Raw genomic sequence first — 57107 nt, 5'->3', positions numbered from 1 at the left:
AACGGAGCGGTGCTCGGACGGCTGTTCACCGAAGAAACGGCGGGCACGAACTCGATTTCGACAGTCCGCGAACTACGAGAGCCCCTCGCAGTGAAGGGAAATCAACACTTCTTCGAGGCCATGAAGATGTTCAGCTGTTACGGGTTTCCCATCCTGCATCCGGTCACCGGTCGAATCGAGGGCGTCATCACCCTCACCTTCTATACCGAGAGCGACACCCCAGTACTGCATGGCCTGGTGATGCAGGCTGCCCAGGAAATCTCCACGCGGCTCGCCCAGGATCCGGTCCGCAGCGACCACCAGCTGCTCGACGCTTTCCACCTCGCCGCCGGGCCTCGAACAGCAATTCCCATCGTCGCTATGGCACCCGGCATCGTCATCGCCAACACCGCTGCCGCGTCACTCCTGAACGCCACCGACTACATCTCGCTCGCCGCTCGTGACCCGCAGGTGACCGAACGTGACATGCATCTGTTCGGTACGGGTGAACAGGTCGACGTCTCTGTGCACGCTCTCGCGACGGACCCGCAGTCCATGATCGTCGAGTTCGCCTCCGCCGGTTCCGAATCGAGCAGCGACGGACATGCGCTGACGCGCACTCGGTCTCGAATCGAGCGCATCAGCGAGCAGCTCGCTGAGTCTCGGCAGGCGAAAACCTCGTTCGCCGTCGCAGGCGAGACCGGCACCGGGCGCACCACGCTGTTGACCGATCTGATGGACGGACATGACCCTGTCGGCTTCGACGCACTCGACACGGTCTTGCACTCAGCCCAGCACTGGTTACACACCGTAACCGAAGCATTGGAACACGAACATCGGCCGGTGGCGGTGGAGAACGTGCATCTACTGTCCCCGCCGATCGCGCACGCCCTGTATACCGCCACGACTCGCTCGAAAGTCTGGTTCGCGGTATCCAGCGCACCGTTGATCACGTTGTCGCCCGAAGTGTTTCGGATCGTAGACGCCTGTCGAACCCGGGTCGAGCTACTGCCACTGAGGCTGCGTAAACACGAGATTCCCGCACTGGCCGAACAGTATCTGGCAGAGGCACACGCGTCGATCCGGTTCACGCCAGCGGCCATGCACGCATTGCTCACCTATGACTGGCCGGGCAACCTGACCGAACTGCGAACCGAAGTACACGCCGCGATGAGGCTGCGTACGGCCGGCGATGTCACCCCTCGCGACCTCGGCCGACTACAGGAACGCTTGGCATCTCGACCGCTGGGCGCGATCGACGGTGCTGTGCGCACTGTCATCGAAACCGAACTACGGCGACATCGAGGCAACAAGGTTGCCGTCGCGAAAGCGCTGAGCCTCAGTCGAACGACGTTGTACAAACGCATGAAAGCGTTCGGTATCGACGGGTGAGATCGCCGACCGACGGTGGCAGGGGACACAGGGACTGTCCAGAGCGTGAACAGATCGAGCTCGGCCGGGACAGCACAGTTGTGGCATGAACCAATTGACAGGAACACCGACCATCATCCCCGGTCTCCACGGCCCCATCCACCCGGACTTCGACTACATCATCGTCGGAGCAGGAACATCAGGAAGCGTTCTTGCCGCACGACTGAGCGAAGATCCGCACGCGCAGGTTCTGCTCGTCGAGGCAGGATCGTCAGAGAGTCTGCCGGAGATGGCCATACCGTTTCGGTGGCCGGAGCTGCTCGCCACATCTGCAAACTGGGGCGAAAACACCGTCGTGCAACAGTTCTCGCACACTTCCGTCCCGGTACCCCGCGGACGCGCACTCGGCGGCTCATCGAGTATCAACGGACTCAACTTCGTCCGTGGCCACCGCGCAAGCTACGACGCCTGGGTCGACCAGGGTGCCAAGGGATGGGGATTCGACGACCTACTGCCGTATTTCAAGCGGACCGAAACAACGGTAGGACGCGATGCGGAACTGCGCGGGACCGAGGGGCCACTCACCGTCGGGCCGATGTCCGATCCGAGCCCCATCGCCACTGCCGCGCTGCGTGCTGCCGCCGAAATCGGTTACGGCAGTGCACGAGACATCAGCAGTGGAGCCGATACCGGCTTCGGCCTCTCCGACGGCAACATCGTCGACGGCCACCGTCAGAGCGCATCCGACGCCTACCTCGGTCAGGACGTTCTCGATCGACCGAACCTCCACGTGGTCACCGACGCGCTCGTGTCACGCGTCATGATCGTCGACGGTGTCGCGACCGGAATAGAATACACTCGCGGAATCTACACGGTACGTGCCAGAGCAATTCGGGAAGTAATACTGACCGCCGGCGCTATCGGCACCCCACATCTGCTGCTCGCATCCGGGATCGGCCCGGCCGAACATCTTCACGAGATGGGCGTCGACGTAGTGCTCGACCTCCCCGGTGTAGGCGAGAACCTGCACGACCATCCCATGTCGACCGTGCTCTACGAAGCATCGTCTCCGTTGCCGCACAACGAACACAACCTGATGGGACAGGCCCTCGGTCTGATCGAAACCGCAGGCGCGGTATCGGGGCCCGACCTCCAGATTCTGGTAGTCACCGCCCCACTGAGGGCCCAGACGTTGACAGGCCCGGACAACGGCTACGCGCTGGCATTCTCGGCGATGACGCCGTTCAGTCGCGGACGGGTTCGTCTGGCGGACAAAGCGATCACTGTCGGCCCACTCATCGATCCCAATTATCTCGGCGACGAACGAGATGTCGCGGTGATGGAAGCAGGGCTCGAGATCGCTCGCTCAATTGGCAACGCGCCGGGTCTGGCAGGGTGGCGAGGCGAGGAGATGCAGCCCGGCATGTCCGTCGGCGACAGCGCGTCGGTGCGCGACTACCTGGCGCGTAGCCTCGTCGTCTATTTCCACTACGCCGGCACATGCCGCATGGGCACCGACGAGATGGCTGTGGTCGACCTCGACCTGCGTGTGCGCGGTATCGAGGGACTGCGCGTTGCGGACGCCTCGATCATGCCGTCACCGGTCTCGGCGAACACCAATGCCACGGTCTACGCCATCGCCGAGAAAGCCGCCGATCTCATCCGCAATTAGGACTTCGGGTCCGCGCGCATGCCCTCGATGATCACTGCGCAGCTGCGGTGAGCTTGATCGGGTGCGGCGTAAACGCCGAGACACTGACCGGCACCGACCGACGCGCGGCTCAGAATCACAACGTCACGCCATGTGACTTCCTCTCGGAGACAACCGGTTTCATGCGCACGTTTCACGATCCGCTTCAACTTGGAAAGCAGACGCCCGTTGTACTCGGACTGTTCGGACGAGGGGATCGCGGCCGCTGTGGCCAAGTACTCCGCGATCCCCTGGTTGACGTCCTGCGTGTGGCTGAAGAAGGTGAAGAACGTGCAAAATCCGCGCCAGGGGTCGGTGTCGGCGAGGGCCTCGTCGGCGACCGCCTCGACCTCGCTGATGCCGTCGATGAGGATGTCTCTGATCAACGCATCCTTCGAGCCGAAACGCCGATACAGTGTCGCAACACCGACCTCGGCTCGCGCGGCGATCTCCGCCGCCGAGACTTCGATCCCTTTCTCGGCGACGAGAATTCGAGCAGCGTCTACCAGGCGAACGCGATTGCGCCGTGAGTCCGATCGCTGATCCGGCGGATGTGTTGCTGCGTTTTCCTCGATCATGAGCAAATCCTACCAATAACTGGACGAACCCATTCCGGTTGTGTACCTTTCACTCAAGCGGACGACATGATTCCGCTTTGGCAGTATCACTTCGATCCGTTCCACAGAAGGAATCCCGACATGCCTCACTACGTGCAAACCGTTCACAGCCGTTCCCTCCCTGGCCTCCATGCCGAGTACAGCGAGTGGTACCGCACCACGCACATCCCGGAGGTGCTCGCGCTCGATGGATATTCCTCGGCCGAGTTCCTGCGCAGCACAACCAGTGTCGACGACGGCGCGGCCGTGGAATTCATCTGCATCTACCAGCTCGAGACGCACGACCTTCCGGCACTGCAGGTGGCGATGGTTGCGGCGGGGTCCAGCATGACGCCGGTTGTGGCTATGGACCTGCCTGCAACTCGGATCGAGTTCTTCGAGAAAGTGCCCACATGAGCATGCCGATCAAGGTCGGCATCGTCGGGGTCAATGCCGAACGAGGCTGGGCGGCAACGGCCCACATTCCAGCTCTCCGGGCGCTTCCGGCCTACGAGATCGCGGCGCTGAGTACGACTCGACAGGCGTCCGCGGATGCCGCCGGACGGGCGTTCGGGGTCGGGCTGACTTTCGAGGGACACCAGGACCTCGTGCGAAGTCCCGAGGTCGACCTCGTGGTCGTCACGGTGAAGGTTCCTCATCATCGCGAGATCGTCACTGCCGCCGTCGACGCAGGTAAGGCGGTCTACTGCGAATGGCCACTGGGCCGGGATCTGAGCGAAGCCCGCGCGATGGCCGAACACGCCAGCGAGCAGGGTATCAGCACGCTCATCGGGTTGCAGTCGCGCCGAGCCCCGGCAATTCTGTACGTGCGCAACCTGATTGCCCACGGCTACCTCGGAACCGTACTCTCGACCACGATGGTCGGTTCTTCGGCCTTGGGCGGCGTGGTCGATCGTGGCAACGCCTACACCCTCGACAAGGACAATGCTGCGAACATGCTGACGATCGCTGCGGCTCACAGTATGGATGTGATGGGCGTCGTCCTGGGTGAGTTCGACGAACTGTCGGCTGCCGTCGACACCCGACGCCCCGACATCACGGTTCTCGAGACCGGTGAACACCGCCGAAAGACTTCTCCGGATCAGCTCGGTGTGATCGGCCGGCTGAAATCCGGTGCCACTGCCAGCATCCACTTTCGCGAGGGGCACCACGGTGGAACCGGATTCCTGTGGGAGATCAACGGCAGCGAGGGGACAGTGCAACTACGTGCGAACGGAGGGCACCCCGGCATGTTCGCGCTGACGGTCAGCGGGTCACGCGGCCGGGAGCCACTCACCGACATGCCCGTGCCGCCGGCATACTCGCATCACACGCCAGGCATCGAGCACCTCGATGCCATGGCTGCCGGTATCGCGCGCGTGTACGACTCGTACGAGCGCGATCTCCGTAGCGGATCAGCGAACTCACCGAATTTCACTAGAGCACTGTCGACACACCATTTGATCGAGACGATCGAACAGGCAGCCTCGAGCGGTCATAGAACGTCACTGGTGGAACCGCCTGGGTAGCGTACGAGCAGTGGCTGCTCACTCGAGATGCGCCGACGCGGCCGACACGATAGCTGCAGACACTTCGTCGAGCGCGGCGGTCCGCAGACTCCACTGCTGCCAGTACAGCGTGACCGAAACTCCTGTGCCTGGTGCGAGATCGACGAGTTCGCCTGTCGTCTCCAGCGATTCGATCTGTTGCTGGGGAAGCACGGCCCAGCCGATGCCGAGCCGGACCGCCGCCAAGAAGTCGGCGGACGACGGAACATAGTTCCGTCGTGCACCTCGAGACGATCCTCCCCACAGGTCCATGTAGCGATCCTGGAGATCGTCCGTTCGGTCGAACACGATCATCGGAGCTCGCGACAGCGCTTGCGGGGAAGGCCCGTCAGCAAACCACGTTTCGCGAAAGGCGGGAGTGCACATCGGGCGATATCTCGTGACGCCGAGCCGGGTGACCGAGCATCCCTGCACCGGTTCTGCGGCTGCGGTCACCGCTGCCATGACAATGCCTTGCCGCAGCAATTCGGCAGATTCGTCTTGGTCTTCGCGTCGGATGTCGAAATCGATTCGGTCCGACACGCCGGCCAGTGCGGGCAACACCCACGTGTTCAACGAGTCCGCATTGACCGCCAGCGCAATGGTGACGGAATCGGAGTCGCTGGACTCGACCGTCGCTACGGCGACAAGCGAACGAATCTGCAGAGCGAGGCGCAGAAACGGAATTCCCGCCTCGGTGACGCACACCGGCTTCGAGCGCTGAAGCAGAACAGCTCCGGCCGCGATCTCGAACGCTTTGATGCGCTGACTGATCGCCGATGGTGTGACATAAAGCCGTCGGGCCGCAGCATCGAACGAACCTTCTTCGATCACGGTGGCCAAGGCCTCCAACTGAGGGAGATCCACATTCAACATCAATCATTCTAACGCGGCATGCAAAACAATCGCTGTACCGAATCGGTTCTGCACCATAGTTTTCTACCTGTACAACCTGCTGTCGACCTGACACCTCCTGCCTTGCAAAGAAAGAAACCACCATGAAGCTCACCAAGTTTTCTTCCGCCATCGCCGTTGGCTCGGCCCTCACTGTTGCTGCCCTCACCGGCTGCACCTCATCCGATGCCGCAGCACAGGCACCGGCCGTCGACAATTCCGCCGCACCGACCATCGTCATGGTGCACGGTGCCTGGAGTGATGCCAGTCCGTTCGACGAAGTCGGCACACAGCTCCGCGAAAAAGGCTACGAAGTAATCAATTTCGCCAACCCACTTCGCGCCCTCGGCACCGACACCGCCTACCTCAACTCCTTCCTCGACACCCGCACCGAGGGACCCGTCGTCCTCGTCGGACACTCCTACGGGGGTGCCGTCATCGGCGGGGCCGCGGCGGTCGATCCCGATGTCACAGCACTGGTTTACTTGAACGCGTTTGTCCCCGAGGCGGGCGAATCCATTCTCGAACTCGCTGCCCACGGTGGACCGGTGGACTCCGACGCACTGTTCGACAAGGCCGCCTTCGGCGGTGACCAGAACGTCGACCTCTACCTCAAGCCCGGGCCCTTCGCCGGAGGTTTCGCCAACGGTCTGTCCGAGGAGCAGCAAGCTGGGTACTTCGCGACGCAGCGTCCGATCACGTATGCGGCACTGGGTGAGCCCGCCGGAGAGCAGGCGTGGACGAGCCTTCCGTCCTGGTACATCGCCGGCACCGAGGATCACAGCGTCGACATCGAGACCCAGCGATGGATGGCCGACCGCGCAGGCTCCACTCTCACAGAGGTCGAGGCCAGCCACCTGACCATGGTCGCCGAGCCCGCCGTTGTCACCAGCGTCATCGAAACCGCAGCTGCGACCGCAGCCGAATAAGCCCGTAACCGTCATCCGTCCTTCCCGATCGATCAGAGAGAAGCCCATCATGACTACACCCACCATCGTTATCGTCCACGGAGCGTGGAGCGATGCGAGTCCGTTCGACGCGGTCGACGCCGTTTTGAGCAACGACGGTTACACCGTCACCCACTTCGCCAACCCGCTGCGCGCACTCGGAGCCGACACCGACTACCTCGCCTCTTTCCTGAAGACCCGCACGTCCGGTCCCGTCGTCCTCGTCGGACACTCCTACGGCGGAGCCGTCATCAGCGGTATCGATGATCCGAACGTCAAGGCTCTTGTGTACCTGAACGCGTTTGTCCCCGAGACCGGTGAGACCATTCTCGATCTTGCCGGGCATGCCGGCCCGGTCGACGCCGCAGCACTTTTCGACAAAGCCGGGTTCCCCGGCGAGCACAATGTCGACCTCTACCTCAAGCCCGATGCATTCGCCGGTGGCTTCGTCAACGGGCTCCCCGAGGAGCTCGCATCGACCTTGTTCGCCAAGCAGCGGCCTATCACCTACGCCGCGTTGAGCGAACCTTCTCGTGCAGTCCAAGCGTGGAAGACGTTGCCCTCCTGGTACATCGCCGGCAAGCAGGACCACAGCATTGCCTACCAGACCCAGCTCTGGATGGCCGAACGCGCAGGATCGACCCTCACCACTGTCGACTGTGGACACCTGTCGATGGCAGCCGAGCCGAAGACGGTCGCACGCATCATCGCCGAAGCAAGCTCGTCATGACTGAGCTGGAAACCTTCCGTGACACGCGCGATATCGCTGACGATCCGACGTCGACGATCAAAGGATTCACCGATCGGTACGCGCAGGTCAACGGTATTCGGCTGCACTACGTCACAGGCGGGCAGGGGGACCCGCTGGTGCTACTGCCGGGATGGCCCCGAACCTGGTGGCAGTTTCACAAAATCATGCCTGCGCTGGCTGAGAAGTACACAGTGATTGCGGTCGACCTTCGCGGGATGGGGGGATCGGACAAGCCGGACGGCGGGTACGACAAGAAGACCATGGCCCGAGACGTATACGAGCTGATCAAATCGATCGGCCACGACGAGGCCTTCATCGCCGGCGAGGACATCGGTTCGATGGTGGCGTACAGCTTTGCCGCCAATTACCCCGCCGCGACACGAAAGCTGGCTCTGTGGGAGGTGGGCCACCCTGGCGAGGCGTTCAACTCGATGCCCCTTCTTCCGCAGCCGGGCCAAGCAAGTCCCTGGTGGTTCGCATTCAACCAGGTCCAAGGGTTGCCGGAAACCCTTCTTGAGGGTCGGTTCCGGGTTCTGGTGGACTGGCTGATCGAACACCAGGCGAGCGATCCTGGAGCCATCGACGAAGCCAGCCGGCAAATTTACGCCGCCGCGTACGAGCAGTCTGGTGCTGCAAGAGCCGGCAACGATTGGTATCGGGCCTTCGCCCAAGACATCGCCGACGCTGCCGATTATCAGGAGTTGACCATGCCAGTCCTGGGCATGGGCGGCCTCTACTTTCCTTTCGTCCCTACCTTGCTGGAGGGCAAAGCAAAGGATGCGCGTTTCGTTGAGTTCAGCGGTGCCGGGCACTATCTCGCCGAGGAGCGTCCCGCAGATCTAATTCGCGAACTGACGACCTTTTTCGGCTGAACGTCGATCCGAGGTCGAAGAGGCTGCGACCGCAGCCGAATAAGCCCGTAACCGTCATCCACTCATCCCGATCGATCAGAGAGAAGCCCATCATGACTACACCCACCATCGTTATCGTCCACGGAGCGTGGAGCGATGCGAGTCCGTTCGACGCGGTCGAGGCCGTTTTGAGCAACGACGGTTACACCGTCACCCACTTCGCCAACCCGCTGCGCGCACTCGGAGCCGACACCGACTACCTCGCCTCTTTCCTGAAGACCCGCACGTCCGGTCCCGTCGTCCTCGTCGGACACTCCTACGGCGGAGCCGTCATCAGCGGTATCGATGATCCGAACGTCAAGGCTCTTGTGTACCTGAACGCGTTTGTCCCCGAGACCGGTGAGACCATTCTCGATCTTGCCGGGCATGCCGGCCCGGTCGACGCCGCAGCACTTTTCGACAAAGCCGGGTTCCCCGGCGAGCACAATGTCGACCTCTACCTCAAGCCCGATGCATTCGCCGGTGGCTTCGTCAACGGGCTCCCCGAGGAGCTCGCATCGACCTTGTTCGCCAAGCAGCGGCCTATCACCTACGCCGCGTTGAGCGAACCTTCTCGTGCAGTCCAAGCGTGGAAGACGTTGCCCTCCTGGTACATCGCCGGCAAGCAGGACCACAGCATTGCCTACCAGACCCAGCTCTGGATGGCCGAACGCGCAGGATCGACCCTCACCACTGTCGACTGTGGACACCTGTCGATGGCAGCCGAGCCGAAGACGGTCGCACGCGTCATCTCCGAAGCAAGCTCGTCATGACGGAACTGAAGATTTTCTACGACACCCTGACAACTGCTGCCCAGCAACAGGATCTGAAGACGGTGAGCACTCTCATCGATCCACAATTCGTGATCCACTACGACAGCAGCCTTCCATTCGGAGGGACGTACCACGGGTTGACAGGGTTCCTCGACGTCGTCGCACAGTTGTCCTCAACACTTCTCGATCTGTCGACCAGGCAGTTGAACTACATGGAAGACCCCAACGGCGAGCAGTACACACTGATCATTGCTCTGACAGCGAAGGTCGGTGGACGTCGGGTGACGACTCATGTCAGTGAGCTGTGGACCGTACGCGCAGGCAAAGCTGTCGAAGCCCGTATTTGGTATTGGGGCGCGGCAGGGATGTTCGATCAGCAGGCCGACCATCCAGTCAGCCCGATCGGTCCAGGTCGCGCGCTGGACCGTGACGCATAGAACCTGTCAATACCGCAAAAAGATAGCGTCACCTCGAGGCGGCCGGTGGTGTCAATGGTGCCGCCGAACGAAATCCAGGCTCCGTGATGTGCGCGGTTTTCGAGAAGACCGCCGGTGGTCCTGAACAGTTTGGTACTCAGCGTTCTCATCGACCAATCGAAAGGTGTTGTGATGCAAGAAAGACTCGAAGACCTCGACGCCTTGTTGAAGACGTTGTCGCCGAAAGTACGGGCCGGCAAGTACGTTTTCGCGTGCGTCGACGAATACACCGCCGCCCGACTCCGACCCATTGTCACCGTCCGTGAAGACGAAGGCACCACGGTCGTGGTCGAGCTCGGTGAGGCTATCGAACTGCGCTTGGCCTACGATTTCATATCGGCATGGATCACCCTCGACGTGCACTCGTCCTTGGATGCGGTGGGACTGACCGCCACGGTCAGCCGCGTATTGACAGACGAAGGGATCAGCGCGAACGTCGTAGCAGGTTTTCACCACGACCACATCTTCGTTCCGCACGATCGCGCGGAGGACGCTGTCGAATGCCTCCGCAGATTGACCCACAGCGGCTGAAGTGCGCGTCACCCACCGGGCCTGGCCTACACCTTAGGAGATCAATCTCGAGCCGGCACGACGTTCCCGCTACGAGAATGGCGCAGAGCGAGGTTACGAATCCGCCTCGAGCTAGCCCTGCCCACTGCACACCAGGACGGTCCGATCCTGCCCCACGGGGAAGTCTCGGTGTCACGAGAGTGTCACAAGTCGGTACGTTCGGACATGGACTGGACCGGACGTCGATGTACGAAAAGTGCTGCGAATGAACGAATATGGAGTCCAGCATAGTTCAGGTGAATCCATTTCTAGGGACTTAAAATCCGCACAGTGTCGGTTCGAGTCCGACTGGGGGCACTGGAGTCCAACGGATTCGCGTTTCTGGACCAGGACAGTGCTTTTCGGGTGGTGGCGTGGACGTTGGTGGCCTACCACGGATTTGAGTGGACAACCGAGACAGCGGATTTCAGATCCGCGTTTCTTGACACTTCCATCGTCAAAAGTTCGTATTCGTGCATTTCAGGCCTAGTTTACTGGCGGACCGTTTTCTTCGCGGGTGGCTCGGTGTCACGAGGCTGTCACAACTGGACCTGGCTGACCTGTTCAACCTGCTCGACTCCCGCGGCCTCTCATCTTCACCATCGAAGAATTTGTGACTGTTCCCGCCACGGTAAGCACGAACACAGCGAAGATGATCGATGATGCACAGCCGAGGCGCGCGGCGTTCCATGCCGGTGCGCTGCACGCCGATGCGATTGCGGCAGTTCGTGATCGAGCGCCGGGACGGCTGAGCCATCGAGCGGATCGGGGCCCGCTCGATGGCTCAGCAGGGTCAGATGGTGCAGCGTGCACCTTCATCCGGTAGTTCGAGGTTTATCAGGTAGTCGGCGATCGCTCCATCGACACAGGCGTTGGCGGAGATGATCGTTCCGTGCTGGTTGGCCTCGACCGTGAGCAACCGCGCCCCGAGTGTGTCGGCCAGGCTGATGCCTCCTTCGTGAGGCGTCACGGGGTCTCCGGTGGCCGAGACCACGAGCACCCCGGGAAGCCCGTCGATGTCGGTGGCGTAGGGGTATCCGAGTGTGGGCTCGGCCGGCCAGAACTCGCACCCGTCCTGCGCAGGGGGAGCGGATCCGGGTTCGAGGAACGGCACTGCCTCGTTGAGATCGTGGCCGAGCTGGGTCCTCTCCTCTTCGGTGAACCGTTCTTCGTCGAGGCAGTTAATGGCAAAGAGCGCTTCGAACGAATTGGTGTACTCCCCACTGTCGGACCGGCCGTAGTACCCGTCGCGGATCGCGAGGAGGGCGTCGGGTCGTCCGGCTTCGAGCTCCGTCAGCCCGGCGATGATGGCGGGCCAGCTGGCTTCGGAATAGAGGCCGGAGACAATTCCTTCGCTGGCGGCGAGGAAGCCGACCTCCCGTCCGTCGGCGGCCACCAGCGGTTTTTTGTCGAGAGGCTGGAGGAGCTCCTGGGCTGCAGCGGTCGCCTGCGCCGGGTCGGTGCCGAGCGGGCACGCGGCCCGAGTCACGCAGAAGTCGGCGAAACGCTGGAACGAAGCCTGCAGTCCTTCGCTGAGCTGGATCCTGCGATCCGCGGTGTCCATGAGCGGATCCACCGCGCCGTCGAGAACGAGAGCACGGACATTCTCGGGGAACATCTCGGCGTACACCGAGCCGAGTCGAGTGCCATAGCTGACTCCCGCATAAGTCAGTTTGTCGTCGCCGAGCGCGGAGCGGAGCACATCCATGTCGCGAGCGACATCCCGTGTCCCGAGATGGGCGAGTACCGCTGTGCTTCCGGAGCCGTCGGCGCATTTGTCGACGATGGCGTGCGCGGATTCTTCGGTCCACTCGCCGAGAGCCGACAGGGGTGCGTCGGCGTCGCGCTCCTCATCGGAGTAGCAGTCGATTGCCGGCTGAGACCGACACCGCGCGGATCGAAGCCGACGATGTCGAAGCGTTCGGGGAGGGGACCTCCCGTCCACAGGGCATCGACGAGTGGGGCGAGCGTAGTCCCCGCCGCGCCGGGACCGCCCGGGTTCAGCAGGACGGAGCCGATCGGGTTGTCGCCGGTGGCGGAAATGCGCGAGACGGCGATCTCGATGGTCGTGCCGTCGAGGTTCTCGTAATCCATCGGCACGGTGAGCATCGCGCATTCCGCCTTCTTTGCCGCCTCGACCACTTCGGGAACGGGCGGCTGGGAGTCCACGATGCTGGCGTCGCACGCCCCGAACTCGAGTTTTTGTCCCATGAATTGTTCGAGGCCCACCTCGTTCGTGCTGTCGTCATTGTTGGGTGCCGCACCGGTGCATCCGGTGAGCAGGAGCACTGAGGCAGCGGCGGCCGCCATCACCGGCTTCGGCCATCGCCGTCGTTCGTCGTCCTTCGGTCGTAAATCTGTGGGAGTCGTGTGGGCCACGGTGGTGTTCCTTCGGTGGGGTTCAGCTGGCGAGTTCGTCGATCCAGCTCGATCGCATCCGTAGAGCTCGTTCAGTACTGCCGATGACAGCGGCGAATCCGATGAGCAGGTTGAGGTGGAGCGGCAGTTGGATGGGTGAGGTGAATGTTCCGATCGAGTCGGCGATGGGGGGAATGAGAGAAAGGGATGCGATGATCTGCGGCACCTCCACGCAGAGGCCGCCGATGACGAGCAGGATCGAGATGAGACCGATGACGCGACTCGGACCGGGGTGCCGATGGTGCAGCCGAGCGCGGCGTCCCTCTGCGGATGCGGGATCGGGAGACAGCTGCTGTTCGGTGCCGTCCTCACGCACGTAATGACAGCGCTTCAGCCCGAATCCGGTAGCCGCGACCTCGATGTGCCCACCGGGAACGGGGAAGCGGGTCGGCATCTTGGCGTACGACTCCAGTGCGCCGTCGACGTACAGGCGAGCGCGCACCTCACCGTCCTTCGCGTCGCCCATGTGCCGAACATCGATTGCGTAGACCGACGTTGTGCCGTCGGGTGCGGACAGCGTGATCGACCGAAGCGATCTGCCGAACAGCTGCCACCAGCGGTACCGGCGGAGTGGCTCACCCGATCCGGCGCGAATGCGGCGGTAGCGCCACTGTTTGATTCCCATTTGATCGACCCTCGATTTAACTAGTACAGCGTGATATTCGCTGATGACGCTAGCACGCTGTGATGGACAGTTGTCACGCAATATTTGTGGGTGCTCAGCGTCGTGCCGGTCGTGGCTCTACAGAGCGCAACGCAAGTCGCCGTCGGGAGTGGCGAGATCGACGAGATAACGTTCGACGATCGCGTTGACGCAGGGGTTCGCGGCGGTGGTGGCGCCGTGCTGTTCGCCGTCGACGGTGAGGAGCCGTCCGTCGAGGTTGTCTGCCAGTGCCACACCGCCTTCGTGTGGTGTCAGTCCGTCCCCGGTGACCGATGCCACGAGTGTCTGCGGGAGGCCAGTTATGTTCTCCCCGTAGGGATAGTCGAGTACGTGTTCGTCGGGCCAGCCCTCGCATCCGTAATGTGTGTCCACGTCGAAACCTGGGTCCATGTACGGTGCCGCGGAATTGATCTCGGCGACGGTGGATGTCGTGTGCTCCGGCGTCGGCCGTATTTCGTCGAGGCAGTTGATGGCGAGAGTAGCTTCGGAAGAGTTGGTGTACGTTCCGTCGGGTCCGCGCTGCGCCGAGAGGTCTCGCAGCGCGAGCAGTACCTCACCGCGTCCGGCCCGTAGCTCGGCCAAACCGCCGATGACGCTGTCCCAGGCCTGGTTCGAGTAGAGACCGAGGGTGATGGCTTCGATCGCCGAGTAGTAGGTCAGCCGACGACCGTCAGCAGTTCGGACCGGATTGTCGACAAGTGGTCGAAGCAAATTCTGGGCCGCATCGGTCGCTCGGGCCGGTTCGCTTCCCAGGGGGCAGTTTCCTCGTTCGATGCAGTAGCGGGCGAGCTCGTCGAAGGAGCGCTGCACGCCGGAAAACGTCTGGATCTGGCGTTCGAGAACATTCTTGCGCGGGTCGACTGCGCCGTCGAGAACCATCGCGCGGACCCGGTGCGGAAACTGTTGCGCATAGATCGTGCCCAAACGTGTTCCGTAGCTGGCACCGAGGAACGTCAGCTGCTCGTCGCCGAGCGCCGCGCGCAGGACATCGAGATCTCGGGCGACGTTCTGGGTACCCATCTGTCCCAGGACATTCATACCGCCGCTGCGTCGAGCGCACTGATCGAGAACCGAGCGGGTCGATTCCGCGCTCCAGGCCAACGCACCGGCGGGAACTCCGGACACGATGGCGTCATCGTCTCGTTCCTGGTCGGTGTAGCAGTCGATGGCCGGTTGCGAGCTCCCGACTCCACGTGGATCCATCGATACGATGTCGAAGTGTTCGCGTGCGGGACCGTTCCCCCAAGAGTCTGCGACCGCGGTCACGAATCCGAGACTCGGGGCTCCCGGGCCGCCGGGGTTGACTACCACCGATCCGACGCGATCGTTCCCGGTGGCTCGAATGCGGGAAATCCCGAGCTCGATGGTGGGCCCGTCGACAGCCGCGTAATCGAGCGGTACTTCGAGCGTTGTGCATTCGACCCTCTCGTCGGCAATGCCTGTGGCAGCAGGGTCGCACTCAGAGAAGTCGAGCGTTTGTTGTTCGTAACGTGTCGGTGCAGGTGAAGGCTGCTGCTCGACCGAGGACGGTGCGCTGCACGAGGTGAGAGCCCACAATCCGGCCATCGTCACTGCGGCGGTGTCGAGCACTGCCGTCCGGCGGCCCCGATTCTTCTGGCTCCGGTGAGATCGACTGTGAAGCATCGTAATTCCTCTCTCAGAGGCTTGGCGGCGTAGGTGCGAGCGCTGTGTGGTTCTCGTCCAACGGCGCGACTAGTACGGCGTGATAGTGGGCTCAAGGTAGCACGCTGTATTAGGGTTGGGAAGGTGTCGGACAAAGTGGAGACTCGAAAAAGCGAACCCAGCACCAAGGACCGGATTCTGATCGCAGCCGCGATGATGGTGTCCGAGGATCCGGGTACCCGGATCAGCGTCCGAGCGGTCGCCGCGCGAGCAGGGGTCAGTACCGGATCACTGCGTCATTTCTTTCCCACGCAGCGAGCATTGATGGACGAAGTCGCCGCGGGAATCACCGGACTGGTGACGAGCAAAAATGTCATCGAAGACGCCACTGTGCCTGCCGAGGAGCGACTGTTGGCGTGTATGCAGCAGGTGTTGTCGGCCACCGGGACCGGTGAGCAAGCCCGAGATACGTGGCGACGGACATTCGACACCTACCTCAGCGCGGAGCTCAACGCCGATGCCATCGACACGTATCTCGCTTTCAGCGCGGCCGGACTCCGGCACATAGAACACTGGCTGGACGTCCTCCACAAAGAAGGTGCCCTGCCGCCGGGCGATAACGCCCAGCGCGCCGCCTACCTCAACGTGGTACTGGACGGGCTCTCCGTAGCACGAGCCCTCCCGACCGACGCTGCTCGACTTCGCTCGGAAACAGACGTTCTACAGCACGCCATTTCGATGCTTTTTCACACCGCCGCACCCATGCCGAAGGGCGACTCGGACTGACTTCGACGACGAGCTCGAGTTCGATGCCCGGTGGCACATCTTGTCGAATCGCATCGACATCCACTGTGCTTTCGATCATTGCAGACTACGGCCGCCGAGGTGTTGGGCGAGAAATTTCTCCACCTCGAGGTAGTAGCGAATACTGTTCTCCGGGTTGACGAATCCGTGGCCTTCGTCGTCGAACACGAGGTAGTCGACGTCGACGCCACGTGAACGCAGACGCTCGACGACGTTGTCCGATTCTGCCTTGACGACCCGAGGATCGTTGGCACCCTGCGCAATCAGGAGCGGCGCGCGTATTGCGTCGAGCCTGGAGATGGGTGATCGTGCGAGCATGTCGGCCAGTTGATCGGGATCAGTGGGGTCGCCGACGAATCGGTGCCAGCTGTTGACGATTCCGGGACCGATGAAGGCCGGTTGGGTGCGCATGAAGTTCGACAGGTCCGAGATGCCGACGCAGTCGATCGCGGCGGCAAACGTGTCGGGGGTGAACGATGCGCCCACCAGCGCCGCATAGCCGCCGTAGGAACCACCCATGATGGCCACCCGCTCGCGATCGGCGTATCCCGCATCGACAGCCCAGTTCACGGCGTCGATGAGATCGTCGTGCATCGCGCCCGCGAATTCACCGACCCCGGCGTTCATATGTGCTGTGCCGTATCCGACCGACCCGCGAAAGTTGACCTGCAACACTGCATATCCGCGGTTCGCGAGCATCTGCGCGATGGGATCGAAGTTCCACGAGTCCCGATACCAGGGGCCGCCGTGCACCAACAGAACCATCGGCAGATTCTCGGGTTCCACGCCGACCGGAAGCGTCAGATACGACGGCAGAGTCAGACCGTCACGTGACTGGATGTTCACCGGCACCATCGGGGCCATGTCTCCGGGATTCAGGTGTGGGTAGGGGCGGAAGAGTCGGCGACTCGATCCGGTGGCGTGATCGTAGTAGTAAGTGACGGACGGATCGCGGTCGTGGACGAAGCTGACGATCCATTTCTGTCCGGTCTCGTCGGAGGACAGCGCTCCGATGTCACCGTCGAACAGTTGCTCGAGATTTTTCAGGATTTCTGCGAAACCCGGTTCCAGCGCATGGATTACCTGGCGTTCTCCCAGATACCGAACACCGATGAGCTCTCCGGTTGCAGTGTCGCAGATCAGCGGTGGCGAGGTCTGCTCGACGGCTCGTCGCGCACCGTCGAGTTCGAGTGTCGGGTGACTGTCGACGACGGTCTCCTCGCCGGTCTCCAGGTCGAGTCGAATCAGATGGGCCAAGTCGCGCCCTCGGTTGGAACCCAGCCACATGCCGGTACCGTCCGCAGTGATCTGCATCGGGCTGATGCCCATCGGGTAGTCGGTGCCGTCGAACGACGCCACCGTGGTTTCTGCGCCTGACTCGTCCAACCGCGTGATGTCGATGGTGCCGTCGGCGGTCATCGCGAAGACGAACACCTTGCCGTCGGCACCGAGCATCGGATACCGGCCGACGCCCGGGCTTTGCCGGATCATCGTCAATTCACCTGTGGTGATCTCGATTTCGTAGAGGTCGAACTCGGCGATGTTTCTCGCGTTGATCAGGACGGTGTACACACCTTCCCGCCCTCGCACGGGTTCGAGGGCCACCGCGCGGGAACCGGGGAACGGCGTCAGATCGACTGCTGCGGCATCGGGATCATCCAGGTCGACGCGGAATACGTGGTTGTTCTCGTCACCGCCGGTGTCCTGCAGATACAGCAGCCAGCGGGGATCGTCCGTCCACTGGAAATCGTGCACACTGCGCGTCTCGTCGGCTGTGACGCAGCGTGGTTCGCTGCCAGGGGAGAGGTTCTCGAGCCACACGTTCAGACGGTTCTTCCACGGCGCGAGGAACGCCATCGTGTTGCCGTCCGGTGACATCGTGGCACCGGAGCGAACGGGTGGGCCGAAGAAGTCCTCGACCGAGATCAGTGGGGGTGCAGTCATGATTCGTCCTTTCGTTCGGCTTTTACAGGGCGCAGCGGGCGTCGGCCGGTGGGGATTGGAGATCGACGAGGTAGTTCGCGACGATGTCGTTGACGCAGGGGCTCGTTGCGCCGAACGCCACGGTGTGTTGTTCGCCGTCGACGGGGAGTAGCGAGCCGCCCAAGGTGTTCGCCAAGTTGACGCCGCCCTCGTACGGTGTGGACGGGTCGCCGGTGATCGAGATGGTCAGAGTGTCGGGTAGTCCGTCGATGTCGGTGGCGTAGGGGATGTCGAGAGTCGGTTCCGCAGGCCAGAATTGGCAGGGGTCTCGTGCGCCGTCCGGTCCGAGGCCCGCGTCGGTGAACGGTGCGATCTCCTGAATTTGCCGCTTGAGATCGACTTCTTGTTCCGGGGTGTTGCGCTGTTCGTCCATGCAGTTGATTGCGTAGAGCGCCTCGGAAAAGTTCGGGACGGTGCCGTCGGCGTCACGTCCGCCGAAGATGTCGTTGATCTTCAGAAGGGTATCGGCCTGTCCTGCTTGGAGTTCGGCTATTCCCTTGGTGATGACAGGCCATGCCGAGGAGTCGTAGAGCCCAGCAATGACGGCCCCGTATGCGGCGTCGAAGTCCATGACTCGCCCATCGTCGGTGACGATCGGGTTGTCGATCAAGGGTCTGACGATCTGTTGGAAGTTGTCTACAGCCTTGCTCGGCTCGGTGCCCAACGGGCAGTCAGGTGCGCTCGTGCATGCCGCCGCCATGTCATCGAAAGCCTTCTGGAAGTTGGTGTACTGGTAGATCCTGCGCTCAGCGGTGCCCTGCCCCGGATCGATTCCGCCGTCGAGGACCATTGCGCGCACGTTCTCCGGGAACATCTCGGCGTAGACCGCCCCGAGTCGGGTTCCGTAGCTCTGACCGAAGTAGCTCAGGGTGTCGTCGCCGAGCACGGCCCGGAGAATGTCCATGTCGCGGGCAGCATCTCGGGTGCCAATGTGTTCGAGGACGTCGGTGCCGCCGGATCGTTCGGAGCATTGGCTCACCAGCTGGCGTGCACCGTCCTCGGTGAGGGTTCTCGAGCCGGTGAGGACCGTGGTGTAGGCCTGTCCTGCCTCGTGTTCTTCATCGGTGAAGCAGTCGATGGCCGGTGTGGACGCGCCGACACCGCGGGGATCGAATCCAATGAGGTCGAATCGTTCGGTGAGAGGGTTCTGCGCCCTGGTGGACGTCGCACCTGATGCCGCCATGCTCATTCCCGGCCCACCTGGTCCACCGGAGTTGAGCAGGAGCGAGCCCACTTTCTCACCTCGGGCGGGTGCTTTCAGCAGCGCGATCTGCGCCGTGCGCCCGTCCGGATCGTCGTAGTCGAGTGGCACGTCCACGCGGGCGCACTCGAATCCGGGGTCACTAGAAAACAGTTGCTTGTCGGTCGTGGTGGTGCCGTAGCCTTCGCACGGCTCGAATGTCACGCTCTGGTCGTAGAACTGCTGCAGATCGGCTGACAGTTCGGAGTCGGCGTCCGGTTCCGACGGCGACTGGCTGCAGGCACCGAGCAGCAGCATCGACGCTGACGCGACAGCGAAGAGTTTCGCTCTCCTGTTGTCGATTAGGGTCATGATTGGTCGACTCCTGTCGAATTGCAGTGTGCTGATGGCCTATTCGGAATCGGTGGCGTTGAGTGCCGCAACCTGTCGCAGTACGTCGCGTTGGGCGGGGTTGTACAGGTCTTCCACGGCGACTGCGAGTGCGCGAGTCACCCGTCGTCTGTCGCCGTCGGTTTCTGTGTCGTCGAACAGGGCCGGGAAACGAGCCGCCAGCCGACGAACATGCGGAGCCATTCGTTCCGCCAGATCCCTGGTGGTGGCGCTGTCGGCGTCGGCCGGGAGGTCGTCGAACTCTGGATCTGTGGGCAGCGGCGGAGTGGACCGCAGTAGGTCGCAGTAGGCGTCGAGGGCCGTCGGATTCAGTACAGTGCTGGCGAAGGTGATGAACTGCCGGTCTGCTGTCGTCAGATGTGCTGCAGCAGATCCGAGTTCGGGTGGCAGATCGGTCGGAAGGGAGTCGTGGAGAAGCATCGCGATCTCCAACCGTGCTCGCTGCAGGCGCTCGATCGTTGCGCCGAGTTCTGCATCCAGGGTGCGCAGTGCTTGTTCGGGATGGTCGCGCCCATCACCCTGAGCGGCGATGTCGGCCAGCGAGAATCCCAGTTCGGTGAGGCGTTTGATCTGCATCAGCCGTACGAGATGCGTGACGCTGTACTGCTTGTAGCCGTTCGAGGCACGCTCGGGCTCATCGAGTAGTCCGACATCGTGGTAGTGCCGCACCGACTTCAGGGTGGTGCCGGCGAGATCGGCGATCTGTCGAGTGCTCCAGCCCATGTCGCTCTCCTCCGGTTCGATCAGGTCGGAATCAGTGTCGACTGTGACCCAACGGCATAGTCAAGTGTCAACTGCGCACAGGAGGTCCTACACAGGGTTCGAGTGAACCAACTGCGCAGTGGAGCGGCGGAAGGCCCAGACGGTGACGAGCACTGCCAGTGCGAGCAACGGGGTGCCCATCGCGATTCGGGCGAACGCGAGCCACCCGGTGGCATCGGTGTCGTACAACCAGTCTTGAACGACGTAGCGGGCACCGAACAACACGGCGAATGTAGACGTCGCGATGTAGTGGGCGCGGATGACCGAGCGATTGGATCGCCAGTCGTACTCGTTGCCGTGCAGCGCATTCCATAGCAGTCCGGTCAACGGTCGTTGGGCGAGTATCGAGGCCAGCATCAGCGCAGCTCCGGCCAGGCTCAGCCAGATGCCGATGAGGAAGTAGCCGCCTGCCGACCCCGTCCAGGCGGCTATACCGCCTGCGACGACGACACCCAGTAGTCCGCCACTGGCTTGCGCGATCGGCTCGCCTCGCTTGACGCGAAGAACAGTGATCACCAGAGCGATGGCGATCGCGACGCCGACGGCGACCGGAAGGGCCACCAGAGCGTTGGCTGTCACGAATGCGACGACTGGAATGGCTGTGTAGATCATTCCGCTGGTTCCGCCGAGGCTGTCGAGCAGAAGCTCTGTGGCATTGACCTTTACAGTGGTCTTGCGACCGGGAACTGTCTGCGTCTCGTTGTTGTCGTCCGATGTCGATTCCGGCCTGTTCATGGTGCCCTCCTCGTCGATGCTTCGGTTCGCTCTGTACATCCCCTACTGTCGTCTCGGCGACCGGGGCACAACAGTGCACACAAACATCGGATCTGGTGACAGCATCATCGGCGGGACATGACAGATGTCATGTCTTGGCAGTGCGACCTTTAGGTCGGTGGCCGAGAACAGCGTCGACTGCGGTACAGAGCGTGGTGGTTTCTTGCCGAACCGCCGGCGCGCTCCAGGCGACCGCTGCTCTGACGGCTCCGCAACTCCAAGCAGATCAAGCAGGCGGCCGGGTAGCGAAACCCGGCCGTACAAGGGCAGTGACGAAACCTGCCCGTTCGACGCTGAAGTGCGCTGATGCAAAGTCGTCGCTGTGGAGCCCGCAGTCGCACGGTCCTACTGACTCGAGGGCGATATGGATTCGGGACGAATGAGTCTCGTTGTCACGACTCCGCACAGAGCGTCGATCGCCAGGGCGTTCTGTGTCCACCCGATACCGTGGCAATCCGACACCGATCAGGACCGTCCGATGTCGGAGGATCGGCGGCAGTTCGGTGTCACGAGAGTGTCACAAGTCGGTACGTTCGGACCTGGACTGGGCTGGACGGTCATGCACGAAAAGCGTTGTGAATAAACAATATCGGAGGCAGCGGCTTCAAATCCGACTCCGGGCTAACTTGGCCGTGCCGGTGGTTATATTTCTGCAAGTCAGGGTGTTGCGAATCTTGGCTGAAATTCTCGGTGTCACAAGTCTGTCGGAACTCGGTACGAACTGCGCCTTGGCTTACAGGGAATGCAACGAATGTAGTTGCTAGACTGAGTAATTTGAGATTTGTTAGCCGCATTGCAATATGTCAAATGCTCCGAGCGCGCCACGCTTGGCCGCCTGGTCCGATCGGCGTTGTAATTGCTCTGATTGCGTTCCTCGAGCACGAACAGATCGATAGCTGGCCACACATCGTCGCGGCCGGCTCCGAGCTCGATCGCGAGCTGGCGAGAGCAGGCGGTCCGCGCGGTCTGAGCGTCAGTGTCGTCGGCTCCGACTGGGATTTGGTGCGCGATCACACATGCTTCGTGCCCATCGGCGAGGAAGTCGAGCATGTCGCGGGTCTGGTCGATTCCAGATGAGGTTTGCAGCGCTTTCGTGGTGTGCCAGTACGTTCCGTCGGCGATGCCCCCGATGCCCACCCCTAGCTCATCCATCGCGTCGAGTTCGACGATGACGGCGGTGAACACATAGAAGGTGTCCCGGTGTGCAGCAACACCGTCTGGGGCCTGATACGACTCATCCAGGAAGGCCACCGGGCCAGGGGTGCGTTGGTAGGCGTCGAACACGATCTGTGCAGCGGGATCGGGGCGGCGCGAAGGCATCACGACATCCTAGGGGCGGGCTCAGACACGCCAGTTGTTGTCCACGGCTAGACGCATAGCCTGTTCATAGATCCGTCCGGTCGGTGTGCCAGAGGCGCACCGACGGGACACTCAGGTCGGAGGTGCGATGCGTGCAAGCGCGAAGGCGTCTGTCGCAACAGCGGTGGCAGCAGTATTACTAGTCGTGGGCCTGGCAGGCGCATGGACAATGACTCGCGATTCGAGTACGCCAGTCTCAAGAACTGAACAGGAGACCAGCACCGTGAGCGATCCAAGTAGTCGACCAGACGGCCAGCCCATCGACGACCAAACGGACGACGACTACGACCCCGCCTTGGAAGAACCGACCATCGACGGTGACGAATCACGGGCCGCACGTGACCTCATCGAGGACTCGCGACCCGATTCCAACACTGTCGACGACGGATTCCTCGCGACCGACCCCGAAGAGGAATCAGGTCCGGGCGAAGGGTGGACCTCGTACAACCCTGGCCCATAGGCATTCCAGCTACAGTGGTGTCCGTCGGAGCTCGCTCCAACCAACTGTCCTACGGCGGCGAACGCCGGCAGGCAGTCCGGGCGCTTCAGCCTGTTCGTCGAACCAGCTCCATTGGAATCGCCGACTGGTTTCGGTGTCAGCGCGTTAGCGAAACATGTTGCCGCACAGCATATTCAGACGTTTACTGGCAACCCTGCATATCGAAAGTGTTCGTATTGCTCCCAATGCCGACACAAGGAGAGCCGACGTAAGGCCCTCGACGACGGTATTGCAGGTACCAATGGAACAGGAACTCGCCCTATTGTTCGGCTGGTCACTCTACCGCTGGCAGTCCCAGCTCGGGTTCGAGAAATCTGTCGCTGACGAGATTTCGTAGCCAGCGATGGCCTCGGTCATTGTCGTAGCGGTGAGACCAGTACATGCACACCGAAAAACGGGGAACCTGTACCGGGCACGGGGCGAAGACAAGCCGTGAGTCACGTGCCAGGAGTGTCGCGATGTGTGCGGGCATGGTCGCGACCAGATCCGTCGATGACAATAGGTCGGGGATGCCGAGCACCCCAGGCATGTCGACAACCACACGGCGGGACCACGATTGAGCCGCCAGGCTGCTGTCGAGCAGGTGCGACCACCCGCTCTGCCGGACGTTGACGTGCCCAAAGGTTCTGTAGTGCGCAATATCGAAGCCGCCCGAGGCTGCCAGGTGGTCCTTACGCATCAGGCACAACCAGCCTTGTTCCGACAGCACCTGCGAGCGAAATTCTCTCTGGAGTGCACGCGAGGAGACCGCGACAGTGATGTCGGTTGCGTTCTCGCGCAGGTCTTCTTCGGGGCTTTCGCTCAACATCGAGACGGTCAGGTGTACCGAGGGAGCCTCGCGCATGATGCGATCGCACAAACTTGGGAGAAGACTCAAGTGCGTCCCGTCCGGGCAGTGCATCCGGAAGGTGCGCTGACTCGAACCTGCGTCGAATTCGCGTGCATTTCGGCTGAGAGTGCGCATGGCCTCGATTGCCTCGCGCGCAGTCGGTGCGACATCCTCGGCGCGAGACGTGGGATGCATGGCACCACCGCGCCGGACGAACAGCTCGTCGTTGAAGTGACGGCGCAGTTGCTTGAGCCAGGTGCTGGCTGTCGGCTGGCTGATGCCCAGGGTCTCAGCGGCTCGGCTCACGTTGCGCGTTCGGTAGAGGGCGTCGAACAACTGCAGCAGGTGTATTCCGGGGTAGCTGTCACCACTGACGGGGGATAGGGGAGTCGACATGGTGGTATGTCTTTCGCGAATAGTTCTATCGGGTTCTTTGTCTTGTGGGTAATAGTAAGCGCGATTAGCGTGACTCGGGACACAACGACGGCGCTCGCACCGCGGAGATCACCCCATGGATCACGGCGGCTGGCACAGCGTTGCGGACTACTTTCAATCCACTGCGACCGAGAAACGGTGTACCCACATGCGCAATATTGCCGAGACGGCACCCGGTGAGCCCCCGCGGGCGACATCCCGGTTCCGTGAATCCAAGGCGAAGATGGCCTCTGCTGCCAGCCTCGTCGGTAGCTCGCTCGAGTACTACGATTACATGCTCTACGCCACTGCCGCGGCGTTGATCTTCCCGCGGGTGTTCTTCCCCGAATCGGACACCTCGACCGCCCTCATGCTGTCCTTCGCCACCTACGGGGTTTCCTACCTGGCGCGGCCGGTCGGTGCGTTCGTTCTCGGATCGGTCGGTGATCGAATCGGACGAAAGGTATTGCTGCAGTTCACCATCCTGCTGATGGGTGCGGCCACGCTCGGGATCGGTCTTCTGCCCGGGTACGACACGATCGGGGTCGCTGCCCCGATTCTGCTGGTGTTCTTCCGTATCCTGCAGGGATTTTCCACTGCCGCCGAGGCGTCGGCAGGATCGGCCCTGAGTCTCGAACACGCCCCTGACAACCGGCGAGCGTTCATGTCGAGTTGGACCATGTCGGGAGTGCAGGGTGGTCAGGCACTCGCCAGTCTCGCCTTCATCCCTGTTGCGATGCTGCCCGACGAAGCCCTGTACACCTGGGGATGGCGCATACCGTTCCTGCTGAGCGTAGTAATCCTCGTCGTTGCGGTGTTCGTGCGTCGAATGGTTCCCGAGACACCGGAATTCGAGCAGGCCCGAGCGCAGGGAACCATCGACAGAACTCCTATCCGCTACATGCTCAAGCATCACTGGCGCGACACCGGACGGGTACTGCTGTGCTCCTTCTACGCCGTTCCGTCCTCTTTGGCCACGGTCTTCGGACTGTCCTACGCCACAAGCGATTCTGTCGGTGTCAGCCGAGACGTCATGTTGACATCCGTACTGGCTGCAAATGTGATCGCCATCGGCTCTCAGCCACTGTGGGGCATCGTCGCAGACAAATTCGGCCGCAAGCCGGTCTTCATCACCGGTCTTGTTGGTTCATTCATCGGACTGTGGGCGTTCTTCAAGGCCATCGAGACTGCGAACACAGCCGCAATCGCCGTCACAACAGTAGTCTTCCTCGGCTTCCTGTACACCGCATCCAACGGCATCATTCCGGCATTCTTCACGGAAATGTTCCCCACCCGCGTTCGGACGCTCGGCATGGCCTGCGGTATGCAGATCGGCCTGCTGCTGTTCGGATTTGCACCCTCGATCGTGCAGTGGCTCAGAGGAGATGAGACTTCACCGATGACGAGTGTGCTGCTGGTCGCGGGAGTCGCGATCGCTCTGGCCGGCGTCGGTGCGTTGACGGCACGCGAGACCCACCGCACTCCTACCGCCGAACTCGGTGCATCCACATCCAAGGCGAACAGGTGAATGCGCGATGACTCTTCAAGACCTGCGCCGTCCCGATACAATGGACGCCTCGGTTCGATTCAAGATCGTGGTCGAGGATGCCTTTTTCGTTATGTCCGACGGGACCTCGCTGCACGCCACTGTGACACGTCCCGACACCCACCTGCGGGTTCCTGTCATCGTGATTCGTACCCCGTACCTGCCGTTCACCGCAGTTCAACTCGATACGATCGCCATTGCTCGACGTGGGGCGGCGGTCGTCGTCCAGAGCACACGCGGTACCGGACAGTCGGAGGGCGAGTTCGAACCGTTCGTCCACGAGGTTCAGGATGGGGTCGATACCGCCGCGTGGTGTCGTACGCAACCGTGGTCGAACGGGCGGTTGGGGAGCCTCGGTCGCTCGTACCTTGCTCTGACCCAGCTCTACACAGTCGCAGGTGAGCCCCATGGCGTCGAAGCGATGGGGTTGGAAGTGTGCTCGGGAGACCCGTACGACTTCGTCTACCGTGGCGGGGCTCTTTTCCACGGCATGCTGGTCTACTGGGCGATGCGCCACGCCAACGCGTCGATAGAACGCCGCGCATCACAGGGGCAGGACATGACCGACGACCGCCTCGAATGGGACGCGGCCATGGACGATTTCGGGGCTACGGTCGCCACGACCCCGCTGACAGACGTGCCAACTCTCGCGAAACACTTCCCGACGTGGCAGAAGTGGCTCGAACACCCCGAACGTGACCAGTGGTGGGCGCGGGCTTCCAGGCCCGAGCCGCGTGAGACCGGAGTACCTGCCCTGTACGTGGGCGGGTGGCATGACATCTTTCTTGCAGAGACAGTGCGTGAGTTCCGTGCAAATCGCCACCCGGACTCGCGATTGATCATCGGCCCGTGGGCACACACTGCCAATGGATCGGTACTGGGCCAGGCCAATTACGGATACCGGGCGTCTGCCGATGCCGCTGAAATCATCCGCGAGCAGGTCGACTTCGTGCTGTCACGTATCACCGACACTGTTCAGGACACTGCGCCGCACAGCAAAGTGCGTGTCTTCGTCATGGGCGGGGCCAACAGCTGGTCCGACGAGACGGTGTGGCCACCGCGTCGAGCGCGCGACACGGAATTCTACCTGCACCCCGACGGGGTGCTGGTTACCGATCCAGGGGTCGCTATCGAGGGCGTCGACAGCTTCGTCCACGATCCGCACGATCCGGTTCCTACCGTGGGCGGGGCGAACTTCTTCCTCGGCTCCGACAGCGGGTACTGCACCGGGCAACAAGACCAGGGTGTACTCGACGCTCGAACCGACATCCTGCGGTACACGAGCAGTCCGTTCGAGCACAACACCGACATTCTCGGTGCGGTGCACGCGACACTGTTCGTCACCTCTACTGCGCCATCTTCGGACTGGGCCGTCAAACTGATCGACATCGATCGAAACGGCCGCGCCCTCGACATCGTCGACGGCATCGTGCGGACGCCGCTGCCTCTCGGCACAACCGACGCGTCGTCCGGCATGACCCGAGTGTCGGTGGACGTGGGCGACACTGCCTACCGCGTGCTAGCTGGGCACCGCATACGCGTCGACATATCCGGATCGAATTTTCCCCGCTTCGACCGCAACCCCGGCACCGATGGACTACCGGGAATGATTCCCGCCGATGAGTTTCGTACCGCCGAGCAATCCGTTTCGGTGGCAGCAGGCGCAGCATCGTTCGTCACCGTTCCGCTCTCCCGCGCGACGGAGAGGGCCTCGTGAGCACCACGCGAGAGACGATCGCTGGAACCGACATGTATGCAAGGGATCCGATGGACTCGTTGGTGTGCGGCCTCATCGGCAGCGGGATCTCGGCGTCGATGACCCCGGCCATGCACGAGCGAGAGGGTCGACGTCAGGGGCTGACGTATGCCTATCGCATCATCGATACCGACGTCACCGGAGCAGATGCCGAGGATTTCCCGCGATTGGTCTCCGCCGCAGCTGAACTGGGATTTCGCGGACTCAACATCACCCATCCGTACAAGCAGTCCGTGGTGCCACTGCTCGATTCGCTCTCGCCCGATGCCGCGCGCCTCGGCGCGGTCAATACCGTTCTCTTTCGGGACGGCCAATCGATCGGATACAACACCGACAGTTCAGGATTCGGAGCGAGCCTCGAGCGGGGACTGCCCGACGCCGATCTGACATCCGTCGTGCAGATCGGTGCCGGCGGTGCAGGTATCGCCGTCGCGTATGCACTCATGGCGGCGGAGGTCGGCACGCTCACCATCATCGACACCGACCCGCGCCGTGCATCGCAGACAGTCGATCTTCTGAACGAGGCGTTTCCAGGACGCACCGTCACCACATCGACAGTTCTTCACGGGCCTGCTGCCATCTCGTCAGCCACAGGATTGGTCAACGCGACACCGATGGGCATGACCGCCCACCCCGGTACACCGGTGTCCGTGGACTGTCTTCGATCCGACCTGTGGGTCGCGGACATCGTATACAGACCCGCAGAAACCGAACTGATTGCCGCCGCCCGCAGTATCGGGGCTCGAGTACTCTCGGGAACCGGAATGGCCGTGCATCAAGCAGTCGACGCGTTCGAAATCTTCACCGGGCTGCCGGCAAATGCCGAAGCAATGGCCGCGCACATGCGCGCCATGCTGAGGACCGAACGAGCAGGGAAACTTAAGGCAGTTGACCGTTAGGCTCAGGCTACTTCCGCTGAGCGGGTACTGCGCCCATCGTTGTGCGGCCAGTTCCGCGTGGCAGTGGGTGACGAAGTAGCTTCGTCTTCGATCGTTGCCTGCCGCCACAGCTGGTCGCCGACCAAGTCGGACGCATCACGTTCAGGCTGGATAGCATCGCCGAAACCTGTTGCTGTGCAGCACATGCAGTAGGCTGAGCGACATTATCTGTCTTATCGGAGATCTACCTCTAGTCGGTGGAGCATTACTCGCCTCCATGGATTGATGACGGTGCGGAAACTGCTGTTTCCGCGCGATGTCGTCGGCGGCATCGTGTCTGTTGTTGGCAACTCGGCAATTGTTCGCTTCCGTCAGCATCATCGCCGGATGGCTAACGCTTCGCCTGGAGCCTCATTTGTCCAACAAGCCGTTAGACCAATGCGGTGGGGTTCGCCGTTGCGCTTTTCGACTGACTAGGGGGCGATACGGGTTCGCGACGAATGAGTCTCGTTGTCCCTAGTCCGCACAGAGCGTCGATCGCAAGGACGCTCTTCGTCCATCCGATACCGTGGCTGTCCGACACCGATCAGGACTGTCCGGTGTCGGAGGATCGGCGGCAGTTCGGTGTCACGAGAGTGTCACAAGTCGGTACGTTCGGACCTGGACTGGGCTGGACGGTTATGAACGAAAAGTGTTGTGAAGTAAACAAATATCGAGTCCACTGACGTCTGGGTGGATCCACTTCCAGGGACCTTGAAATCCGTCAAGTGTCGGTTCGAGTCCGACTGGGGGCACTGGAGTCCATATAAATCCGAACTTTTCGGATATGCAACGAGATTCGGCGGGTGTCGTGGACTCTGCGTATTTGGATGTACGTGAATGGACAAGTGGCGCAGCGGATCTGAATCCGCGGACTGGCCGAAGCTTGCTCGAACAATTCTCGGCGGATATGTGCAGCTCAGGGTAGGTCTCAGCTCGGCAATATGGCACGAGCAAAGTCCGCATACACGACAGTGGCAGCGGGGCATCTGGGGCAAGAGTGACTTTGTGGTCGGGCGTCACGCCTGCGCCCCACGCATGCCTCACCGTCGGCTGTGGACCGTTGAATAGTGGAGAAATCATCGGCGCTCGCCCGGCGACTGCAGCTGGTTCTTCTCGATCATGCTGTACCTTTCGGCCGGTGTCGCGAGCATCCCCGCGGACGGCCGGTCGGTGGCTGTTGAGCCGGAGCTTCCGCCCGTCGTCGCGAAGCGGATCGCGAGCACCGTGCAATTGCCCGGGACATCACGCTTCCAATCGAGTGGGAGCGCGATGGCATCGCTTTGGACTCAGCTCCGCGTGATCGAGTGCCCCCACCGGCGACTACGAGATGTAGCCCAGTAGCAGTGAGATGACGCCGACGGCGAACGGGGAGCTCGGAATGGCTATTCCGGTCGGCAGGTTCTCACCGCTGAGCACGGCCGGATCGGTGCGGGCTATCTCGGATTCGGATCCCGTTCGAAGTCCGAGTGGAGCGGACAGAACACGGTACAGATGGTGCTCTCTACCAATCGTTCGGTGATGTCGGAACATTGCCGGACCGCACCTAGGGCGATGACGTGAGTCATACGCGTGAGGGACCTTCCGCCCTGTCTCTTCCCCTATGTAGTTGCGGACAATGGGATCGTGACCTACTGCGACGCTGAGAGCTGACGTCGTGACCGGCCGTGGATGCGAATTCGATCCGACCGCGGGATCCATCGAAGACTCGAGGATAGAAGGTGGACGGTGCGGCAAATCCGTTCCAGTAGTGCACGATCGGTGAAACTGTCGTGAGCTGGATGGACGTCGAGCCCTTCCTGGTGGCGCTCGCCATCGGACTGCTGCTCGGGTTCGAGCGTGAACGCAGCCATATCCGCACGCTCCCGGCCGGGTCGCGTTCGTTCGCGCTGCTGTCTCTTGCCGGAGCCGTCGCCGCCGGCTTCGACATCTGGGCAGTCTCAGCCGGCATCGTCGTCGTAGGGCTGCTCATGGCGCTTGCCTATCTCCGCACCAGCGAGCAGGACGCGGGGACCACTACCGAGATAGCCGCGTTGGTGGCCTATCTGCTCGGTGCACTCGCCTATACCGACCCGTCGGTAGCCGTCGCCCTTTCCGTGATCGTGGCCGGACTGCTGATGTCGAAGTATCGCATTCATCGCTTCGCCCGTCAGATGGTCAGCGAGATCGAACTCGAAGACGCCATCAAGTTCCTCGTGGCGGCATTTGTCATCCTGCCGTTGTTACCTGATCGCGAAATCGGACCCTACGGTGTGCTCAACCCGGCCAAGGTATGGCTCCTCGTCGTTCTGCTCACCGGTATCGGATGGATCGGATACATCGGCGTCCGGACGCTCGGGCCTCAGCGCGGTCTGCTCGTCACGGGTCTTGCCGGCGGATTCGTATCCGCAAGTGCGACAACTGCGTCGATGGGCCGGCTGAGCCGGACAGCCGATGAGATGCGGGCACCGCTCGCCGGGGCGCTCGTTGCCAGCCTTGCCACCTTCATACAGTTGCTCGTCGTTATCGGTTTCGTCGAGCCAGACGTTCTTCGACGACTGTGGCCCCCGGTGGTTGCGGGTGCCATGGTGCTCGTTGTAGTCGCTGCCATCGTCTACCGCGGTGCCTCAGTGGCTCCACGAGACGCTGAGGTGATGAGCATTGGCGTCGAGCCGCATACCGCCGCGCGGCCGTTTTCGTTGCGGCCGGCACTCGTGTTGGCTGCTGTTCTCGTCTTCGCCCTCTTCGTCGGCCGATGGGGTGCTGACGTTCTGGGTTCGCGGGGAGCGGTGCTCGCCGCAGCTGCGGCGGGTCTCGCCGATGCTCACGCCGGTGCTCTCGGGGCGGCGAGCCTTGCTGCGAAAGGCACCATCACGGTCGACAGCGCGCTGCAGGCAATCGCCGCTGCGCTTGGATCGAATCTGCTGGTCAAGAGCGTGCTGGCCTTCACTTCAGGTGGGCATCGCTTCGGTCTCGGGTTTCTTGCGGCCATGGCTTTGCCGACCGTCGTCTTCGCCGTCGTGATGACCATCGCGGTGACGATGGGGTGAACTGCAGCGGACCTTTCCGCTCGTCGGTTTCGAGCGCAGAGGCGTCGATGCACGTCTTGTAGCTCAGCACGTAGCTCGACTGAGCCCGCGCGCGGGCGGAGGTGAGGTGCGCTCGTACGAAAGCGACCAGGGATCGATCGTGTTCTCGTGCAGTCGCCAGCCCGCGTCCTCGATCTCTCGGCAGAGTTTGTGAAGGCACCGAGTCATGCCCGGTGCCCACTGTTCCTGTGGCGGAATAGATCCCCAGATTCGGGGCACTGGGAACGTGTCGCTGAAATACACGGGTTTCTCGTCGACGACACCGACAAAACGCATGTAGGCGTTTCCCGATTGACTTGCCAGCGTTGCCAGCAAGGCCATCCACCAGTGTCGTGCTCCCACCTCCTCCACACGAACCACCAAATTCGACGACCCCTCGTCGAACTGTTCGATGGCGGCGTACGCCGTGCTGTCGGTGGTCTGAGGATGCGGAGAGCAGTCGGGCAGGGTGCCGTCGACGGTTGCCTGGACCTTCGATGTGTTCATGCCTTCTCCGTTTCGTTCCGGTTCGGTAAGCGACCCTATCGATCACGCGGTACCCGGTGCTGTCGTCGAACGTCCCCACTCGGAGGGGCCGAGGTCCTCGATCGCCGTGTTCGGCACCGATCCATGAACTTCCTCGGTCGTAGATGGCGAAAGCCTTTGTGTCGTAGTCGCGTTCTCGGTGAAGGTCAACACGTCCGCGCGTTGCTCCTCGGGCAGAGCCGGTATTTCGGCGTGCTGCCACAGGGCCGTTACTGCAATTTGCCTTTGCAGGCAGGGACGATGACGACCGGTATATCGGCTCGATGGAGTACCGCACGGCTGGTCGATCCGCCGAACAGCGGTGAGATCGCACCACGGCTCCTGGCCCCGAGCACGATGAGTTGCGCGTGGGATTGGGATGCGTACTCGAGGAGCGCATGTGACGGTCGGTCGTGTGCAGCGTGAGCCGTGACTTCGACGTCGGGATACTTCTCGGACCACGAGGCAACGAGGTGATCGATCCACCGCTGTGGAGCAGAATCGCCACGCATGCGCGGCCCCAGGTCGATGGATCGGGCGAACCCGGTTCGCGGTTGCAAGGACTCGTACGCGTGCACGGCAAGCAAGGAGGTGCCGAGTCGTGATGCCTGATCGAAGGCAACGTCAAGTACTGCATCGTCGTTGGACGAACAGTCGACGCCCACCACTGTGGGCGCGGTGTCGGACTCTGCCTCCGTTCCTGTGAAGCTTTGCGGGACAACAGCAATCGGGCATCGTGCGTGAGTGGCGACATCGGTACTGACCGAGCCCAGTACTGCCCGCGCGACGGTTCCCTTTCGACGAGAACCCAGCACGAGCATCCGAGCTGTGTCCGCGTACTCGTTCAATACCTCGTTGGGTGGGCCGGGATCCAGCACGGTCTCCACATCGGCGTCGTCGCCCAGGATCGACAGCGCGATGACGCGGGCGGCGGCCAGCGCGGACCGCGCACGAGCACGCGCACCCGACGCGGTGCCACTGTTCGCGTCCAGTGCTCCGGTGCGCGTGATGTCCAGATCGACACCGGCATAGACGAGCAACAGTGTGGTGTCTCGGCCGACTACGTCGGTGGCAGCCCAACGGACAGCGTTCCGAGCCGACACGGAGCCGTCGACGCCGACAACCGTGAGATTCTTTCGTTGGTCGATCGCAGTGGTCATGCATCGATCCTCTGGGGTCGGGTCGAGCGGGACGAGAGGCTTCGGACCTGTCGCACGGTGCCGAAGTCCTCGAATTCGGCACGACGGTCCGCACCGCTCGCCGGGTCGATCGAAGGTCCTGACAATCTGGGACGTTATACCCTGGGTTGCCCGATCCACTTGGGATGCAATGGGACTGCGTACCGATGAGTCCGCACGGAGTGGCCGAAAATCCTGTCGGACATTCGCCCATCGCAGATCGGAGTGGACACCATGGTTCTGGCCAATCGTCAGCGAGTCGTCGTCGGAGTGGACGGTTCGGAGAGCCGGCGGAGTCGCACTTCCGTATTTCGTCGACTGGCCGGCCTATGAACGTGAGGAGGCAGCACTCCTGTCCGAGAGCTTGGCCGGATGGGCCGAGAAATACCCGGATGTGCAGATCAATCACGAACTGCGCCAGGGGAATACTTCGCACACACTCGTGGATCTGTCCGCGCAGTCGCAGCTCGTCATCGTGGGCAGCCACGGACGCGGATCGATCGCCTCTCTGGTGCTGGGGTCGACCGGTGCCAATCTTGTTCACCACGCGCACCGTCCCGTCATGATCTGCCGCGACGGACGATGACCGGGCCCGTGACGAAACAGAGCAGCTACGAAGCCCCGTCGAGAAAGGCCCATGTCATGGAAGAACACACTTGGTCGGTCGAAATCACCATCGACGAACACGACGACAAGACACGTGCCCTGGCGCGGTTGCACACTCGCGACGACACGAAGCTGACCGGGGTAGGGCTGGCGCGAAAGAGCCCCGAGGACCCGATGGTCCCCGAGATAGGCGACGAGCTTGCCGTCGCACGAGCACTGTCGGATCTCGCTCATCAGCTGCTCGAATGCAGTGCGCAAGACCTGGAACAGGTTGTCCACGAACCTGTCCGAGTGCGGCTGTGAACGTACCACGCGATCCATCGTGGCTGTCTGCAGGTGCGCAGGAGAACGATGCACGATGTGCCGAAGCCGAAGCCGAGGAAGGCATAAGCGAACGACGCCGCCGCGGCATCGTCGTTCTCGGCACTGTTCAGTTGGCAATGGCTTTGGCCGCTTGGCTCGATCTTGCGCTACGTAGTAGCAGGCAGGTTAGTGGCAGCAAGCGGCTGTGGGCCGCGGTCATATGCGTCAATTTCTTCGGTCCGATCGCATACTTCTTTTTTGGCCGGCGATCGGATCCGCTCCAATAGGCGTCGCCGCTGTAGCTGAGCCACGTCCGACCGATCGACTTGCTGGTGCCAGTACGGTGACGCCTGCCCCGATGACGGCGGGCAGTGCGAAGGCCGAGTGCCGAGCCTCACGGCATCAATCTGTGGGCCGGTGCCGGGCACCGCAGCGCTTCCAATGACCCGGCAACGCGAATTATCGAAGAATTGGCCTCGGAGTTGTGAGGAATGTCCAGGTGTAAAAACCGCACGGATCGTGGTGTTTGAACCCACGCTCCAAAACCCGCATCGGGTGTGCGGGATTGAGTACCGTCGTAGACATGCAACTGACTCGCTTCAGTGATCTGGCCCTACGGGCGATGATGTTGCTGGCAGCCGCCGGCCCGGACGGCCCACGGATGACCACCGGAGCCATTGCAGTTCGAGTCAACGCGTCGGAACACCATGTAGCGAAAGCGATTACACGCTTGGTCGGATTGGGCTGCGTCCGTGCGCAGCGCGGCCGCACCGGTGGGCTCTTCCTCACCGACACGGGCCGATCGATATCGGTGGGCCACCTGATCCGTCAACTCGAAGGCGATCGCGAAGTCGTCGAGTGCGTAGGGGACCAGCCCTGCCCACTTCTTGCCGCCTGCCGATTGCGGCATGCCCTGGCCGTCGCCAAAGAAGCGTTCTATGGCGAACTCGACCGCTACACGATCGACGATCTAGCCGCGTCCCCGACCATTTCACTCGCAATGGTCGCTTTTCCCTCACCCTGACCTGCCATTTCGACGTCGGCGGTCCATTGGAAGGAATACCTATGTCCACGTTCGGTCCCCTCACTGTCGAGCACGAGCTCCAACCCGATCACGTCGACGTCGTCAGAGCGACGTTGCCGTTGGTGGGTGCCAATATCGACGCCATCACAACAAACTTCTATGCACGCATGTTCGCCGCACGACCGGAGCTGCTGCGAAACCTGTTCAACCGCGGGAATCAGGCACAGGGAGCGCAGCAACGAGCTCTGGCCGCGTCGATCGCAACGTACGCCACCCATCTGGTTGACCCGACGCTGCCGCACCCGCACGAAATGCTGTCCCGGATCGGACACAAGCACGCATCTCTCGGAATTACCGCCGACCAGTACTCGATCGTCTACGAGCACCTCTTCGCTGCGATCGTCGACGTACTCGGTGCCGAGACAGTGACGACCGAAGTCGCCGAAGCCTGGGACCGGGTGTATTGGATGATGGCCGACACTCTCGTCGATCTCGAGAACCGCCTTTACGAGAGCGCGGGAGTGGTTGCGGGACAGGTCTTTCACCGCGGAATCGTCACTACGCGCACCGAAGATCCGTCCGGGGTAGTGGTGATCGGTGTGACCGGCGACTGGCCCGAGCTTCGAAAGGAGCACCCGGGTGGGTACGTCTCGGTCGGAGTGACTCTGCCCGACGGCGCGCGACAGATCCGCCAGTACAGCCTCATCTCCGGCAGTGACACAGGCGAATTGACGTTCGCCGTCAAGCCTGTCGTCGCCAGCGGTGGCTGCCCGGCAGGTGAAGTGTCGAACTGGATCTCGAGCACGCTACGCCCGGGAGACCTCATCGACATCAGCATCCCGTTCGGTGATCTGCCGACAGCCGACATCTCTGCGGGGTCCGCCGTATTGATCTCGGCCGGCATCGGCATCACGCCGATGAACGGGATTCTCGAACATCTCGCTCTGTCGGGTACGCAATCCGAGGTGTTGGTTGTCCACGCAGACCGTAGCCCCGCCGACCATCCGCTTCGGGCCCGTCAGCGACAACTGGTCGACGCCTTGCCGAACGCCGTCCTCGAACTCTGGTACGAGGAGCCCGGCGATGTGGCCGATGCACACCATGGGCGGTTGGATCTCACTCTTGTCGAACTTCCTCAGGGTGCGACGTTCTTCGTCTGCGGCGGTATCGGTTTCGTGCAGGCCGCCAGATCGCAACTCGTCGACTGTGGGGTCGACAAGTCGCGTGTCCATTGCGAACTGTTCGCCCCGGACGAGTGGTTGCTCGGCGTAAGCGTCGTCCGGTAGCCGCGCCGGCGTCCCGGGCCACCTTCTGTCGTCAGATGGAAACGCCGTGGCGGCGATCTCCGAGAACGCGTTCGGCCACAAGAGCTTCCATAGCGGCCGAGAAGGGCTCATGTCTGCCCTCCCTGACGTCAACATCACCTGTGCGATCCGAGTCGTTGTTCGTAGTCGAGGTCATTGTCAGGCATCTCCATCTCGTTCGGTGTTCTTCACAGGATCGACGACAACGTGTGAATAAGCAAGAATGTTTGCTGTTTCAGCAAAGGGGGAGGGCAATGTGAGACTTCGGTGCAGTGTTGCCCGACGCGCGAAATCAGGCGGCGAGTTGCACCTTCCGTAGGGTCATGTGGTGCAGTGAGCATATTCCGCCCAATGAGGAAGGCTCGCACATGTTCTCGTCCTTCATCCCGCCGCGCCAAGTCACGATCGGGGCAGCCGCCGCCTTCGTCGGCACCACTCCGCGAGCGATTCGCCACTATCACCAGATCGGTCTGTTGCCGGAGCCCGAGCGGGGGAGCGACGACCGCCGCCGCTACGGCTACGACGAGATGATTCGGCTGATGTGGATCCGCCGAATGGCGGACGCCGGCATTGCCCTCGACGATATCCGCGACGCGTTGGCCGACGCGTCCGGCACCTCCGACAGCGACGTCGCGCGCATCCTTGATCGGCTCGAAGGGGTCATCGTCGCCAGGCAGGCCGAACTCGAGCGGCAACGGACCGCCGTGCAGCGCATGCGTGCGCGGGGGAGCAGGTTGGGCCTGCTCTCCGATGTCGTGAGTGAGCGCCTCGTCGACTTGCCCCAGGGAGCGGTGCGGCAGGACGACCTGGACACCCTGCTCGTGACCGAGCGGATCTTCGGCGAGCTCGGCGCGTCGGTCCAGGCGTCGCGTGTCATCGCCCTGGCCACCCACCTGGACTTGCGGGAGTATTCCGACCGAGTCGACGCCGCCGAAGGGGCGCTCGACGACTCGGTCTCCGTCGACGACCCCCGCGTGGCGGAGGTCGCGGCCGAACGGCACGCCTTCGAGACCGCCCTCCATGCGGTCATCGAGAGCTCCGGCCTGGCGCAGGCCGACGACGCCCGATTCGACGCCTGGGACGAGTCGCACCCCGCTCTCGCCGACGCCGGTCCGGCGTGCGGGTCGACGAGCCTCACCGAGGCCGTCCGGATGATGCCGTACGACTTCTCTCCTGCACGCCTGCGGTGCATGGAATTGGCCCTGGAACTCGACGAACCCCGGTAGCGCTTCGGGAATCAGGTGCTGGGCGCAGAGGAACTCAGGTGTGTTGGGGCGCTCTAGGCAAGGTCCGCGCGATACGGTCGGAAGAACTCGCGTAGTTCTCGAGCGTACAGCTCGGGCTCCACGAACGGAGCGAAGTGCCCACCGCGCGGAAGTTCTTTCACACGAACGACATTCGCGACGCGGTCGAGCCACGCGCGGGGCGGATTCGTGAAGAGGTCACCCGAAAAGAACGAGAACCCTGACGGCACCTCGACGCGGCGGGCGTGCTGCTCCGAGGGAATGGACGCGTTGGCGTTGTACATACGCATCGACGAGCCGATGGTCTCGGTGAGCCAGTAGAGGGTGACGTTCGTGAGGATCTCGTCCTTGGTGAAATTGCGCTCGATGTCACCGTCGCCGTCGGTCCACCCTCGCAGCTTCTCGACGATCCATGCGGCCAACCCGGCCGGGGAGTCGGTCAACCCGACGGCAGCGGTCTGCGGTTTCGTGCGGTGCATCGCAGCGTATGCACCCTCTGTACTGCCCCACGCGGCGGACCTGTCGAGAAAGTCCTGCTCCTGCGGTGACAGTTCGGCGCGGTCGCCGGTGAACACGGGCAGTCCCGCATCCATACGGTGGACGGCCACGACAGAGTCGGGGTGATCGAGTGCCAGGTAGCGGCTGACGGCGCTGCCGATGTCGCCTCCGGCAGCCCCGTAGCGGGTGTACCCCAAAATCTGCATCAGCTCCGCCCAAACGCCGGCTACCGCAATCGAATTCAAAGGGGCACCTACCGGTGTATCCGAATAGCCGTAACCTGGCATGTCGGGCACGATGACGTCGAAGGCATCGGCGGGGTCGGCACCGTGTGCGCCCGGGTCGGTCAGCAGCGACACCACTTTCGAGTAGCGCCAGAACGAGTCCGGCCATCCATGGCTGAGAACCACGGGAAGAACCGGGCCCACCGGTGCCACTGCCCGCGCGTGCACGAAGTGGATGCCCAGATCGCCGACGTCGACCCGGAATCGAGGATGCTTCGATAGGGCAGACTCCTTTGCTGTCCAGTCGAATTCGTCGGCCCAGTATTCGACGAGTTCACGCAGGTACTCGACGTCGACACCGAGCGACCACCCAGCATCGGCAGGACTGTCCGGCCACCGTGTTGCGCGAAGTCGTGTTCTCAGGTCATCCAGCGTCGCAGCAAGAGTCGTCGAAACGAATGGTTCGGGACGCGTCATGAAGGGGAGTCTACGTCCTGATGTGGCCGGGGTCAGGGGAGTCGGTGGGACCACGTGGTCACGTCCGCCGCTGTGCCAGAGTCAGTTTCGTCGCTACAGAGCTTCGGCCACTACCGATCGATTCGATACCGAAGGGGTCGAAGTCCTCGGCCATCCAGTTCGGCGATAGGGGCCCATCGGGTCGTCGGTCAGATTGGTTGTCCCGTTCACGCTCCGGCCATTGTTCGTTCACTGGTGTGCCCGATTCGGTTCGGACCATGGTCACAGGCGGTACCGAATCGCCACGAGGAGGACTGGCCATGTCATATCCATCGAGCGCGGAACGGGTTGTGGTCGCAGCGCGACGAACCCCGTGGTACCGACATCTGTACATCTGGGTTCTGATCGCCATGGCCCTCGGCACCTCGGTCGGCCTCCTCTGGCCCACGACCGGCAAAGCCCTCAAACCACTGGGCGACGCCTTCGTCAGCCTTCTGACGATGACGCTCGCACCATTGGTGCTGTGCATGGTCGTCGCAGGCATCGGCGCGGTCGCGAATCTCGGTTCGGTCGGAAAGGTCGCTCTGCGGTCGCTTCTCTACTTCGAAGTTGTCACCTCGATCGCACTCGGCCTCGGCCTCCTTGCCGTCAATATGATCGAACCGGGCGCGGGCCTGAACACGGACGTCGACTCGCTCGAAGTGACCGACAAAGTCGCGGACGGCATCGCCGCCGGCCAGGACCTCTCCTGGTACGACTACATCCTTCAGATCATCCCGTCCAACATCATTGCCAGTTTGGCAGACGGTGCCATCCTCCCGATTCTGTTCTTCGCAATTCTCTTCGGCATCAGCCTCCAGCTGATGGGGGAGCGCGGACGCGACATCGCTCGCGGTGTGGAACGGCTGAGCGAGGCGCTTTTTCAGGTCGTCAGAATCGTGGTGTGGGCGGCACCGGTCGGTGTATTCGGGGCCATGGCCTTCACCGCAGGAAATTTCGGTGCCGCTTCGTTGGGTGCGCTGGCCAAACTGATTGCGACGTTCTATGCCACGTCCCTGGTGTTTGTCGTCGTCGTCCTGGGCGGCATCCTCATGCTGGTCGGTTTGCGGCCGTGGCGAGTGCTGCGTTACTTCAAAGATGAGGTTCTGCTCGCTCTCGGTGCGTCGTCGTCGGAGGTCGCGTTGCCGGGGATCGTGCGCAAACTGGAGAATATCGGCGTCACGAAAGGCACGGCAGGCATCAGTGTTACCGCTGGATACTCCTTCAACCTCGACGGCACGTGTATCTACCTGACTTTGACGACGGTATTCATAGCTCAAGCACTCGGCATCGACCTTTCGTTGGGCCAACAGGTAATCCTGATCTTGGTAATGCTGTTGGCCTCCAAGGGAACTGCGGGGGTCACCGGCGGGGGATTCGTCATGCTGACCACCAGTGTTTCCGCGACGAACCTGATACCGGTGGCCGGTGTCATGCTGGTGTTCGGGGTCGACAGGTTCATGTCCGAGTGCCGCGCGGTGGTGAATTCGCTCGGCAATGCGGTGGCGGGCATCGTCGTCGCCCGCTGGCAGGGTGAAATCGAACCGGACAAGGTGCACGCGATCATGGCCGGACACCAGCCGGGCTTCGTACACGAATCGAACAAGATGACAAAGGGTTTCGACACCACTGCACTCGTGCCGGATCCACAACCTGTCCCCTCGGCACGATGACGCTCACCAGTCTGCAACGGCTGCGAGTGTACGTGGGCATCGTGGATGCCGGCAGCGTATCCGCTGGGGCGCGCGCTCTGGGCATCACCCAATCCACGGCGTCGACACACCTCCGGCAGCTCGAAGTCGAAGTGGGATCACTGCTCATCGAACGAACCGGCCGGCGCTTCGCGCCGACCGAGGCAGGCAACGTCCTGCTCGCACACGCCCGTCGCCTGATCGTTGTCGCCGACGAGGCTGTGGACGATTTGGCCAAGATGAGCCTGCGGCCGTTGACCGGGGCCCTCGTCGTAGGGGCGACGACGACAACCACCGAGGGCTCTTTCCTTCCCGCTACGTTGCGAAAATTCACAGCTGCCTACCCGGAGGTCACTCTCGATCTGCGGGTGGAGAACTCGACCACATTGCTACGCAAAGTGTTCGACGGTGATGTCGGAGTGGCAATTCTCGCCGACGAGGTGGACAGCCCTTTGCTCACCGTCGTGCCACTCGCGCCGGAGGAACAAACAGTCATCGTCTCCCGTGCGCACCCGTTGGCAGGGTTGTCGGGTGATTCTCGAACCCTGCGGGGCTCGGTTGTCCTCTTGCGTGAAGAGGGATCTGCAACAAGGCGATTCCAGGAATCGCTGCTGGAAAGTTGGAAAATCCCACTGGTTCGCACATGGACTCTGGCGAGTACCGGTGCGATCGTATCCGCAGTGGCGGAAGGTTTGGGTATGTCCTTCCTGCCGCGAGTGGCATGCCAAGATGCGTTGGCGTCGAACAGGATTGCCGAGCTGAACCTGGACCCGCTGCCATCGCCCCGGCCGGTCTCTCTGATACATCGTAACGACCGCCACCTGAGCCGAGCCGAAGAGCATTTCCTCGCTCTCGTCGCCGACGGCATTCCCACCACGACACATTCACAACAAGGAGTTACACCATGAAGTCCCGTACGTTCAGCGTCAATTCCCGTACCTATGTCCTGCCGGAGGCGCCGGTGGTGGTGATCTGCATCGACGGCAGTGAGCCCGACTATCACGTCGAGGCGATGAAGGCCGGACTGATGCCGTGGCTGAGCAACATGCTCAATGGTGAGTCGAGTTCGTGGCCCGCGCACTGCGCTATGCCGGCGTTGACCAACCCGAACAACATCTCCATCGCCACCGGACATCCCCCCAAGGTGCACGGAATCAGCGGCAACTACATCTACGACACCGCGACCGGCGAAGAAGTACTCATGAATGACAAGCGGTTTCTCCGGGCACCCACCGTCTTCGCAGCAGCCAACGACGCCGGCCTCGACGTCGTGGTGGTCACCGCGAAAGACAAGCTACGACGCCTGCTCGGTGCCGGGCTCGTCGAAGAGGGACCAAGCATGAACGGCAGCGGGACATTCGAAATGCCGTCCCGGACCGGCATCTGCTTCTCGGCGGAGAAGGCCGATCAGGCAACTATCGCCGACAATGGAATCGACGACGTCCTCGAACTGGTCGGAAAGCCCTTGCCGCAGGTGTATTCGGCGGACCTCTCGGAATTCGCGCTCGCCGCCGGAGTCGAGATCCTCGAATCCCGTGGTGCGGACCTGATGTATCTGACGTTGACCGACTACATCCAGCACAAGCACGCCCCCGGGACCGACGTCGCAAACGCCTTCTACGCGATGATCGATTCCTATGCAGCGCGACTCGACGCGTTGGGAGCAGTTGTCGTGCTGACTGCCGACCACGGAATGAGTGCAAAGACCGACGCCGACGGTGTCACGCGTGTGGTCTATGTCGAGGACGAGGTGCGTCGCATTCTCGGAGTCGCTCCGACAGATGCCAATAGCGAGGGCGCAGAGGGCATTCGCGTGATCCTTCCGATCACCGACCCGTACACGGTGCACCACGGGGCACTCGGTTCGTTCGCCAGCATCTACCTGCCGGCCGACGCGGACAGGAATTTTGTCATCGAACAACTGCGGAAATTGGACGGGGTGCAGGCAGTCCACACCCGAGATGAAGCGGTGGAGATCTACCACCAGCCGGCGGACCGGATCGGAGACATCATTCTGCTCGCCGAAGCCGGGACAGCGGTGGGTCGATACGCTGACTGGCACGATCTCAGCGGATTGGACGCACCGCTCCGTTCGCATGGAGCGCTGGGCGAATTGCAGATCCCATTCATCATCAACCGCCGATTGCCGCAGCCCGAGCAGCTGGACGAGCCCTACGGCGAGCCGGCGGTGGTGCACAACTACGACGCGTTCTGGATAGCAACAACATTGGTCGCCGAAGCAGAGGCTCTCGCCGCCGGCTGAGCAGCAGGCAAGCAACGTCCGGTGCGTCTTGGGAGAGGTCGAATCGCACCCGGACCATTGCCTATGGGGCAATGGTCCGGGCCACTTCATGCGATTATCGAGGCACCGATGATGCGTTCGGTTTCGTTCCAGAGGAATGCGCCCAATTCCGGATCACGGCTTGTACGAACGGGTTCGGCGATTACCGGTGGGCCCGAGGCATTCCTTCTCGGACCGAGGTAGACCTCGTCGATCGGTAGATCGCGAGCCGCGATTGCCGCTACCGCTGATTCGGCAGCCGAGTCCTTGCCCTGCACCACGGACGTGAATGCGGGCCCGAGGACTCGGGCAGCTGCTCGGACAACGACAGGTCGAGTGTGGATCCCCGGCCGATCAGCGGTCAATGCGTCGATTGCTCCGCCTGGATGGGCAACGATCGACGCGACCGAAGAATGCCGGCTCCGAAGTCTGCGGGACAGCTCGAAACCCAGAATCTCCGTCGCGTGTTTGGACATGGCGTACGCCGCACGTGGGCGATAGGACTGCTGTGACAGCCAGTTGTTCGGATCGAACGAAATGCGCTGCGTCAGCATGCTTCCGATGCTCACGACTCGGGCACCCGGTGCCCGTTCCAAGGATGGAAGGGCGAGACGGAGTAGCTCCACATGTGCGAGCGCATTCGTGCCCACAGTCAGCTCCACGCCGAAGGGGCCACTCTCGAACGACGCGGGTGCAGCAACCAAGCCTGCATTCATGACCAGACCATCGAGTTGTGCGGTGTTGCGTAACTCTTCGCCCGCCCGACGGACGGAGTCGATGTCCGTCAGGTCCATCTCCAGGAACCGGTGGCGACTTGAGTGGGGTAGGAGACCGATTGCATGTCGTCCTCGTTCCGGAGAACGGGCCACCACGATAACTTCGGCACCCAGGCCCGCGAGCCGTTCGGCAAGGAAATATCCGATTCCTGACGTAGCGCCCGTGACGGCGACCGTGCGCCCGTCGAGTCGATCCAGTTCCAACATCCGCATCTCCTTCAAGTCTTGAACTATCAAGGTACTTCAAGACTTGAAGGAGTGCTAGTCTGCTGATGTGGACATTCTGGAGGCGACCCTGCGCTTGCAAGAACTTGCACTTCGGATCAACGACGAGTTTCTGCCGTATGCCACGCGGGAGGGCCTGACACTCGTTACGGCGCATGCACTTTGGAAAGTTCACCCGGATCGAACCGACCTGACGATGTCCGAGGTTGCCGCACAACTGGGATGCAATGCCTCCAACGCCACATTCGTCGTCAAGCAATTGGAAGCCCGCGGTTTCGTCGAACGGACCCCCGACCCGGTCGACGGGAGGCGCAAATTCGTCGGATTGACCGATGACGGAGCGCGCGCACGAGGACGCCTCGGCCAGGCGTTGACGTCCGTCAGCCCGCTGAAGAGCCTGGCCGTTGACGAACTGACGTTGTTCGTGAGCACTCTGGACGTACTCAGCACGGTGCGGTGATCGCGCCGGCTACAGCGTCGAGCGTCACCTCGTGCGCGAGTGCCGACCTCACAACTGAGGTCGGGCACTCGAGCCGTTCTCGGGCCTCGGCTACCTGCCCGCCAGATCGCTTTCGTCTCGCAACGCGGAGGTGTTGCGGTCGAGGGTTTTGCCCTCGAAGAATGCGGGATGGCGGAACCTCATGACGATCATCAGCACAGCGCCGAGGACGAGGATGCCGAAGCCGAGGAAGAACACGAGTCCGATGCCGCCGATCGAGGCTCCGCTGGCGTTGTCGGGATTCATGCTCTCGCCGAGTGATATGACGAAAACGGCGAGCAGCATGAGGCCACCGAGAAGTGGAAACAGGAAGCGGAAGACAGTGTTACGGACACTGTCGAACAGCCTGCCGCGGAAATACCAGATGCAGGCAAAGGCCGTGATGCCGTAATACCAGCAGATCATGATGCCCAGGGCCGCGATGGTGTCGATCAGAGTGCGCTCGGACAGGAACGTGACCACTGTGTAGAACCCTGCGGTGATGGCCCCTGCGACGACGGTTGCGTAGGAAGGCACCAGGAAGCGAGGTGACACTTCGGCGAATTTCTTGGGGAAGGCACCATAGGAACCCATCGCCAGCATCGTTCGCGCAGCCGGAAGGAACGTGGTCTGCAAGCTCGCCAGTGAGGACACCAGCACGGCCAGGAACAGCAGCAGCCCGCCCCATTTACCGAGCACCGGGTCGGCCAGAGAGCCGAAGACGTTCTCGGCGTTGTCCGGGTTACCCAGGCCCAGGCCGTCCTCGCCTACCCCTGCGTACATCATGGCGGCCACCGCGACGAGGAGGTATGTGAGCAGAATGGTTGCCACGCAGAGCAACCCGGCGCGGCCGGGCGTCGTCTTCGGGTTCTTCGATTCCTCGCCGAGCGTCAGGCACGTATCCCAACCCCAGAAAGCGAAGATGGATCCCGTGAGTCCGATGACGAACGCACCGACAGCCACGCCGGTGAACGGGTTGAACCAGTCCAAGTCGAAAGTGACCTCGCCCGGGGCGTCTCCTGCTCCGACATGAATCAGCGCAACGACGGCGAAGACGACGAGGAGAACCATCTGAAAGCCGACCGTGACGATCTGCAGCTTTTCGCTCGTGGTGATGCCTCTGCTGGCAATCCAGGTAGCCGCTGCGATGAACACCAGCGTCGTACCGACATTGACGAACTTGTTGCCCGGTAGATCGGCGATCGACGGAGTGTCGAACAACTTCGCTATGAACAGATAGAAGAACTGCACCGCGATGGCCGCAAGATTGGACAACACGATGATCGTCGCAATCACCATGCCCCACCCACACATCCATCCGACGTAAGGTCCGAATGCTTTGGTCGACCACGTGAACGACGCGCCGCAATCGGGAGACTCGGAGTTCAGCTCGCGGTAGGCATAAGCGGTGAGAAACATCGGAACGAAGCCCGCGATCAGGATTGCCGGCATTTTCAGACCTACGGCCGCGACGATCAGACCGATGCTTGCCGTCAGAGTGTAACCCGGTGCGACAGAGGAGATTCCGAGTATCGCACCGGAGAAGGTGCCGACTGTGCCTGTCGCCAGCCCCTTGGCGCTGACTTCACCTGCAGTGGGCGAGGGCCCGCTTGCGTTCTTGCCCATATTCGAGCCTTCCGTCGACGGATTCATGATTCGAACTCCTGCTTGGGGACGACCACCATGGGAACGGGCAGGACGCGAAGCATCTTCGCTGCCGTCGAACCGAGAAAGAGTCGGCGCGGTTGGGCAAGGCGGCTGGAGCCGACCATGACGAGGTCGCCGTCCTGCCAGTCGAGCGTCCGCACCGCAGACTCGACGGACGACCCGTCCGCGATGGTCACCGATATCGGAAAATCCTCCGGCAAGGTGGATTTCGCTTCGTCCACGAGGACACGTGCGTGCGCGACGGCCCGGTCACGCGCGCTGTCGTAGCTGTCCCGGGCATCGCGAAGATCGTTGCGGGGGTCGAGCGCAACCAGGGACACGAGCCGCAGTGGAGTGTGCATTCTTTCGCAGGTGCGTACCGCCGTCCGCAGCAATACATCTGCTCCCGTCCTGGTTCCGAGTGCGCAGGTCACCTGACGAATCTCCCGAGCAGACGAGTGCCGGGTGCCGCGCGGCGCGAGCGCAAGCGGCACGTGTGCCGAATGCAGCAGTTCGGTCGAGACCGAGCCGACGGAATGCCGTCCGAGCAGGCCGTCTCCGGACGCACCCACGACGATGGCCGAGGCCCCCAGCCGAGCCACCTCGTCCAGCAGTCCCTGGGCGAACGAGTCGTTGAAACTCGCGTGCACGGCGACCTCGATGTCGGACGGCACCAACGATTTCGCCTCGTCGAGCCAGCCTTGCGCTCGTGTGACCAGGACGTCCTCGTAACCGGTTTCGGCGGGGACTCTGGACGCAACGGTGCGGTCCGGCGGTAGGACCATGCAGATGTCGAGTTGAGCACCCAGGCTGCGGGCGAGCTGCACCCCGAGGGTAAGACCGTCCTTACCGCTGGGGGTGGCGAGATATCCGACGATCAAGCGCATGGGGACGGCTCCTTCGTTTCGATCGAACAGGTAGAGGTAGTGCTGAAATGGTCACTCCGCAGGCTTCGCTCCTGCATGAAATAGTCACTCCGCAGGCTTCGCTCCTGCGAATCATCGGCACCGAGACAGGGCGAGCGACAGCTCTGCGCTCACCACGCACACTTGCGAATTGCTCAGCCCTTCCACGCTGTGGAGTTCACCGACCATCTGGGCCAATCGTTCGACGGAATTGGTGTGCACAGACTGCCACGCTGCAACGGCGTCGGTAGCAGAATCGGTGTGTACCGCCTCGGACAGGACCTGTTCGGTCATGTTGTGCCAGTGCTCACGAATCGCATCGACCAGAATCGCGCTTGCCATGGCGTCCCAGTAGTCGGCTCCACCGGAGGCGACAGAGGAGCGTTCCACCAACCGGTCGAGACCCACGACGCGGCCGAATTCGAGATACGTCTGCGCCACGTGCGCTATCGGTCGGGCAAGCGACCGGGCCGTCGTCTCCAATGCGAATGCCTCGGAGAGGATTCGAAGTGTGTTCTGATCGACGACGAGATCGCCGGTCAACTCCGGCAACGATTCTCGGAGTTCACGTACCGGCCGCGTTAGGCGTTCGATCGTCTCCAGAGGCGTCGAATGTTCGTCGCGGTTCCGCAACAACCACGACGTGGTCCGCTCGATCAGATCCTGAACACCGAACTGCAAAACCAGCCTGGTGCTCTGCGGGATTCCAGGTAGATCGGCAACGATGTCCCACAGGTGGTCGATGTCGAAAACCTGGCGCACGACGGCATACGCGACCGCGATATCGGCAGTGCTCACGCCCAGCCTCTCCTCCAGCCGGTGAATCATGCCGGGCCCGACGCGGTCGATCATGTGTCCGGTCACGACGACCGCCACGATCTCCCGCGCCAGTGGATGCCTGCGAATGTGGTGAGGAACCAGGACACGGATCGATTCTGGAAAATAGCCGGCGAGTACCCCGTCGAACACCGGGTCGTCCAATAGGGGAGAGGCGAGCAATTCGGTGGCCACCAGGTTCTTCGACTGCGCCAACAGCACCGCGATCTCGGGCCGAACCAGTCCCTGCCCCAAGCGATGTCGAGCCCGCAACTCGGCAGGCGAGGGAAGAACCGCAGCGACTCGACTGATTCCCGCGTCGCGTTCGAGGTTGTCGATCAACCGTTCGTGCCGGCCCAGCAGGAACGGCGCGTGGGCCTCGGCGAGGCTGATCGCCAGGGTCTGCGATGCAGCATCTGCAAGCACCGACTCGGCAACCTCGTCCTGAACCTGGGACAGCGCTCTGTTGCGCTCGGTGACGGACAGCTCGCCGTCCGCGACGGCCGCATCCACCGCGATTTTCAGATTCACCTCTCGATCGGAGGTTGCGACGCCCGTGGCGTTGTCGATGAAGTCGGCGTTGACGCAACCCCCGGCAAGGGCGAATTCGATTCGAGCACGCTGCGTGAGGCCGAGATTGCCACCCTCGCCCACCACCCGGGCCTGCAGTTCGGACGCGTCGACGCGAACGGAATCGTTGGCCGGATCGGCGGAGTCGGAGTGTCCCTCGGTCGAGGCCTTGACGTAGGTGCCGATCCCTCCGTTCCACAGTAGATCCACCGGGGCGGTGAGCAGCGCCTCGACGAGTGCATTGGGGGAGAGGGAGCCGACATCGATTCCGAGTCGTGCCTGCATCTGCGGTGACAGTTCGATGGACTTGACCGAACGGGGCCACACCGCACCGCCCGACGACAGTGCCCTGGTGTCGTAATCTGCCCAGCTGCTTCCGGCGATCGATGCCAGCCGTTCCCGTTCGCGGTACGAGACCTCAGGGTCGGGGTTCGGATCGAGAAAGATGTGCCGGTGATCGAACGCGCCGACGAGTCGGATGGCGTGGCTCAGGAGCATTCCATTGCCGAACACATCACCCGACATGTCTCCGATGCCGACCACCGTGAACGCATCGGTATCGACGTCGATCCCTTTCTCGGCGAAGTGGCGTCGTACCGACAGCCACCCGCCGCGTGCGGTGATTCCCATGGCCTTGTGGTCGTAGCCCGCCGAGCCTCCCGAGGCGAACGCATCCCCGAGCCAGAAGCCTCGGCGGACTGCAATGCTGTTGGCGAGGTCGGAGAATCGGGCAGTCCCCTTGTCGGCGGCAACGACGAGATACGGGTCGTCGCCGTCGCGGATCACCGTGCGCGTCGGATGCACCACCGCGCCGTCGACGACGTTGTCGGTGACATCGAGCAGTGCCTCGATGAAATCGGTGTAGGCGTTGCGGACACCTTCGGGAGTCGTCTCCGTTCGAACCACGAAAGCGCCCTTGGCACCCATCGGCACGATCGGTGAATTCTTGACGTGTTGCGTCTTCATCAGATCGAGTACTTCGGTGCGGAAATCGTCGTGCCGGTCCGAATGACGCAGGCCCCCGCGAGATATCGCACCGCTCCGAACGTGACTCCCCTCGACGATCGGCGAGTGCACGAAGATTTCGCGGTACGGGGTGACGGCCGCAGAGAGGGACAATCGTGCCGGGTCGATCTTGAACGCTGCGGGTGGGGCGCCTACCGTGCGGTCGTGCTGAAACCAATTGGTGCGCAACACTGCCGAGAGGAAAGAACGCAGTCCTCGTAACAAGCGATCCTCGTCGAGTGCCGAGGTGCGCTCGACAGCGGTGTCGAGAATGTCCTCGGCGGCAGCCGTCAGCCTGTCGCGGTCGGTCACGTCGGGATCGAATCGTGCATGGAAGAGTGCGCAGAATCCTCGGACGAAGTCGCTGTGCCGCAGCAGTATCGAGACCACAGTGGGTTCGGACAGCTCCAGCCCTACCTGGCCGAGATAGCGGGCTGCGGCGCGAACGAGAACGGCGTCGGTGAACGGGATGGACGCCGATGCGATGAGGCGAGTGAAGCCATCGACCTCGAGATCGCCCGATGCGGCGGCCTCGAATGCAGCCCGCAGCAGGTTCGGAGTTGCTGCGGACCAATCGATTTCATCGGTACTGAAACCGAATCTGTGAACGAAGGCGTCGCTGTCTTCGCCCGACGGCAACAACTCGTGGTTCGCCACACGTAGCCCGAGATCGGCGAACAATGCGACCAGATCGGCGAGAAGTGGAGCGCGACGCTGCCACTCCAGGATGGCAACGGGCATCTGTTGGTCCGCAGTGTCGATGAACCGCAGCCGCACACCGCTGTCCTCCCGGACTGCACCGGCACCGCTCATTTGTTTCTCCTGACCATGCTCGACGAGGGTGAGGCGACGCTCACTGTCGGCTAAGTCTGGCTGAACGAGACGCACGACACAGCTGACGAAATGGACAGCCGACGTCCTCGGACCGCTCCATTCCGGTCCTTGTGCTGCTTCATCACCCGTTCCGCAGCGCCTCGTCGATTCGTGCTCCCACGGCGGCGGCACCGGCCGAGGTCATGATCGTGCCGGCATGGTCGAGTTCCATCATCGGGGTGATCGAGGTCAGGTCGAGCGCATCGATGTCTTCGGGCGAGTACATCGGTGCCGAGTTCTTACCAATGCTCCACTGCGCGTGTAGGAATCGAATCGGCATCGTCAGTTCTCGAAACCGTGACTCGCCGAAGAACACATCCTCGGCGTCGGAGACGACTGCCTCGGTCGACAGCCGCACCGACCCGTCGACCAGATCGTGTTCGGCGTACGTCCGCAGGAGTGGATCCGCCGGGTCGAGAAGCGGCAGCGACGTCGACACCAAGAAGTCGACGTATTCGTCGACGGCGTCGAAATGCTTCTGAGTTCGAGCAATTCTGTCCGCGAACACAGCTCCGACGGTCTCGCGGGTGAGACCGGCGGGCGGTGCCACCGGAACGCCTCCGTCGACCAGAACGAGACTCTTCACTCGAGATGGATACCGGGCCGCGAACTCGACTGCCACGAATCCACCCATGGACATTCCGCACACGTGTGCAGCGTCGAGTCCGAGGGCATCCATGACGGCGTCCAGGTCGTCTGCGTGCCGAGCGAGCGACGACGGCCCCGTGACCTCGACGCTGTCGCCCCTGCCGCGCAGATCCGGCGCGACCAGTGTCAGGTGCGGCGACTCCGCCCGCAGCCAACCCCACAGCATGCGTTGGCTGGACACGCCGTGCACCACGAGGACGGGCTCGCTGGTGCCGGTGTGTGTTTCGACGACGAGATCTCCGCCGGGTACCGCTGTTCGATCGATGGTCATGGTGCCGACAGTAGGGGAAGCCGGCTCCAGGGGGGATGGACTCTTCGCCCACTGCGCACGTCGAAATATGGATGAGTCGTCCGCATCGGGGAGGGCACCGTCGCTGGACGGAGTAGGGGATGTAGAACACCGAGCGGTACACGTCCGGGCCACACGACCAGGCGGTACGTTGCTGGTGTGGACCACCCGGGCAAAGGATCGAGGTGCACGTAATTCCGGTCAGCGAACCGCTGGCCAGCGGGTCGAAATAGTCGAAACCGGGTGCTCATGGCGGGTTCCAGCTGGGTCGAGGCCGGCCTCGGTGTCACTGAGCGGACCTTTCACATGGCGACCAGATGAATATCTCTCCACACTGATCGCTATTCGACGGCGCTCGTCGTCCTTGGTGTTCGCAGGAGGAGTTGAAATCTATGGTGCCACGTACGCAGAGCAGCGCATCGACGACTGAGGGGTCGACCGAGCTCGCGCAGGGAAGTCTGAATGTCGCTCACATCGTGTTCATGGTGATGGCCACGGTTGCGCCCGCCGGAGGCGCTGTGGCAATTCTGCCGCTCGCCATCGGACTGGGGGTAGGTATCGGTACACCCGGAATGTACGTGTTCGTACTGGTGATCATGCTTCTGTTCGCCGTCGGTTTCACCCGGATGGTTCCCTATGTGCAGAACGCCGGAGCCTTCTTCGCCTACATCGTGCGAGGGCTGGGGCGTCCCGTCGGCTTGGCCGGTGCCTACATCGCTACCAGTGCCTACATCGCGCTGGCATGCGCCACCAGTGGCGCGATGGGTTTCTTCGCCTCGGGTAGCGCCAACAAGATTTTCGGCATCGATCTTCCATGGTGGGTCTATACCTTGGTGGGCCTGGTGATCGTGTTCCTGCTCGGCTATCGCAAGATCACGCTTGCTGCAGGCGTACTCGGAGTGGCCCTCGTCGTCGAGCTCGTGGTCATTCTGGTGCTCGACATTGCGATCATCGCGCGAAACGGGATCGGCAGCTTTCCGATGGAATCGTTCAGTCCCAGTCAGGTTTTCGTTCCCGGAGCCATCGGCGTCGCGATGATTTTCGCGTTCTCGTGCTACCAGGGCTTCGAAGGGACAGCGATCTACGCGGAGGAAGCACGCGATCCGAAACGCACCGTTCCTCGTGCGACGTACATTTCGATGGGGTGCATCGGCTTCTTCTTCGTCCTGACGTCCTGGGCATTCCTGGCCAGTTCGAGTGGTGCCACCGCCGCGGCAGCCGCAAGCCCGGGCACCTTCGTCTACGACCTCAGCGACGAGTTCGTCGGTTCCGCGTGGACAACGACACTCGAGGCGTTGATCGTGACGAGTTGCTTCGCCGGAGTGCTTGCCTTCCACAACGCAGCGTCACGGTATTTGTTCGCACTGGGCCGGGACGGCTTCCTGCCGCGGTCGATGCGAACCCTGCACCCGCGCCATCAGTCGCCGGTGGTTGCCGGTTCGACGAGCTATGTGATCGAAACGGCGGTCGTCATCGTCTTCGCCGTCGCCGGGCTCGACCCTCTGACGACCCTCACGTCCGCGCTGACCGGTTTCGGAGCGGTCGGTCTGATGGTCCTGATCACCACGACATCGCTGGCAGTGCTGGTGTTCTTCGCTCGGCAGCGTCGATTCGGTTGGGGCCACACGGTTGCGCCGGCCCTGGCGCTGATCGGTTTCGGAGCAATCACATATTTCGCGCTGTCCAACTTCTCGGCCATCACCGGTACCGATTCGGTGATCATCAACGGTCTACCGTTGCTGCATCTCGCGACGATCGTGGTGGCAATCGGGGTTGCGCTGTACGCACGCAAGAACCGGCAGGACACCTACGCGAACATGGGCCGAACCCTTGTCGACTGAAGCCGTGCTCGACGACACCACGACCCTCGTGCGCTTCGGCTACGCCGACACCCCGCTCGGTCAACTGCACTATGCAGAAGCCGGAGTCGAGGGAGTCCCGTTGATCTGCCTGCACCAGACCCCGCGTTCGTGGGACGAATTCGCCGAGTTGATGCCCCTCGTCGGCCCGTCCCGTCGCATCATCGCCATGGACATGTACGGATTCGGTCAGTCCGCCAAACCTGTTGGCCCGCAAACGATCGAGCAGTATGCCTCGGGTGTTCTGCATCTAGCGGATGCGTTGGGTCTCGATCAGTTCTCGGTGATGGGTCACCACACCGGGGCCGTGGTCGCGGTGGAGGTTGCCAGTGCGGTACCAAGTCGGGTGAAGTCCGTGATCCTGTCGTCGCCGTCCTACACCGGCCCCGAATACCGTGCCGGTCATGCCGACGGCCCCGGCGTCGACGTCGCGGAAATCGACTCGCACGGTGGCCATCTCACGACGTGGTGGGGCCAGCGAGAACCGTATTATCCGCCGAATCGCCCGGACCTACTCGATCGCTTCGTGCGCGACGCGCTTGCGCCGGGGGTGGATCCGGCCGAGGGACATATCGCGTGTTCGCGGTACGTCATGGAAGATCGGATCGGCGAGGTGACGGCCCCGGTACTCATCCTCGGTGGCGACGCGGACCCGTTCTCCTTCCCCGATGTCGGCCTCGTGCGGGACGGTCTCGTGCAGGCAGCGACGGTCGACATCGTGGTCATCGAGGGCGGCACCATTCCCATGGTGGAGCAACTACCGACACCGGTGGCCGACGCGGTCGTCGGCTTCCTCGACACGCACACGCCCAAGGATCGCTGAAACCGACGTCGACGAGCTCGAACGCCGGTGTGCACAATGCACACCGGCGTTCGAGCTTGTGCGCTGCGACGGTCAGGGTATTTCGGAGTCCCATTCCTGCACAATGAATTCCGCTGTTCTGCGTGCGTAGGCTTCGATCGACACCATGGGGTTCACCCCAGGCGCAGTGGGTAGTGCGCTCGCGTCCGCGACATAGACTCCGGAACAATCGTGGAGGCGACCGCGGCCGTTCACCACCGATGTCGTCGGGTCGAGGCCGGTAGGGCAGGAGCCGCTCTGGTGTGCCGACAACGTCAGGATGTCCGCGGCGTCCAGGCTGCCGAGCGTGTCGAGAAATGCATCGAAGTCCTCGCCCTGACGCCAGCGTGGGTCGGACGGAAGGAACGTGAAAATTTCTTTGGCACCCGACGCCCGGAGGATGCGCGCGAGTTCCTGATGCGTACGGCGGACGACTGCCAGGTCGACCGGATCATCGAGACCCCATGTGACGACCGGCATTCCGTGCGCGTCGCCTTCCACACGTCCGGAGCCGTGATCTCGAACGAAGCCCCAGACTCCGGAGACGTGTTCGAGGCGTAACTGCTCCTGCTTGTGTTGCTCACCGGAGTGCCACGGTGTGAGACCCGTCCAGAAGCCGAGGCCCATGGGCGCGGCTTCCACGACGAATCCGTGTTCGCCTTCCACGTGCTCGAAGTCGTGACTGACGCTGGTGAGAATCTGCCCGGCCCAACCCTTCACGACCTCGTCGTACACTCCGCTGACGAAGTACGAGGGGTGAACGTGCAGGTTTCGACCGACGCTCGGCCCACCCAGCCCGGAACGTTGCAGCAGAACGGGCGAGGCGAGCGCGCCCGCGGCGACCACGACGATCGGTGCCTCCACCAGTACGTCGCGGTCTCCGTCGGGAGTGTTCACCACCGCTCGGACGCCGACTGCGCGGCCATCGGCGTGCACGATTTCCTGGACGTCGCACTGGGGTAGCAACTGCGAACCCGAGTCACTGGCATCCTGAAGGAAAGTTTTCATCGTGGATTGTTTGCATCCTACGAGGCAACCGGCATTGCACTCGCCGCAGAATCGGTCGTCGTTGTCTTTGGCGTTGCGTGCCAGGGTATTTCGATGGAGTCCGGCAGCGTCGAGGCCGCGATTGAGAATTCGGTTGACGCTGTTGTGCACGGTATTGGCGGGTACAGCGTTGATCCGCTGCATCACCGATTCGATGTGCGGGCCGAATTCGTCCGAGGACGCGCCCTCCATGCCTGCCTCGACCCATTCGTCCAGTACGTACTCGGGCGTCGGGAGACACGCCATGGAGTTGACCGTGGTTCCGCCACCGACAGTCGAGCCCGCCAACAGGCCGACGCTGGCATCGGTCGACCAGACGAAGCCACCGCCGAGATACAGATTCGGAAACGACAACGCCTCCAACTGAGGCAGATCGGGCTCGTTCCGATAGCCACCTTTCTCCAGTACGAGAACCTTCATACCCGCGGCCGCAAGACGGGCCGCGGCAACGCCGCCGCCCGCACCGGAACCCACGACCACCGCATCGACCGTCAACGTGATCGACCCGTTGTCGGGTAGCTCGGCCACGGTCAAGGTCTTCGGAAACTGCACTGCGGTCGGCGGTTCGAGCAACGGACCGGCAAAGCCGAGGGCCGGCCACGTCGGGTTCTTCGACGCCTCGTCCGGCACGGTGTAGAACATTGCCAACACCGTGCTCTGCACTATCAGAGCGCCAGGACGAGTCGACGGGTCGGCGAGCACCGTCAGCCACTGCTCGTCGCGGCGATCGGGCGAGCTGTCCGCGAACGATTCCGACAGGGCGTCGAGGGTGCGGCCTACGAGGATGTGCACATGTGGGGCCCAGAGTGGGAGGACCGAGTCGAGAATCTGGTCCACGGCGAGATCGGAGGCACTCGTGCTCCAGAACACCTGCTCGTCCGTCGAGGCCGAATGTGGCGCAGAGATTCGCGGAATCAGAGTGTCGCAGAGTGCGGCCAAAACACGGCGGTCCCAGGATGATCGTGCGGAATCGACAGTCACCAGAACTCCTTTCAGTCAGAATTCGCCAGTGTCCACCTGGACCATCGATCGCAGGGCCCGCAGTCTCGGTGAGCGAACCGGCACAGCGTGATCGGGGCAGATGCCCCGCGATACTGCGTGCGGCGGCCGCCCGGGCGGAGCTCGCGACACAGAGGCCCGGCTGCCTCGAGGACCGCTGAGCAAAACATCGAGCTGCGCGCTCGACCGCACACTGGTTGTGTAGGAAGCACACGCTGGCGACTCGAGATCTCGACCAGATGAATGCTATGAAAGGAACACCCGTGCGTCATCCGCTCTTCGATTCCCTGACATCCGACGAGTTTCGCCGCGTCGCAGATGTCGTTCGTCGTGAGGCCATCGCAGAAAGGCCGGGGTTCGCCGCGGTCTACACCGACGAGCCGGACAAGCGACTGCTCCGCGAAGGTCACGAGATCGCCCGTCGCGCAAGGGTTCTGTTGGTCGATCGTGCGTCCGGAACGACGCACGATGTCGTCGTCGATCTCGATGCCGACGCCGTGGTCTCGTCCTCCGTTATCACCGACGGTGCTGCACCCGTCCTGCTCGAGGAGTTCGATCTTGCTCCCGACCTGATCAAGCAGGATCCGCGATACGTCGAGGCGCTTGCGCTGCGCGGCATCACCGACATGGACAAGGTCCAGATCGATCCGTGGGGCGTCGGCAACATGGCCGTGCCCGGCGTGCTCGATTACCCCGTCGACGGCAGGCGTCTGGCCGGCTCGGTCTCCTACTACCGCGATTTTCCCGACGACAACGGGTACGCGCACCCCATCGAGGGTGTCATCGCTGTGGTCGATCTGGTGGCGCTGAAGGTCATCGACGTCCACGACTTCGGCGTGCGGCCGATGAACGTCGAGCAGGCCAACTACACGGCGGACGCGAACCAGCCGATGCGCTCCGACGTCGCCCCGCTCGTCATCACTCAGCCCGAGGGCGTCGGATTCAAGATCGACGGCCGCGAGCTCACCTGGCAGAAGTGGCGCTTCCGGATCAACTGGCATCCGCTCGAGGGACTGGTGCTGCATGCGGTGGAGTACCTGGACGGGGACGAGTACCGCTCGGTTCTGCACCGCGCGTCCCTGGGCGAAATGGTCGTACCCTACGGCGACCCGTCCAAGGAGCACTTCTGGCGCAGCGCATTCGACGCCGGCGAGTTCGGCCTCGGAAAGCTCGCCAATTCGCTTCGACTCGGCTGTGACTGCCTCGGTGAGATCGTCTACCTGGACGCGGAGAATGCCGGTGAGAACGGTGAACCGACCACTATCGAGAATGCGATCTGCATCCACGAAGAGGACGCGGGCATTCTG

General features: G+C 62.5%; 51 protein-coding genes (2 of these 51 running past the window's edge). 29 read left to right on the top strand and 22 right to left on the bottom strand.

Features of this window, described 5'->3' with window-relative positions:
• Window positions 1-1371, top strand: the 3' portion of a protein-coding gene (locus CH268_RS23695; protein WP_094666073.1) for a helix-turn-helix domain-containing protein. It extends 261 nt beyond the left edge of the window; 1371 of the gene's 1632 nt are visible here — the last part of the coding sequence; the start codon falls outside the window, past its left edge; the stop codon is at window positions 1369-1371.
• 85 nt (window positions 1372-1456) lie between these two features.
• Window positions 1457-3022 (top strand): GMC family oxidoreductase, encoded by a 1566-nt coding sequence (locus tag CH268_RS23690; RefSeq protein WP_094666072.1) that lies wholly within the window; start codon window positions 1457-1459, stop codon window positions 3020-3022.
• Here the strand turns inward: CH268_RS23690 and CH268_RS23685 are convergent.
• The gene (locus CH268_RS23685) at window positions 3019-3618 is read right to left on the bottom strand and encodes a TetR/AcrR family transcriptional regulator (protein ID WP_052053558.1); all 600 of its coding nucleotides are present in this window, start codon (window positions 3616-3618) and stop codon (window positions 3019-3021) included. The two genes, CH268_RS23690 and CH268_RS23685, sit on opposite strands and share 4 nt — an antisense overlap.
• Before the next feature lie 120 nt (window positions 3619-3738).
• Between CH268_RS23685 and CH268_RS23680 the strand changes: the two genes are divergently transcribed.
• Together CH268_RS23680 and CH268_RS23675 are read left to right on the top strand one after the other, a co-directional pair.
• Complete coding sequence (locus tag CH268_RS23680) at window positions 3739-4053, top strand: DUF4286 family protein (RefSeq protein WP_094666071.1); 315 nt, start codon at window positions 3739-3741, stop codon at window positions 4051-4053.
• Window positions 4050-5165: a Gfo/Idh/MocA family protein gene (locus CH268_RS23675; protein ID WP_217900939.1), complete on the top strand. Its 1116-nt coding sequence runs from the start codon at window positions 4050-4052 to the stop codon at window positions 5163-5165. Before CH268_RS23680 ends, CH268_RS23675 begins: the two co-directional genes overlap by 4 nt.
• A gap of 18 nt (window positions 5166-5183) precedes the next feature.
• On the opposite strand, the gene CH268_RS23670 is transcribed toward CH268_RS23675, so the two are convergent.
• Window positions 5184-6059, bottom strand: a complete 876-nt coding sequence (locus CH268_RS23670) for a LysR family transcriptional regulator ArgP (protein ID WP_094666070.1) — start codon at window positions 6057-6059, stop codon at window positions 5184-5186.
• 122 nt (window positions 6060-6181) lie between these two features.
• On the opposite strand from CH268_RS23670, the gene CH268_RS23665 reads away from it, so the two are divergent.
• From CH268_RS23665 to CH268_RS23640, 6 genes are all read left to right on the top strand, one after another.
• The gene (locus CH268_RS23665; protein WP_032369425.1) at window positions 6182-7006 is read left to right on the top strand and encodes an alpha/beta fold hydrolase; all 825 of its coding nucleotides are present in this window, start codon (window positions 6182-6184) and stop codon (window positions 7004-7006) included.
• Between the two features lie 49 nt (window positions 7007-7055).
• On the top strand, window positions 7056-7754 hold the full coding sequence (locus CH268_RS23660) for an alpha/beta hydrolase (RefSeq protein WP_094666069.1): 699 nt from the start codon (window positions 7056-7058) through the stop codon (window positions 7752-7754).
• Window positions 7751-8647 (top strand): alpha/beta fold hydrolase, encoded by an 897-nt coding sequence (locus tag CH268_RS23655; RefSeq protein WP_052068829.1) that lies wholly within the window; start codon window positions 7751-7753, stop codon window positions 8645-8647. The genes CH268_RS23660 and CH268_RS23655 overlap by 4 nt, the downstream gene beginning before the upstream one ends.
• Before the next feature lie 92 nt (window positions 8648-8739).
• Window positions 8740-9438: an alpha/beta hydrolase gene (locus CH268_RS23650; protein WP_094666068.1), complete on the top strand. Its 699-nt coding sequence runs from the start codon at window positions 8740-8742 to the stop codon at window positions 9436-9438.
• Complete coding sequence (locus tag CH268_RS23645; protein ID WP_094666067.1) at window positions 9435-9875, top strand: nuclear transport factor 2 family protein; 441 nt, start codon at window positions 9435-9437, stop codon at window positions 9873-9875. Before CH268_RS23650 ends, CH268_RS23645 begins: the two co-directional genes overlap by 4 nt.
• A gap of 171 nt (window positions 9876-10046) precedes the next feature.
• A complete protein-coding gene (locus CH268_RS23640; RefSeq protein ID WP_032368867.1) occupies window positions 10047-10445 on the top strand; it encodes an ACT domain-containing protein in 399 nt (132 codons plus the stop codon).
• Between the two features lie 811 nt (window positions 10446-11256).
• Here the strand turns inward: CH268_RS23640 and CH268_RS23635 are convergent.
• The 4 genes from CH268_RS23635 to CH268_RS23625 form a co-directional block, all read right to left on the bottom strand.
• Window positions 11257-12171 (bottom strand): alpha/beta hydrolase, encoded by a 915-nt coding sequence (locus CH268_RS23635; protein ID WP_369597522.1) that lies wholly within the window; start codon window positions 12169-12171, stop codon window positions 11257-11259.
• A complete protein-coding gene (locus CH268_RS28485; RefSeq protein WP_052054671.1) occupies window positions 12132-12842 on the bottom strand; it encodes a hypothetical protein in 711 nt (236 codons plus the stop codon). The genes CH268_RS23635 and CH268_RS28485 overlap by 40 nt, the downstream gene beginning before the upstream one ends.
• 22 nt (window positions 12843-12864) lie before the next feature.
• Window positions 12865-13506 carry a hypothetical protein gene (locus CH268_RS23630; protein WP_094666065.1) on the bottom strand — a complete coding sequence of 214 codons (642 nt, stop codon included), beginning with the start codon at window positions 13504-13506 and terminating at the stop codon, window positions 12865-12867.
• 117 nt (window positions 13507-13623) lie between these two features.
• Window positions 13624-15189 carry an alpha/beta fold hydrolase gene (locus CH268_RS23625; RefSeq protein ID WP_032368822.1) on the bottom strand — a complete coding sequence of 522 codons (1566 nt, stop codon included), beginning with the start codon at window positions 15187-15189 and terminating at the stop codon, window positions 13624-13626.
• A 123-nt stretch (window positions 15190-15312) separates the two neighbouring features.
• Here CH268_RS23625 and CH268_RS23620 point away from each other — a divergent pair, with 123 nt between their 5' ends.
• Window positions 15313-15954: a TetR/AcrR family transcriptional regulator gene (locus tag CH268_RS23620; RefSeq protein ID WP_217900938.1), complete on the top strand. Its 642-nt coding sequence runs from the start codon at window positions 15313-15315 to the stop codon at window positions 15952-15954.
• A gap of 75 nt (window positions 15955-16029) precedes the next feature.
• Here the strand turns inward: CH268_RS23620 and CH268_RS23615 are convergent, their stop codons facing one another.
• The 5 genes from CH268_RS23615 to CH268_RS23590 form a co-directional block, all read right to left on the bottom strand.
• Window positions 16030-17916, bottom strand: coding sequence for a S9 family peptidase (locus tag CH268_RS23615; RefSeq protein ID WP_094666064.1), 1887 nt, complete (start codon window positions 17914-17916; stop codon window positions 16030-16032).
• A gap of 22 nt (window positions 17917-17938) precedes the next feature.
• The gene (locus tag CH268_RS23610; protein WP_094666063.1) at window positions 17939-19507 is read right to left on the bottom strand and encodes an alpha/beta hydrolase; all 1569 of its coding nucleotides are present in this window, start codon (window positions 19505-19507) and stop codon (window positions 17939-17941) included.
• Between the two features lie 39 nt (window positions 19508-19546).
• Window positions 19547-20269 carry a MerR family transcriptional regulator gene (locus tag CH268_RS23605; RefSeq protein WP_094666062.1) on the bottom strand — a complete coding sequence of 241 codons (723 nt, stop codon included), beginning with the start codon at window positions 20267-20269 and terminating at the stop codon, window positions 19547-19549.
• 87 nt (window positions 20270-20356) lie between these two features.
• A complete protein-coding gene (locus CH268_RS23600) occupies window positions 20357-21043 on the bottom strand; it encodes a DUF3159 domain-containing protein (RefSeq protein ID WP_255182488.1) in 687 nt (228 codons plus the stop codon).
• Between the two features lie 732 nt (window positions 21044-21775).
• Window positions 21776-22402 carry a hypothetical protein gene (locus CH268_RS23590; RefSeq protein WP_141215189.1) on the bottom strand — a complete coding sequence of 209 codons (627 nt, stop codon included), beginning with the start codon at window positions 22400-22402 and terminating at the stop codon, window positions 21776-21778.
• A gap of 262 nt (window positions 22403-22664) precedes the next feature.
• Between CH268_RS23590 and CH268_RS23585 the strand changes: the two genes are divergently transcribed.
• A complete protein-coding gene (locus tag CH268_RS23585; protein ID WP_032368829.1) occupies window positions 22665-22901 on the top strand; it encodes a hypothetical protein in 237 nt (78 codons plus the stop codon).
• A 313-nt stretch (window positions 22902-23214) separates the two neighbouring features.
• On the opposite strand, the gene CH268_RS23580 is transcribed toward CH268_RS23585, so the two are convergent.
• Complete coding sequence (locus CH268_RS23580; protein ID WP_094666059.1) at window positions 23215-24165, bottom strand: LysR family transcriptional regulator; 951 nt, start codon at window positions 24163-24165, stop codon at window positions 23215-23217.
• A 187-nt stretch (window positions 24166-24352) separates the two neighbouring features.
• Here CH268_RS23580 and CH268_RS23575 point away from each other — a divergent pair, with 187 nt between their 5' ends.
• The 3 genes from CH268_RS23575 to CH268_RS23565 are packed head-to-tail and all read left to right on the top strand — an operon-like array spanning window position 24353 to window position 28384.
• Entirely contained in the window at window positions 24353-25711 is a 1359-nt protein-coding gene (locus tag CH268_RS23575; RefSeq protein WP_176458041.1) for an MFS transporter, read from the top strand.
• Window positions 25712-25718: 7 nt separating this feature from the next.
• A complete protein-coding gene (locus tag CH268_RS23570; RefSeq protein ID WP_094666057.1) occupies window positions 25719-27446 on the top strand; it encodes a CocE/NonD family hydrolase in 1728 nt (575 codons plus the stop codon).
• 50 nt (window positions 27447-27496) lie between these two features.
• On the top strand, window positions 27497-28384 hold the full coding sequence (locus CH268_RS23565; protein WP_094666199.1) for a shikimate dehydrogenase: 888 nt from the start codon (window positions 27497-27499) through the stop codon (window positions 28382-28384).
• A gap of 1341 nt (window positions 28385-29725) precedes the next feature.
• On the opposite strand, the gene CH268_RS23560 is transcribed toward CH268_RS23565, so the two are convergent.
• Complete coding sequence (locus tag CH268_RS23560) at window positions 29726-29935, bottom strand: hypothetical protein (protein ID WP_094666056.1); 210 nt, start codon at window positions 29933-29935, stop codon at window positions 29726-29728.
• Window positions 29936-30183: 248 nt separating this feature from the next.
• Here CH268_RS23560 and CH268_RS23555 point away from each other — a divergent pair, with 248 nt between their 5' ends.
• Window positions 30184-31431, top strand: a complete 1248-nt coding sequence (locus CH268_RS23555) for an MgtC/SapB family protein (protein WP_094666055.1) — start codon at window positions 30184-30186, stop codon at window positions 31429-31431.
• A 63-nt stretch (window positions 31432-31494) separates the two neighbouring features.
• On the opposite strand, the gene CH268_RS23550 is transcribed toward CH268_RS23555, so the two are convergent.
• A complete protein-coding gene (locus CH268_RS23550; protein WP_239536011.1) occupies window positions 31495-31956 on the bottom strand; it encodes a hypothetical protein in 462 nt (153 codons plus the stop codon).
• Between the two features lie 248 nt (window positions 31957-32204).
• Window positions 32205-33134 carry a universal stress protein gene (locus CH268_RS23545; protein ID WP_094666054.1) on the bottom strand — a complete coding sequence of 310 codons (930 nt, stop codon included), beginning with the start codon at window positions 33132-33134 and terminating at the stop codon, window positions 32205-32207.
• On the opposite strand from CH268_RS23545, the gene CH268_RS28340 reads away from it, so the two are divergent.
• The 6 genes from CH268_RS28340 (at window position 33133) to CH268_RS23515 (ending at window position 37615) form a co-directional block, all read left to right on the top strand.
• A complete protein-coding gene (locus tag CH268_RS28340; protein ID WP_141215188.1) occupies window positions 33133-33738 on the top strand; it encodes a universal stress protein in 606 nt (201 codons plus the stop codon). The two genes, CH268_RS23545 and CH268_RS28340, sit on opposite strands and share 2 nt — an antisense overlap.
• A gap of 56 nt (window positions 33739-33794) precedes the next feature.
• The gene (locus tag CH268_RS23535) at window positions 33795-34061 is read left to right on the top strand and encodes a DUF1876 domain-containing protein (protein WP_032401200.1); all 267 of its coding nucleotides are present in this window, start codon (window positions 33795-33797) and stop codon (window positions 34059-34061) included.
• Window positions 34004-34348 (top strand): PLD nuclease N-terminal domain-containing protein, encoded by a 345-nt coding sequence (locus CH268_RS28480; protein ID WP_094666052.1) that lies wholly within the window; start codon window positions 34004-34006, stop codon window positions 34346-34348. The genes CH268_RS23535 and CH268_RS28480 overlap by 58 nt, the downstream gene beginning before the upstream one ends.
• Before the next feature lie 296 nt (window positions 34349-34644).
• Window positions 34645-35085 carry an RrF2 family transcriptional regulator gene (locus CH268_RS23525; RefSeq protein WP_094666051.1) on the top strand — a complete coding sequence of 147 codons (441 nt, stop codon included), beginning with the start codon at window positions 34645-34647 and terminating at the stop codon, window positions 35083-35085.
• A 41-nt stretch (window positions 35086-35126) separates the two neighbouring features.
• Window positions 35127-36371 (top strand): globin domain-containing protein, encoded by a 1245-nt coding sequence (locus CH268_RS23520; protein ID WP_094666050.1) that lies wholly within the window; start codon window positions 35127-35129, stop codon window positions 36369-36371.
• A 386-nt stretch (window positions 36372-36757) separates the two neighbouring features.
• Window positions 36758-37615, top strand: coding sequence for a MerR family transcriptional regulator (locus CH268_RS23515; RefSeq protein WP_048319501.1), 858 nt, complete (start codon window positions 36758-36760; stop codon window positions 37613-37615).
• Between the two features lie 53 nt (window positions 37616-37668).
• Here the strand turns inward: CH268_RS23515 and CH268_RS23510 are convergent, their stop codons facing one another.
• Window positions 37669-38832, bottom strand: coding sequence for an epoxide hydrolase family protein (locus CH268_RS23510; RefSeq protein WP_094666049.1), 1164 nt, complete (start codon window positions 38830-38832; stop codon window positions 37669-37671).
• Between the two features lie 299 nt (window positions 38833-39131).
• Here CH268_RS23510 and CH268_RS23505 point away from each other — a divergent pair, with 299 nt between their 5' ends.
• From CH268_RS23505 to phnA, 3 genes are read left to right on the top strand one after another with little or no spacing between them, the layout of a single operon-like run.
• Entirely contained in the window at window positions 39132-40523 is a 1392-nt protein-coding gene (locus CH268_RS23505) for a cation:dicarboxylate symporter family transporter (RefSeq protein ID WP_176458039.1), read from the top strand.
• On the top strand, window positions 40520-41449 hold the full coding sequence (locus CH268_RS23500; protein WP_057473796.1) for a LysR family transcriptional regulator: 930 nt from the start codon (window positions 40520-40522) through the stop codon (window positions 41447-41449). Before CH268_RS23505 ends, CH268_RS23500 begins: the two co-directional genes overlap by 4 nt.
• A complete protein-coding gene (gene phnA, locus CH268_RS23495) occupies window positions 41446-42804 on the top strand; it encodes a phosphonoacetate hydrolase (protein WP_032385623.1) in 1359 nt (452 codons plus the stop codon). Before CH268_RS23500 ends, phnA begins: the two co-directional genes overlap by 4 nt.
• Window positions 42805-42890: 86 nt before the next feature.
• On the opposite strand, the gene CH268_RS23490 is transcribed toward phnA, so the two are convergent.
• Window positions 42891-43805: an SDR family NAD(P)-dependent oxidoreductase gene (locus CH268_RS23490; RefSeq protein ID WP_176458038.1), complete on the bottom strand. Its 915-nt coding sequence runs from the start codon at window positions 43803-43805 to the stop codon at window positions 42891-42893.
• Between the two features lie 67 nt (window positions 43806-43872).
• Here CH268_RS23490 and CH268_RS23485 point away from each other — a divergent pair, with 67 nt between their 5' ends.
• A complete protein-coding gene (locus tag CH268_RS23485; RefSeq protein ID WP_052056790.1) occupies window positions 43873-44283 on the top strand; it encodes a MarR family winged helix-turn-helix transcriptional regulator in 411 nt (136 codons plus the stop codon).
• Window positions 44284-44373: 90 nt separating this feature from the next.
• Here the strand turns inward: CH268_RS23485 and CH268_RS23480 are convergent, their stop codons facing one another.
• The 4 genes from CH268_RS23480 to CH268_RS23465 form a co-directional block, all read right to left on the bottom strand.
• Entirely contained in the window at window positions 44374-45927 is a 1554-nt protein-coding gene (locus CH268_RS23480; RefSeq protein WP_032383980.1) for an APC family permease, read from the bottom strand.
• Between the two features lie 23 nt (window positions 45928-45950).
• Window positions 45951-46835: a universal stress protein gene (locus tag CH268_RS23475; protein ID WP_094666046.1), complete on the bottom strand. Its 885-nt coding sequence runs from the start codon at window positions 46833-46835 to the stop codon at window positions 45951-45953.
• Between the two features lie 111 nt (window positions 46836-46946).
• Entirely contained in the window at window positions 46947-50057 is a 3111-nt protein-coding gene (locus tag CH268_RS23470) for an NAD-glutamate dehydrogenase domain-containing protein (RefSeq protein WP_094666045.1), read from the bottom strand.
• 142 nt (window positions 50058-50199) lie between these two features.
• Window positions 50200-51036 (bottom strand): alpha/beta hydrolase, encoded by an 837-nt coding sequence (locus CH268_RS23465; RefSeq protein ID WP_094666044.1) that lies wholly within the window; start codon window positions 51034-51036, stop codon window positions 50200-50202.
• A 410-nt stretch (window positions 51037-51446) separates the two neighbouring features.
• On the opposite strand from CH268_RS23465, the gene CH268_RS23460 reads away from it, so the two are divergent.
• Window positions 51447-52895 carry an APC family permease gene (locus CH268_RS23460; RefSeq protein WP_032385621.1) on the top strand — a complete coding sequence of 483 codons (1449 nt, stop codon included), beginning with the start codon at window positions 51447-51449 and terminating at the stop codon, window positions 52893-52895.
• A gap of 4 nt (window positions 52896-52899) precedes the next feature.
• A complete protein-coding gene (locus CH268_RS23455) occupies window positions 52900-53736 on the top strand; it encodes an alpha/beta fold hydrolase (RefSeq protein WP_255182486.1) in 837 nt (278 codons plus the stop codon).
• A 72-nt stretch (window positions 53737-53808) separates the two neighbouring features.
• Here the strand turns inward: CH268_RS23455 and CH268_RS23450 are convergent, their stop codons facing one another.
• Window positions 53809-55782, bottom strand: a complete 1974-nt coding sequence (locus tag CH268_RS23450; protein WP_141215186.1) for a GMC family oxidoreductase — start codon at window positions 55780-55782, stop codon at window positions 53809-53811.
• Window positions 55783-56063: 281 nt separating this feature from the next.
• Here CH268_RS23450 and CH268_RS23445 point away from each other — a divergent pair, with 281 nt between their 5' ends.
• Window positions 56064-57107, top strand: the 5' portion of a protein-coding gene (locus CH268_RS23445) for a primary-amine oxidase (RefSeq protein WP_167325245.1). The gene runs 894 nt beyond the window's last position; the window shows 1044 of its 1938 coding nt (coding positions 1-1044); it begins with the start codon at window positions 56064-56066; its stop codon lies off the right edge, out of view.

This window comes from Rhodococcus sp. 06-1460-1B (genome assembly GCF_002258475.1).
Taxonomy (GTDB): Bacteria; Actinomycetota; Actinomycetes; order Mycobacteriales; family Mycobacteriaceae; genus Rhodococcoides; species Rhodococcoides fascians.
The sequence above is the reverse complement of the archived record's forward strand: the minus strand, read 5'-3'. Positions and strand labels throughout refer to the sequence as shown.

What these genes read in the sequence shown, in the direction of transcription:
- CH268_RS23690 (WP_094666072.1), top strand. Translation starts at nt 1,457, where the DNA reads ATGAACCAATTGACAGGAACACCGACCATCATCCCCGGTCTCCACGGC.
- CH268_RS23685 (WP_052053558.1), bottom strand. Translation starts at nt 3,618, where the DNA reads ATGATCGAGGAAAACGCAGCAACACATCCGCCGGATCAGCGATCGGAC.
- CH268_RS23680 (WP_094666071.1), top strand. Translation starts at nt 3,739, where the DNA reads ATGCCTCACTACGTGCAAACCGTTCACAGCCGTTCCCTCCCTGGCCTC.
- CH268_RS23675 (WP_217900939.1), top strand. Translation starts at nt 4,050, where the DNA reads ATGAGCATGCCGATCAAGGTCGGCATCGTCGGGGTCAATGCCGAACGA.
- CH268_RS23670 (WP_094666070.1), bottom strand. Translation starts at nt 6,059, where the DNA reads ATGTTGAATGTGGATCTCCCTCAGTTGGAGGCCTTGGCCACCGTGATC.
- CH268_RS23665 (WP_032369425.1), top strand. Translation starts at nt 6,182, where the DNA reads ATGAAGCTCACCAAGTTTTCTTCCGCCATCGCCGTTGGCTCGGCCCTC.
- CH268_RS23660 (WP_094666069.1), top strand. Translation starts at nt 7,056, where the DNA reads ATGACTACACCCACCATCGTTATCGTCCACGGAGCGTGGAGCGATGCG.
- CH268_RS23655 (WP_052068829.1), top strand. Translation starts at nt 7,751, where the DNA reads ATGACTGAGCTGGAAACCTTCCGTGACACGCGCGATATCGCTGACGAT.
- CH268_RS23650 (WP_094666068.1), top strand. Translation starts at nt 8,740, where the DNA reads ATGACTACACCCACCATCGTTATCGTCCACGGAGCGTGGAGCGATGCG.
- CH268_RS23645 (WP_094666067.1), top strand. Translation starts at nt 9,435, where the DNA reads ATGACGGAACTGAAGATTTTCTACGACACCCTGACAACTGCTGCCCAG.
- CH268_RS23640 (WP_032368867.1), top strand. Translation starts at nt 10,047, where the DNA reads ATGCAAGAAAGACTCGAAGACCTCGACGCCTTGTTGAAGACGTTGTCG.
- CH268_RS23635 (WP_369597522.1), bottom strand. Translation starts at nt 12,171, where the DNA reads ATGGATGTGCTCCGCTCCGCGCTCGGCGACGACAAACTGACTTATGCG.
- CH268_RS23630 (WP_094666065.1), bottom strand. Translation starts at nt 13,506, where the DNA reads ATGGGAATCAAACAGTGGCGCTACCGCCGCATTCGCGCCGGATCGGGT.
- CH268_RS23625 (WP_032368822.1), bottom strand. Translation starts at nt 15,189, where the DNA reads ATGCTTCACAGTCGATCTCACCGGAGCCAGAAGAATCGGGGCCGCCGG.
- CH268_RS23615 (WP_094666064.1), bottom strand. Translation starts at nt 17,916, where the DNA reads ATGACTGCACCCCCACTGATCTCGGTCGAGGACTTCTTCGGCCCACCC.
- CH268_RS23610 (WP_094666063.1), bottom strand. Translation starts at nt 19,507, where the DNA reads ATGACCCTAATCGACAACAGGAGAGCGAAACTCTTCGCTGTCGCGTCA.
- CH268_RS23605 (WP_094666062.1), bottom strand. Translation starts at nt 20,269, where the DNA reads ATGGGCTGGAGCACTCGACAGATCGCCGATCTCGCCGGCACCACCCTG.
- CH268_RS23600 (WP_255182488.1), bottom strand. Translation starts at nt 21,043, where the DNA reads ATGAACAGGCCGGAATCGACATCGGACGACAACAACGAGACGCAGACA.
- CH268_RS23590 (WP_141215189.1), bottom strand. Translation starts at nt 22,402, where the DNA reads ATGCCTTCGCGCCGCCCCGATCCCGCTGCACAGATCGTGTTCGACGCC.
- CH268_RS23580 (WP_094666059.1), bottom strand. Translation starts at nt 24,165, where the DNA reads ATGTCGACTCCCCTATCCCCCGTCAGTGGTGACAGCTACCCCGGAATA.
- CH268_RS23575 (WP_176458041.1), top strand. Translation starts at nt 24,353, where the DNA reads ATGCGCAATATTGCCGAGACGGCACCCGGTGAGCCCCCGCGGGCGACA.
- CH268_RS23570 (WP_094666057.1), top strand. Translation starts at nt 25,719, where the DNA reads ATGACTCTTCAAGACCTGCGCCGTCCCGATACAATGGACGCCTCGGTT.
- CH268_RS23565 (WP_094666199.1), top strand. Translation starts at nt 27,497, where the DNA reads ATGGACTCGTTGGTGTGCGGCCTCATCGGCAGCGGGATCTCGGCGTCG.
- CH268_RS23560 (WP_094666056.1), bottom strand. Translation starts at nt 29,935, where the DNA reads ATGTTCCGACATCACCGAACGATTGGTAGAGAGCACCATCTGTACCGT.
- CH268_RS23555 (WP_094666055.1), top strand. Translation starts at nt 30,184, where the DNA reads ATGGACGTCGAGCCCTTCCTGGTGGCGCTCGCCATCGGACTGCTGCTC.
- CH268_RS23550 (WP_239536011.1), bottom strand. Translation starts at nt 31,956, where the DNA reads ATGAACACATCGAAGGTCCAGGCAACCGTCGACGGCACCCTGCCCGAC.
- CH268_RS28340 (WP_141215188.1), top strand. Translation starts at nt 33,133, where the DNA reads ATGCATCGATCCTCTGGGGTCGGGTCGAGCGGGACGAGAGGCTTCGGA.
- CH268_RS23545 (WP_094666054.1), bottom strand. Translation starts at nt 33,134, where the DNA reads ATGACCACTGCGATCGACCAACGAAAGAATCTCACGGTTGTCGGCGTC.
- CH268_RS23535 (WP_032401200.1), top strand. Translation starts at nt 33,795, where the DNA reads ATGGAAGAACACACTTGGTCGGTCGAAATCACCATCGACGAACACGAC.
- CH268_RS28480 (WP_094666052.1), top strand. Translation starts at nt 34,004, where the DNA reads ATGCAGTGCGCAAGACCTGGAACAGGTTGTCCACGAACCTGTCCGAGT.
- CH268_RS23525 (WP_094666051.1), top strand. Translation starts at nt 34,645, where the DNA reads ATGCAACTGACTCGCTTCAGTGATCTGGCCCTACGGGCGATGATGTTG.
- CH268_RS23520 (WP_094666050.1), top strand. Translation starts at nt 35,127, where the DNA reads ATGTCCACGTTCGGTCCCCTCACTGTCGAGCACGAGCTCCAACCCGAT.
- CH268_RS23515 (WP_048319501.1), top strand. Translation starts at nt 36,758, where the DNA reads ATGTTCTCGTCCTTCATCCCGCCGCGCCAAGTCACGATCGGGGCAGCC.
- CH268_RS23510 (WP_094666049.1), bottom strand. Translation starts at nt 38,832, where the DNA reads ATGACGCGTCCCGAACCATTCGTTTCGACGACTCTTGCTGCGACGCTG.
- CH268_RS23505 (WP_176458039.1), top strand. Translation starts at nt 39,132, where the DNA reads ATGTCATATCCATCGAGCGCGGAACGGGTTGTGGTCGCAGCGCGACGA.
- CH268_RS23500 (WP_057473796.1), top strand. Translation starts at nt 40,520, where the DNA reads ATGACGCTCACCAGTCTGCAACGGCTGCGAGTGTACGTGGGCATCGTG.
- phnA (WP_032385623.1), top strand. Translation starts at nt 41,446, where the DNA reads ATGAAGTCCCGTACGTTCAGCGTCAATTCCCGTACCTATGTCCTGCCG.
- CH268_RS23490 (WP_176458038.1), bottom strand. Translation starts at nt 43,805, where the DNA reads ATGTTGGAACTGGATCGACTCGACGGGCGCACGGTCGCCGTCACGGGC.
- CH268_RS23480 (WP_032383980.1), bottom strand. Translation starts at nt 45,927, where the DNA reads ATGGGCAAGAACGCAAGCGGGCCCTCGCCCACTGCAGGTGAAGTCAGC.
- CH268_RS23475 (WP_094666046.1), bottom strand. Translation starts at nt 46,835, where the DNA reads ATGCGCTTGATCGTCGGATATCTCGCCACCCCCAGCGGTAAGGACGGT.
- CH268_RS23470 (WP_094666045.1), bottom strand. Translation starts at nt 50,057, where the DNA reads ATGAGCGGTGCCGGTGCAGTCCGGGAGGACAGCGGTGTGCGGCTGCGG.
- CH268_RS23465 (WP_094666044.1), bottom strand. Translation starts at nt 51,036, where the DNA reads ATGACCATCGATCGAACAGCGGTACCCGGCGGAGATCTCGTCGTCGAA.
- CH268_RS23460 (WP_032385621.1), top strand. Translation starts at nt 51,447, where the DNA reads ATGGTGCCACGTACGCAGAGCAGCGCATCGACGACTGAGGGGTCGACC.